The sequence below is a fragment of the Micromonospora sp. C97 genome, assembly GCF_018070385.1.
Lineage (GTDB): Bacteria > Actinomycetota > Actinomycetes > Mycobacteriales > Micromonosporaceae > Micromonospora > Micromonospora parva.
The window spans coordinates 1-54,979 of sequence record NZ_JAGPXU010000037.1; the positions used below are offsets into that span (position 1 = coordinate 1).

Annotated in this window: 48 protein-coding genes; 20 read left to right on the plus strand and 28 right to left on the minus strand. The window is 72.1% G+C overall.

The window, feature by feature from the left end:
- From KBX26_RS29665 to KBX26_RS29690, 6 genes are all read right to left on the minus strand, one after another.
- Positions 1 to 698 (minus strand): IucA/IucC family protein (locus tag KBX26_RS29665; protein ID WP_282102275.1); only part of this gene is annotated, 698 nt, incomplete at its 3' end.
- Positions 695 to 2,323, minus strand: a complete 1,629-nt coding sequence (locus KBX26_RS29670) for an IucA/IucC family siderophore biosynthesis protein (RefSeq protein ID WP_210866918.1) — start codon at positions 2,321 to 2,323, stop codon at positions 695 to 697. The genes KBX26_RS29665 and KBX26_RS29670, both read right to left, overlap by 4 nt.
- On the minus strand, positions 2,320 to 3,489 hold the full coding sequence (locus KBX26_RS29675; protein WP_210866937.1) for an acetyl-CoA carboxylase biotin carboxylase subunit family protein: 1,170 nt from the start codon (positions 3,487 to 3,489) through the stop codon (positions 2,320 to 2,322). The genes KBX26_RS29670 and KBX26_RS29675 overlap by 4 nt, the downstream gene beginning before the upstream one ends.
- Positions 3,490 to 3,539: 50 nt before the next feature.
- Positions 3,540 to 5,039, minus strand: a complete 1,500-nt coding sequence (locus tag KBX26_RS29680) for an MFS transporter (RefSeq protein ID WP_210866919.1) — start codon at positions 5,037 to 5,039, stop codon at positions 3,540 to 3,542.
- Entirely contained in the window at positions 5,036 to 6,322 is a 1,287-nt protein-coding gene (locus KBX26_RS29685) for an MFS transporter (protein ID WP_210866920.1), read from the minus strand. The genes KBX26_RS29680 and KBX26_RS29685 overlap by 4 nt, the downstream gene beginning before the upstream one ends.
- Positions 6,319 to 7,029 (minus strand): siderophore-interacting protein, encoded by a 711-nt coding sequence (locus KBX26_RS29690; protein ID WP_210857397.1) that lies wholly within the window; start codon positions 7,027 to 7,029, stop codon positions 6,319 to 6,321. Before KBX26_RS29690 ends, KBX26_RS29685 begins: the two co-directional genes overlap by 4 nt.
- Positions 7,030 to 7,110: 81 nt before the next feature.
- Between KBX26_RS29690 and KBX26_RS29695 the strand changes: the two genes are divergently transcribed.
- Positions 7,111 to 7,671, plus strand: a complete 561-nt coding sequence (locus tag KBX26_RS29695) for a GNAT family N-acetyltransferase (RefSeq protein ID WP_210857398.1) — start codon at positions 7,111 to 7,113, stop codon at positions 7,669 to 7,671.
- Between the two features lie 17 nt (positions 7,672 to 7,688).
- Here the strand turns inward: KBX26_RS29695 and KBX26_RS29700 are convergent, their stop codons facing one another.
- Positions 7,689 to 8,300, minus strand: coding sequence for a DUF305 domain-containing protein (locus KBX26_RS29700; protein WP_247674895.1), 612 nt, complete (start codon positions 8,298 to 8,300; stop codon positions 7,689 to 7,691).
- 68 nt (positions 8,301 to 8,368) lie between these two features.
- Positions 8,369 to 10,252, minus strand: coding sequence for a sigma-70 family RNA polymerase sigma factor (locus KBX26_RS29705; RefSeq protein ID WP_210857399.1), 1,884 nt, complete (start codon positions 10,250 to 10,252; stop codon positions 8,369 to 8,371).
- 319 nt (positions 10,253 to 10,571) lie between these two features.
- On the opposite strand from KBX26_RS29705, the gene KBX26_RS29710 reads away from it, so the two are divergent.
- Both KBX26_RS29710 and KBX26_RS29715 read left to right on the plus strand, forming a co-directional pair.
- On the plus strand, positions 10,572 to 10,757 hold the full coding sequence (locus KBX26_RS29710) for a hypothetical protein (protein WP_210857400.1): 186 nt from the start codon (positions 10,572 to 10,574) through the stop codon (positions 10,755 to 10,757).
- Positions 10,758 to 10,989: 232 nt separating this feature from the next.
- The gene (locus tag KBX26_RS29715) at positions 10,990 to 11,787 is read left to right on the plus strand and encodes a SigB/SigF/SigG family RNA polymerase sigma factor (RefSeq protein WP_374224344.1); all 798 of its coding nucleotides are present in this window, start codon (positions 10,990 to 10,992) and stop codon (positions 11,785 to 11,787) included.
- A 6-nt stretch (positions 11,788 to 11,793) separates the two neighbouring features.
- On the opposite strand, the gene KBX26_RS29720 is transcribed toward KBX26_RS29715, so the two are convergent.
- The gene (locus tag KBX26_RS29720; protein WP_030329428.1) at positions 11,794 to 12,861 is read right to left on the minus strand and encodes a DUF2855 family protein; all 1,068 of its coding nucleotides are present in this window, start codon (positions 12,859 to 12,861) and stop codon (positions 11,794 to 11,796) included.
- 67 nt (positions 12,862 to 12,928) lie between these two features.
- Positions 12,929 to 14,143 (minus strand): PP2C family protein-serine/threonine phosphatase, encoded by a 1,215-nt coding sequence (locus KBX26_RS29725; RefSeq protein WP_307857938.1) that lies wholly within the window; start codon positions 14,141 to 14,143, stop codon positions 12,929 to 12,931.
- A gap of 269 nt (positions 14,144 to 14,412) precedes the next feature.
- Between KBX26_RS29725 and KBX26_RS29730 the strand changes: the two genes are divergently transcribed.
- Positions 14,413 to 15,432, plus strand: a complete 1,020-nt coding sequence (locus tag KBX26_RS29730; protein ID WP_245233542.1) for an ice-binding family protein — start codon at positions 14,413 to 14,415, stop codon at positions 15,430 to 15,432.
- 55 nt (positions 15,433 to 15,487) lie between these two features.
- Here KBX26_RS29730 and KBX26_RS29735 read toward each other — a convergent pair whose 3' ends face one another.
- The 5 genes from KBX26_RS29735 to KBX26_RS29755 all read right to left on the minus strand — a co-directional run bounded on the left by KBX26_RS29735 (position 15,488) and on the right by KBX26_RS29755 (position 20,451).
- Entirely contained in the window at positions 15,488 to 16,978 is a 1,491-nt protein-coding gene (locus tag KBX26_RS29735) for a glycoside hydrolase family 130 protein (protein ID WP_210866921.1), read from the minus strand.
- The gene (locus KBX26_RS29740) at positions 16,975 to 17,979 is read right to left on the minus strand and encodes a hypothetical protein (RefSeq protein ID WP_036410884.1); all 1,005 of its coding nucleotides are present in this window, start codon (positions 17,977 to 17,979) and stop codon (positions 16,975 to 16,977) included. Before KBX26_RS29740 ends, KBX26_RS29735 begins: the two co-directional genes overlap by 4 nt.
- Before the next feature lie 44 nt (positions 17,980 to 18,023).
- Complete coding sequence (locus tag KBX26_RS29745; protein WP_210866938.1) at positions 18,024 to 19,160, minus strand: glycosyltransferase; 1,137 nt, start codon at positions 19,158 to 19,160, stop codon at positions 18,024 to 18,026.
- Positions 19,161 to 19,276: 116 nt separating this feature from the next.
- The gene (locus KBX26_RS29750) at positions 19,277 to 20,281 is read right to left on the minus strand and encodes a glycosyltransferase family 4 protein (RefSeq protein ID WP_210857404.1); all 1,005 of its coding nucleotides are present in this window, start codon (positions 20,279 to 20,281) and stop codon (positions 19,277 to 19,279) included.
- Positions 20,278 to 20,451, minus strand: a complete 174-nt coding sequence (locus KBX26_RS29755; protein WP_167337273.1) for a hypothetical protein — start codon at positions 20,449 to 20,451, stop codon at positions 20,278 to 20,280. The genes KBX26_RS29750 and KBX26_RS29755 overlap by 4 nt, the downstream gene beginning before the upstream one ends.
- A 418-nt stretch (positions 20,452 to 20,869) precedes the next feature.
- Between KBX26_RS29755 and KBX26_RS29760 the strand changes: the two genes are divergently transcribed.
- Positions 20,870 to 22,051, plus strand: a complete 1,182-nt coding sequence (locus KBX26_RS29760; RefSeq protein ID WP_030329438.1) for a low temperature requirement protein A — start codon at positions 20,870 to 20,872, stop codon at positions 22,049 to 22,051.
- A gap of 7 nt (positions 22,052 to 22,058) precedes the next feature.
- Here KBX26_RS29760 and KBX26_RS29765 read toward each other — a convergent pair whose 3' ends face one another.
- The 3 genes from KBX26_RS29765 to KBX26_RS29775 all read right to left on the minus strand — a co-directional run bounded on the left by KBX26_RS29765 (position 22,059) and on the right by KBX26_RS29775 (position 24,104).
- Entirely contained in the window at positions 22,059 to 23,090 is a 1,032-nt protein-coding gene (locus KBX26_RS29765; protein ID WP_030329439.1) for a medium chain dehydrogenase/reductase family protein, read from the minus strand.
- A gap of 86 nt (positions 23,091 to 23,176) precedes the next feature.
- A complete protein-coding gene (locus KBX26_RS29770; protein WP_210866922.1) occupies positions 23,177 to 23,719 on the minus strand; it encodes a TetR/AcrR family transcriptional regulator in 543 nt (180 codons plus the stop codon).
- 52 nt (positions 23,720 to 23,771) lie between these two features.
- Complete coding sequence (locus KBX26_RS29775; RefSeq protein WP_210866923.1) at positions 23,772 to 24,104, minus strand: nuclear transport factor 2 family protein; 333 nt, start codon at positions 24,102 to 24,104, stop codon at positions 23,772 to 23,774.
- 145 nt (positions 24,105 to 24,249) lie between these two features.
- On the opposite strand from KBX26_RS29775, the gene KBX26_RS29780 reads away from it, so the two are divergent.
- Positions 24,250 to 24,720 (plus strand): helix-turn-helix domain-containing protein, encoded by a 471-nt coding sequence (locus KBX26_RS29780; RefSeq protein ID WP_209444498.1) that lies wholly within the window; start codon positions 24,250 to 24,252, stop codon positions 24,718 to 24,720.
- Between the two features lie 35 nt (positions 24,721 to 24,755).
- On the opposite strand, the gene KBX26_RS29785 is transcribed toward KBX26_RS29780, so the two are convergent.
- Complete coding sequence (locus KBX26_RS29785) at positions 24,756 to 26,318, minus strand: MFS transporter (RefSeq protein ID WP_210866924.1); 1,563 nt, start codon at positions 26,316 to 26,318, stop codon at positions 24,756 to 24,758.
- 103 nt (positions 26,319 to 26,421) lie between these two features.
- Between KBX26_RS29785 and KBX26_RS29790 the strand changes: the two genes are divergently transcribed.
- From KBX26_RS29790 to KBX26_RS29800, 3 genes are all read left to right on the plus strand, one after another.
- On the plus strand, positions 26,422 to 26,901 hold the full coding sequence (locus tag KBX26_RS29790) for a helix-turn-helix domain-containing protein (protein ID WP_210866925.1): 480 nt from the start codon (positions 26,422 to 26,424) through the stop codon (positions 26,899 to 26,901).
- 349 nt (positions 26,902 to 27,250) lie between these two features.
- A complete protein-coding gene (locus KBX26_RS29795; protein ID WP_210866926.1) occupies positions 27,251 to 30,328 on the plus strand; it encodes a S8 family serine peptidase in 3,078 nt (1,025 codons plus the stop codon).
- A gap of 99 nt (positions 30,329 to 30,427) precedes the next feature.
- On the plus strand, positions 30,428 to 32,911 hold the full coding sequence (locus KBX26_RS29800) for an AAA family ATPase (RefSeq protein WP_210866927.1): 2,484 nt from the start codon (positions 30,428 to 30,430) through the stop codon (positions 32,909 to 32,911).
- Positions 32,912 to 32,949: 38 nt separating this feature from the next.
- On the opposite strand, the gene KBX26_RS29805 is transcribed toward KBX26_RS29800, so the two are convergent.
- From KBX26_RS29805 to KBX26_RS29825, 5 genes are read right to left on the minus strand one after another with little or no spacing between them, the layout of a single operon-like run.
- Positions 32,950 to 35,163 (minus strand): glycoside hydrolase family 27 protein, encoded by a 2,214-nt coding sequence (locus tag KBX26_RS29805; RefSeq protein ID WP_210866928.1) that lies wholly within the window; start codon positions 35,161 to 35,163, stop codon positions 32,950 to 32,952.
- 46 nt (positions 35,164 to 35,209) lie between these two features.
- Positions 35,210 to 37,297, minus strand: coding sequence for an alpha-galactosidase (locus tag KBX26_RS29810; protein WP_210866929.1), 2,088 nt, complete (start codon positions 37,295 to 37,297; stop codon positions 35,210 to 35,212).
- Positions 37,294 to 38,115, minus strand: coding sequence for a carbohydrate ABC transporter permease (locus KBX26_RS29815; RefSeq protein ID WP_210860344.1), 822 nt, complete (start codon positions 38,113 to 38,115; stop codon positions 37,294 to 37,296). Before KBX26_RS29815 ends, KBX26_RS29810 begins: the two co-directional genes overlap by 4 nt.
- On the minus strand, positions 38,115 to 39,032 hold the full coding sequence (locus KBX26_RS29820) for a carbohydrate ABC transporter permease (protein ID WP_051708219.1): 918 nt from the start codon (positions 39,030 to 39,032) through the stop codon (positions 38,115 to 38,117). Before KBX26_RS29820 ends, KBX26_RS29815 begins: the two co-directional genes overlap by 1 nt.
- Position 39,033: 1 nt before the next feature.
- The gene (locus KBX26_RS29825; protein WP_210866930.1) at positions 39,034 to 40,329 is read right to left on the minus strand and encodes an extracellular solute-binding protein; all 1,296 of its coding nucleotides are present in this window, start codon (positions 40,327 to 40,329) and stop codon (positions 39,034 to 39,036) included.
- A 160-nt stretch (positions 40,330 to 40,489) separates the two neighbouring features.
- On the opposite strand from KBX26_RS29825, the gene KBX26_RS29830 reads away from it, so the two are divergent.
- From KBX26_RS29830 to KBX26_RS29865, 8 genes are all read left to right on the plus strand, one after another.
- The gene (locus tag KBX26_RS29830; RefSeq protein ID WP_210866931.1) at positions 40,490 to 41,236 is read left to right on the plus strand and encodes an SDR family NAD(P)-dependent oxidoreductase; all 747 of its coding nucleotides are present in this window, start codon (positions 40,490 to 40,492) and stop codon (positions 41,234 to 41,236) included.
- A 35-nt stretch (positions 41,237 to 41,271) separates the two neighbouring features.
- On the plus strand, positions 41,272 to 41,982 hold the full coding sequence (locus KBX26_RS29835) for a FadR/GntR family transcriptional regulator (protein WP_210866932.1): 711 nt from the start codon (positions 41,272 to 41,274) through the stop codon (positions 41,980 to 41,982).
- Positions 41,979 to 43,124: a galactonate dehydratase gene (dgoD, locus tag KBX26_RS29840; protein WP_210866933.1), complete on the plus strand. Its 1,146-nt coding sequence runs from the start codon at positions 41,979 to 41,981 to the stop codon at positions 43,122 to 43,124. Before KBX26_RS29835 ends, dgoD begins: the two co-directional genes overlap by 4 nt.
- Complete coding sequence (locus KBX26_RS29845; protein WP_030329473.1) at positions 43,118 to 43,957, plus strand: hypothetical protein; 840 nt, start codon at positions 43,118 to 43,120, stop codon at positions 43,955 to 43,957. Before dgoD ends, KBX26_RS29845 begins: the two co-directional genes overlap by 7 nt.
- Positions 43,958 to 43,967: 10 nt before the next feature.
- Positions 43,968 to 44,588, plus strand: a complete 621-nt coding sequence (locus KBX26_RS29850; protein WP_210866934.1) for a bifunctional 4-hydroxy-2-oxoglutarate aldolase/2-dehydro-3-deoxy-phosphogluconate aldolase — start codon at positions 43,968 to 43,970, stop codon at positions 44,586 to 44,588.
- Positions 44,585 to 45,526 carry a sugar kinase gene (locus tag KBX26_RS29855; protein WP_030329477.1) on the plus strand — a complete coding sequence of 314 codons (942 nt, stop codon included), beginning with the start codon at positions 44,585 to 44,587 and terminating at the stop codon, positions 45,524 to 45,526. Before KBX26_RS29850 ends, KBX26_RS29855 begins: the two co-directional genes overlap by 4 nt.
- A 20-nt stretch (positions 45,527 to 45,546) precedes the next feature.
- A complete protein-coding gene (locus KBX26_RS29860; protein WP_030329479.1) occupies positions 45,547 to 46,428 on the plus strand; it encodes an SMP-30/gluconolactonase/LRE family protein in 882 nt (293 codons plus the stop codon).
- 99 nt (positions 46,429 to 46,527) lie between these two features.
- Positions 46,528 to 47,631, plus strand: coding sequence for an L-dopachrome tautomerase-related protein (locus KBX26_RS29865; protein WP_030329481.1), 1,104 nt, complete (start codon positions 46,528 to 46,530; stop codon positions 47,629 to 47,631).
- A 117-nt stretch (positions 47,632 to 47,748) separates the two neighbouring features.
- Here the strand turns inward: KBX26_RS29865 and KBX26_RS29870 are convergent, their stop codons facing one another.
- Positions 47,749 to 48,504, minus strand: a complete 756-nt coding sequence (locus KBX26_RS29870; RefSeq protein ID WP_030329483.1) for a dienelactone hydrolase family protein — start codon at positions 48,502 to 48,504, stop codon at positions 47,749 to 47,751.
- 164 nt (positions 48,505 to 48,668) lie between these two features.
- Between KBX26_RS29870 and KBX26_RS29875 the strand changes: the two genes are divergently transcribed.
- The 3 genes from KBX26_RS29875 to KBX26_RS29885 all read left to right on the plus strand — a co-directional run bounded on the left by KBX26_RS29875 (position 48,669) and on the right by KBX26_RS29885 (position 49,659).
- On the plus strand, positions 48,669 to 49,079 hold the full coding sequence (locus KBX26_RS29875; RefSeq protein ID WP_156057350.1) for a hypothetical protein: 411 nt from the start codon (positions 48,669 to 48,671) through the stop codon (positions 49,077 to 49,079).
- Entirely contained in the window at positions 49,076 to 49,216 is a 141-nt protein-coding gene (locus tag KBX26_RS29880) for a hypothetical protein (RefSeq protein ID WP_156057352.1), read from the plus strand. Before KBX26_RS29875 ends, KBX26_RS29880 begins: the two co-directional genes overlap by 4 nt.
- A gap of 74 nt (positions 49,217 to 49,290) precedes the next feature.
- On the plus strand, positions 49,291 to 49,659 hold the full coding sequence (locus tag KBX26_RS29885; RefSeq protein WP_209444499.1) for an SAV_915 family protein: 369 nt from the start codon (positions 49,291 to 49,293) through the stop codon (positions 49,657 to 49,659).
- Here the strand turns inward: KBX26_RS29885 and KBX26_RS29890 are convergent.
- The 3 genes from KBX26_RS29890 to KBX26_RS29900 form a co-directional block, all read right to left on the minus strand.
- Positions 49,560 to 51,569 carry an FAD-dependent oxidoreductase gene (locus tag KBX26_RS29890; protein WP_210866935.1) on the minus strand — a complete coding sequence of 670 codons (2,010 nt, stop codon included), beginning with the start codon at positions 51,567 to 51,569 and terminating at the stop codon, positions 49,560 to 49,562. The two genes, KBX26_RS29885 and KBX26_RS29890, sit on opposite strands and share 100 nt — an antisense overlap.
- A 99-nt stretch (positions 51,570 to 51,668) precedes the next feature.
- Complete coding sequence (locus KBX26_RS29895) at positions 51,669 to 52,349, minus strand: response regulator (protein WP_210859434.1); 681 nt, start codon at positions 52,347 to 52,349, stop codon at positions 51,669 to 51,671.
- Positions 52,346 to 54,898, minus strand: a complete 2,553-nt coding sequence (locus tag KBX26_RS29900) for a DUF4118 domain-containing protein (RefSeq protein ID WP_210866936.1) — start codon at positions 54,896 to 54,898, stop codon at positions 52,346 to 52,348. The genes KBX26_RS29895 and KBX26_RS29900 overlap by 4 nt, the downstream gene beginning before the upstream one ends.
- Between the last annotated feature and the right edge of the window lie 81 nt (positions 54,899 to 54,979).

The window sequence follows — 54,979 nt, forward strand, 5'->3', positions numbered from 1 at the left end:
ACCAGCGACAGCTGCCAGGGGTGCACCGGCAGGGCGCGGTGCCCGCGCGGGGGTCGAGGCGGGTCGAGCGCGGCCACGAGCGCATCGAACGGTCCGGCGTCGGCGGTCAGGTCGTCCGGTACGGCGAGCCAGTGCAGCCGGAACGCCGTGCGCAGCTCCGGCGCGTACGCCCGCCAGCTGTCCGGGTCGCCGCTGCGCCACTTGGGGGTGGGGTGGTGCGGGTGGCCGAGGACCAGCGACTGCTCGGAGTCGACGTACGCGTCGATGGCGGGCTCACCGGTAGGGGTGGGGTCCGCGGCGGGTCGGTCGGCCAGCAGTCGGGCCACGGTGTCCCGACTGGCCCGGACCTGTTCGACGAACTCGTCATTCGCCAGCCCGGTACGGATGGTCAGCTCCGCCGCGACGAGGGCGGCCAGCCCGTCCGCGTCCAGGTCCGCCCACCGTTCGCCGCCGATGTCCCGCTGCACCGGGCCGGTGTAGCGGTGCGCGCCGATCGCCGAGGCTCGGGCCACCGCGCAGCGCACTGTGACGTCGAGGTGGCGCAGCAGCAGCCGGACGGCACCGTCGACCACCGTCGGGGTGTCACCCGGCGGGGCCAGCTCGCGCAGCAGGCAACCGAAGACGGTGTGCGCGGCGGCCAGGTCGGCGAGCTGACCGGTGTCGGTGGCCGGCCGGGAGCGCAACTGGGCGCTCGTCATCGTGTCTCCCGCAGGTAGTTCGGGCCGGTACGCAGGTAGTACTTGTTGATGTCGGTGCAGCCCAGCCGTTGTTTGGGCAGCAGGGTGCCGGCGGTGAGCATCGCCTTGACGGGCAGGTGGGTGGCGTTCAGGACCCGCTCGGTGAAGGTCCGCCCCGCCGGGCCGTCGCCCCACCGGTCGCGGGCGGCGGCGAGCCGGGGCACCAGCGCCTCGGCCGGTGTCGGCACGGACAGCCCTCGGGCGGCCAGGGCGAGCAGGGGCGCGGCAGCGGCCAGGTGCAGGGTGATGGTGATGAACACGTCGGCCAACTCGTGCGGGTCGCGCGCCCACATCCGGTCGTCGTGCAGGGTGAGACCGTTCGTGCCGTCGTGCCGCGCGTCCAGCCGGGCGCCGTCGTTGTCCTTGTACAGCAGGCCGACGGCGCCGTCCGGGTGCACCAGCAGGTGGATGTTCTGCGGGTGGGCCTCCAGCGCGATCCCGTGCCGGAGCCAGAGGAAGACGTGCCAGTCGAGCAGCAGGTCCAGATAGGACTCCAGCAGTGCGACGGGCCGCTGCGGGCTGATCCGGTCGAGGACCGTGCCGGCCACCGGGTCGGCGGCGGCGAGGGCCGCGACCGGCACCACCTGAACGCCGGCCAGGTCGCGCGGAAACCGGCGGAGCAGGAAACCGCGTCGCTCGTCGCCGTCGACGTGCGCCCAGGTGCTCTCGTCGGCGTGCCGGATCCGGCCGACGAAGCGGGGTTCGGTGCTGGCGATCCGGTCGAGCAGTGCCGCGACGGCCGCGCCGTCGGCGAGCGAGCCCGGTTGCAGGGTGCGTCGGTTGCGCGCGCCGAGACTCGCTGTCGGCAGCGGCAGTTTGAGATGCAGGTACGGGTCGTGGTCGAGTGCCACCGTCCGCATGGAGAGGGTGGGTCGCACCGGGGTCACCGGCAGGTCGACCACCGGGAGCGCGTCGCGTGTCACGGTGAGCGGATGCGCCGGCAGCAGCAGCTGATCCGGTCGCGGCGCGGGCGGCCACCAGGGCGGGAGTTGGCCGGTGAGCCGGACGTCCGTGGCGGGGGCGGCGTACCAGCGCAGCGCGAAGCGTGGAGCGTGCTCCGGGGCGTACCGGAGCAGTTCGTCGTCGCGCAGACCGTGCCGGCACCGGTCGGTGGGATAGACGGGGTGGCCCTGGTGGGCGGCGAGCACGTCGTCCAGGAGCGCCGTCGGCAGGCCGGTCGGGGTGCTCGCCCGTTCGGCGGCCACCTCGGTGAACACCCGCTCCCGGTTCCGGGCGGCGAGCCGCCGGGCTCGCAGGTCGGCGCGGCACTCGACGGCGAAGTCCCGCCAGCCGGCCTCGGCCTCGGCGTTGCCGTGCGGGGCGAGCAGCGTCAACAACCCCTCCAGGGTCTCCGTACGCCGCGCGTCGCCACTGCCGTCCACCAGCAGGACCGTCGGCGCGGAGCTGCGCAGGGCCTGCTGGAACCCGTCCGCCCGGACCGGTATGCGCAGCCGGCCGGCGGGGTGCGACACCTGCCACCAGTCGGGCCCGTCCGGGCGGCCGGCGGTGAGCAGACCGAGGTGATCCTCGCGCAGCAGGGCGTCGAGCACCCGGGTGAAGACCTCGCGCTCGCAGTCGTCGCTCACTCGACGATGGTCCACTGCAGGTCGCCGCGGAGGGCGGCCAGTGACTGCCGGACGGCGTTCTCGTCGGGGCCGATGCCGTGCAGCACGGCGAGGTAGTCGCGGTTGGTGCCGGTGTGCGCGGCGGTGCGGCCCACCTCGCGCAACGGGTGGCAGCCCAACCGGACGTCGCCGTGGACGGTGTCCAGCCGGCCCGGCGCGGCGACGAGACGGCCGGACCGGTCCGCGCAGACGTACTCGACCCGGGCGTGTCGGTCGACGGTGTCGGGCAGGCGCAGGGCGGACAGCGGCTCGCCGAGGTGCAGCCGGATGACGTACTCGAACAGCGGCACACCGAGCAGTTCGGCGAGGATCAGGTCCATCCGGTCACCGATGAGGCGGTAGTTCACCTCGATGAGCCGGACCCGGCCGTCGGAGATGACGTACTCGGTGTGGCAGGCGCCGAAGCCGACCCCGAGCGCGTCGAGTCGGGCCCGGAGCTGGGTGCGCACCGGCTCTGCCGGGGGCGACCAGGCGAGGCTCTCCTCGGTGAAGGTCGGTGGCGGGCCGAGGGCGGTGCGCCACCCGCCGAGGGAGGCCAGCTCGGTGCCGTCGCCGAGGGTCTCGAAGGTCCGCAGTTCACCGTCGAGGTACTCCTCGACCATCAGCGCCACGTCGGGCCGCCGGTTGCGGATCTCGGCGACCCGGGCGACCAGCTCGGCGTGGTCGACCACCAGGTACGCGTCCTCACTGGCCACCCCCTCGCGGGGCTTGACCACCGCCGGGAACATCTCGTTCGGCACCTTTGGCGGGTCTGCGGGGTCGACGGTGACGACGCGTACCCGGTCGAGGCCCGCGGCGGCGATCACCCGGCGGGCGGCGGCCTTGTCCTTGCAGAGACGGGCGGCGTCCGGGTCCTTGCCGGGCAGGCCGAGCTTTCGGGCGGCGATCGCGGTGGCCTCCTGGAGGTGGTCGCTGTTGGACAGTAGCGCCACCGGTCGGCTCGCTGCCGTCGCCGCGACCACGGCTGCCGCGTCGCGGACCGCGCACCGCGTCACCGGCACGTCCGCAGGCCATTCGGCGGGACGGTCGGTCAGCACAGTGGCCGGCAACCCGAGGGACGCCGCCGCCGGAAGGAACCCGTGCAGGACGGCGTCGGTGGGGTTGAGCGCGGTCAGGTAGAGCCGCATACCGCCTCCGTCGACTACCACGATGTCACGATTAGGGTAGCCTACCCTTATTAGGTGGAAATGGTGCGGTCTGCCCGGTGCAGCAGTCCGGCGGCCACCAGACCACCGATCAGCACCGCTGCCGCGCCCACCAGCTGTCCCGTCTCCAGCGCCGAGGCGAAGGCGACAGTCACTGCCTCCCGCTCGGCACCGTCGCGGGCGGCGGCGAGAGCCGCGGGGAACGATCCGGCGCCGGCCACCGCCGCCGGCAGCAGCGCCGCGAACCGGGCGTTCAGCACGGCACCCAGCACCGCGATGCCGAGGCTGCTGCCCACCTCGGTCATGGTGCCGTCGACCCCCGCGCCAGCGCCGGCCTTCGCCGCCGGGATCGCGCTCATCACGGCCTCGACGATGGCCGGGTTGGCCAGCGCGCAACCGGCGCCCATGACGATCAGCCCCGCCAGCAGCACCGCGTACCCGTCGGACGGGAAGAGGGTGACCAGCGCCAGCCCGGCCGCGAGCAGCGTCATACCGACGGCGATGGCGACCGCCAGGCCGAGCCGACGGATCACGCCCGCGACGACACCACTGACGTTGAGCAGCACGATGGACAGCGCGAAGGGCGCCATCCGCAGGCCGGCCTCCCAGGCCGGGTAACCCCGCACGAACTGGAGGTGCTGGGTGAGCAGAAAGAGCGCGCCGGTGGCACCGAACGTGATCAGCACGACTCCGGAGATCGCACCGACGAAGCGCTGGTCCCGGAAGAAGCCCATGTCCAGCATCGGATGTGGAATCCGTCGCTCCCACCGCACGAAGATCCCGAGCACCAGTACGCCGACGATCGCCACACCGATCACCTCGGTCGACGTCCACCCGCGCTCCGGCCCGGAGATGATCGCCCAGACGACAGCGGTCAGACCGGCGGTGGAGAGCACGGCGCCGGGCACGTCGAGTCGACCGCCGGCCGGCCCGCGGGACTCGGGGACCAGCGCGCGACCGACGAGCAGGCAGACCAGCACGATCGGCACGTTCATCAGGAAGATCGCGCCCCAGGGCAGATGGGCGAGGATGGTGCCGCCGATCGGTGGCCCGATGGCGAAACCCAACGCGCTGGTGGCAGCCCAGACGCCGATCGCCCGGGACCGCTCGGCGGCGTCGAAGACCTGCATCGCCACCGCGAGCGTCGAGGTGACCAGCAGCGCGCCGCCGACGCCCATGCCGGCCCGCGCGGCGATCAACTGTCCGCTGGTACTTGCGAGACCGGCGGCCAGCGAGCCGGCCCCGAACAGGACGAGCCCGGCGAGCAACATCCGGCGGCGACCGTACCGGTCCGCGGCGCTGCCGGCGGTGAGCAGCAACCCGGACAGCACCAACGCGTACGCGTTGATCATCCATTGCACCTCGGCGGTGCTGGCGCCCAGCTCGGTGGTGAGCACCGGCACCGCCACCGTCAGCACGGTGTTGTCCAGCACCACGACCAGCTGCGCGACGCACAGCACGGCCAGGATGAGCCATCGCTGTGGCAGTCGTACCGGTGTCGCGGTGTCGGTGGCCGGCTGGACGCTGGTCACGCCACCGCCTTGGCGCCGTCCGCTGCGGGCCGCTCGACAGCTGCGTCGGGGGTCGACCGGCCGACGGGCAGGCCGGCGGTCGGGCTGGGCCGGTGCGGGAATCGCCGCTGGTGGGCGAGGCCGAGGACGACCCCGGCGGCCACCAGCACGATGGCCGCGACGGCGACCGCCGGATAGCCGACCCGCTCGGCCGCCGCGAGACCGATGGATGACGCCACGAACGAGCAGACCAGGCCGAACGACGACAGGACGGTGAAGTCGGTGCCACCGGTGTCCGGTCGCGAGTAGTCCATGTTGACCGTGTAGAGCACGACGTTGGCGATGGTGTAGGCCACCATGAAGCAACAGAGCGCGGCGACCGTCCCACCCAGCGGCGCCTGGCCGTTCATCAGGGGCAGCAGCAGCAACGTCGACACCGTGAGCGCGAGGCCACCGGCCACGAGCACGCCACCGCGCCCGAACCGTCCGACCCCGAGCCCGGCGACCAGACCCGCGACGATGGCCGGGGCGCTGGTCACCACGCCGGTGACCACGCCGATCCGACCCAACGACCAGCCGGCGTCGACCAGAGCGGGGGTGACCAGGGCGTACGCCATTCCCGCGCCGACGTAGACCAGCGGCACCACGCCGAACGTCCACCACCGGCAGCCGGGCTGCCCGAACACCGACAGCAGCGCCCGGTAGGCAGTGCCGATCCGGGCCACCCGATCGGTACGGGGAGGCTCCCGGAACCGCCACACCACCACCAGGCCGACCGCCGTCATCGCGACCAGCAGCCCGATCGCCGACGCCCAACCGAACTGGTCGTAGACCAGGACGCAGGCCCCACCACCGAGCAGGTTGCCGAGGTAGCTCGCGGCGACCTGGATGCCGTTGCCGGTCCCCCGGGCCGACTCGGCGAGCATGCGCACCGCGACGGCGTCCACGGCGATGTCCTGGGTGGCCGAGAAGAACACGTACGCGGCGCAGATCGCGACGATCGGGCCGAGCGCGTCGGCCGGGCTGGCGAACGGCAGCAGCGCCAACAGGGCCAGCACCAGGGCGCTCTGCAGGACGAGCAGCCAGGAACGGTAGTGGCCGCGGTGCCGGGAGCCGTACCGGTCGAGGATCGGCGCCCAGAGGAACTTGATGGGCCAGATCAGGCCGACGATCTGCAACAGCGCCAGCGTGTCCAGCGAGGTGCCGCCGTCGCGCAGGATGGCGGTGAGCCCGACGGTGATGAAGCCGACGCCGAGGTACTGGGTGACGTACAGCGCGGTCAGGGTGCCGAGCCGGCCCTTCATGCCGCTTTCCAGTAGCCGAGGGAGGTCAGGCGGTCCTTGTCGACGCCCAGCGTCTTGCGCAGGTGTCGGGTGATGCCCCTGGTGGTGGCCGCCTCGCAGGCCACCCAGTAGTGGCCCGTGTCGCCGGTCGGCAGGGCGGCGCAGACCGTGTCGACGAGATGTTGCCCCGCGTCGCGCCGAGGCACCCAGGTGACCTCGTGGTGCGCCCGGGCCCGCAGCGCGAGCGCCTTCTCGCCCTCGTGGGCGTACTCCAGCCAGACCGTGGCCGGGATGTCGGCACCGGCGTCGAGCAGGCTGTTCACCGCGGGCAGGGAGGCCGCGTCGCCGACGAGGTAGAGATGGTCGGGCGCGGGGTCGGGCAACTCGAACGCGCTGCCCTGGACGGTCGCGCTGATGGTGTCGCCGACAGTGGCCGTGGTGGCCCAGCGGGCCGCGCAGCCGTCATGGATGGCGAATTCGAGGGTGAAGCGGCCGGTGGCCGGGTCGGGGTCGACCAACGTGTAGGCGCGCTGGTGTGCCCGCCCGTCGTTGTCGAACCACAGCCGGATCCACATCGTCGGGTGCACCCCGCACGCCTCCAGCAGCCCGCCCCCGTCCAGGAGAAGCCGCTGGTAGTGCCCATCGATCGACTCGGTGCTCAGGACGGTCAACCGAAAGTCCCGACCTCCCATGGCCTTGAGGACCAGGGCCTCCCAGTTCCGCTTCACGCACCCCTCCAGGTAAGGTCATCCTTGGTTAGGGGAGGTTAACCTAAGTTGCGCCCCGGATGGAACAGAGGACAGCGCCCGATGACGTACCAGGAGAAGATCGCCGGCCTCGGCGAGCTGTCGTTGGTGACCGTGAACCCCGACCGGGACGCCGCCCTCCTGCACGGCTGGGTGACCCTTCCCCGCAACTCCTTCTGGGGCATGGGTTCCCACACCCTGGAAGAAGTGCGCGAGATCTACGCCTTTGTGGACAGCCTGCCCACTCACCACGCGTACCTGATCTTGATCGACGACGAGCCTGTGGGCCTCTTCCAGACCTATCAGCCCGAGGCGGACCCGGTCGGCGAGCGCTACCCCGTCCAGCCCGGCGACGTGGGAATGCACCTGCTGCTCAGCCCCGACCGACGCCTCGCCCGCAGCCTCACCAACGCGGTCGGCCCGGCCGTGGCCCGCTTCCTGTTCCGCGATCCGGCCGCGCAGCGGATCGTGGTCGAGCCGGACGTCCGCAACCACCTCGCCCTGCGCCGACTGGAGATCGAGGGCTTCACCCTCGACTCGGAGATTGACATGCCGGACAAGCGGGCCCAACTCGCGTTCCTGACGCGCGCCCGGTTCGCGGCGAGACACCAGACACCGGCCTGACCGCCGACGCCCACCGACTACTGGCTGGTGGCGGTGGGCGCGCCGAGCCGATTGTCCAGCGCGCTCAGCTCGGCGATGCGCGCCTGTTGAATCCGGCTGGCGAACGCCTTCAACTCCGGGCTCCCACCGGCGGTCTGCTCGCCCCGGCACAGCACCACTGTCTGCGCGAGGTGCGCCCGGATCAGCGCGGCGGCGCGGGACGGCACCTCGACGTCGGGGGCGGCACGCAGCTCGGCGAGGCTGGCCTCGGTGACCATGCCGGGCATCTGGTGCCCCTCGTGGATGTTCAGCTCCGGCACATTGTCCGCGGCCAACAGCCCACGCAGGTCCCGCAGCTCGGCCTGATGAGCCGTCCGAAGCTCGCCGAGGAGGGCCCGCAACGACGGATCAGCGTCCGCCGGCCGGGTGTCGAGCTGGTCGATCAGCGCGAGCGCGCCCTCGTTCATCGGGATCAGCAGTTGGATGAAGGCGTCGTCGGTGCCGCTGAGCACCACCGGCACGGTCGGCACCGCGGCGGCCGGTGGGCTGGTTGCCGACGAGGACACCGGGGCCGGTTCGGTTCGTCCCCAACCGTTGGTGAGCCCGACGGCCAGCGCGGTCGCGACCACTGTCACGACGACGCCGACCATCCGACCGGTCCGGACGCGAGACCCGGGACGCTCCGCCATGATCTGCTCGGCCCTCCGTTCGTCGGCGCTCAACGGGCGGCTTGGAACGCGCGGCCGACCGCTGTCGCCTCGGTCCCGTCGCGGAACAGCCCGGACCGGTCCTGGTCCGTGGCGGGGAGCCCGAACCAGGCGTAACGCTGCAGGTACGGGAGTTGCCCGAGCATGGCGGTGGCCGCGGTGAGGAAGGCCGCCTGCTGCTCCGGAGAGGGAAACTGCGAACCGCCCCCGCCGAAGCGGATCAGCGCGAACTCGGTCAGCCAGATCGGCTTCCGGTACCGCTGGTAGACAGCCTGTAGGTACTGCCGGAGTTGGGCCACGGCGGTGGCGGTGGTGAAGTCGGCACCGAACCAGTGCAGCGTGATGAAGTCGACCCGGTGGCCACGGGCCTGCGCGCCGGTCATGAACCTGTCCAGCCAACCCTGCGGGTCCGGCGCGCCCCAGGCGACCGCCGGGCTGCCCAGCCTGCTGCCCGTCGCCATCAACTGCGGCCACAGGTCCAACGCCTGCTCGACGGTCATGTTCGCCTGCTCGGCCAGGTCCGGCTCGTTGAAGGTGAGCAGGTACGGCCCGGCGGCCCTGGCCCGCGCCAGCTCCGTGGCGGTGACGTTCTCCGCGCTGCGGATCATCGGCACGAACGTCGCACCGCGCGGAGTGCTGATTCCCGGGTGCTGGGTGCCCCAGGTGTAGTACCAGCCGGCCTTGGAGTTCGCCAACGCCTGACTCGCCCCGGCGAAGTTCCACACCCCGACGCCCTTGCGCGCGGAGCTGACCACCGGCGGCACCGGCGCTTTCGACGCGGGTCGTGCGCTCGGCGGCGGTGCGACGCTCGGGGTGACGACTGCGGTGGGTGCCGCGGACGGCGGCGCCGCCCAGGAGGGTGCGGACGGATCGTCCGGCTGGATCACCACCGCCATGGTGATGGCCAGGACGGCGGCGGCCACCCCGGCGACGAGGGACGGCACCAGGCCACGGGGCCGGTTCGCCGCGAGGCCGACGACGCTCTGTCCACTACCGCCATCGGTGGGCGGGGTCGGCCCGGCGGCGGGTCCGACCGCCGGGCTCGGCGGGGCGACGGCCGACGCGGCGGCCGCCGGGGCGGCCGCCGGGGCGGACACGTTCGGCAGGTGGGCGCCGAGACCCGCCGGCAGCGGCAGCAACGGCAGGCCGGCGAGCAGGCGGTCGATGGGCAGGAGCGTGCTTCCCAACCGGACACAGAACGCGCAGTCGCGGACGTGTCGAGCCAGTCGCTTGCGCCACAGCGAGCTGGGTGTGCCGTCCCACTCGGCGGTCACGGCGCCCAGTTCCGGGCAGCCGGGGCGGGCGCGGAGCGCGCGTACGACGGCGCGGGCGCTCTGGATCTGCTCCTTCATCCGGTGGATCCGCACCGCGACGTGCCCGGGTGACAAACCGAGGGCGTCGGCGACCTCGTTGCGGGTGATCTCGCCGGTCTCCTCCAGCCACCACAGCGAGAGCAGTTCCTGGTCGTCCGGGTCGAGCCAGCGGGTCGCCTCGGCCACCTCACGTCGTTGGTCGGTGAGGCCGAGCCGGAGAATCGTCATCCCCGCGAAGTCGGAGGCGGGGTCGGGCACGTTGTGGATCGCGTCGAGCCCGGCGTCGCGGTTGAGCGCGACGCGTCGGCGCGTCTCCCAGTCACGCACCTGCCGGATGGTGATCGCCACGAGCCAGGACCGGTAGGCCGCCGGGTCGTTGAGCGCGGGCAGGTACCGGATCACCCGTACCAACGTCTCCTGGACCACGTCGTCGACGTCGGCGTGCCCGCGCAACGCACGCCCGACGATGTTGTAGACCAGCGGGAGCGAGGCCGTGACGACGTCGTCGAGAGCGCGCTGGTCGCCCTGCCGGGCCGCGACGACCAACCCGACATCGGGCAGTGCTCGACCGGCTGACGACATGCGTCTCACTCCTCGTGTGCTCGTCCGCGCGGTGCCCACGCTGGGTGCGCTGACCGCCCTCAGGATCGGAGACTCGCGGCAGCGGGTGGGATTACAGAATTCCCGGGCGGTCGGTCCGCCACAAGCGACGCGGGTTCGCCGGCGGCGCATACCGGGCGACGATGCCGGGTATGGTGCGGGGTGTCGGTGTCGCCGGGCGTTCGCCCGTGCACGGGACACCCGCATTCGGGCGCCAGCGTGTGCGCCGACGCGTCACCAGGTCGCACGGCCGATGTTGCCGAGGCCAGACGCACCCCTCTCGTAGAGACAGGATCCCCGCATGACACCGAACGACAACGGTCGACCCGTCCTGTTCCTCGCCACCTCCAACGGCGAGGCGTTGGACGGACCGGCGGTGACCTTCGACAGCAGCGAGGAGGCGATGCGGCAGCTGCGCCACCCGTTCGCGGTGCGGTCGGCCTCGCCGGCACCGGCCGCCGTCGACGCCCCGGACCAGCGCGGCTGACCCGGCGGCGTTCTCCCGCGAACGCCAGGACTCATACTTTCGGTTGGGAAATGGTCGGCCTTTCGGGTAGTGTGCGAGGCATCACGTGAACGACATGACGCGGCGGCGAGGCCCGTGCTCGTGGCCTTGCGACAGCGCACCTTCGCCCGTATGTGCGCTCCGGCGGTAGCCGGTTCGGAGACCCTTCCGGTCGATCGACGGGCCTGCGGGAAGGACCACCCACGTGGCCACCATCGTCGACAACGCGACCAGCACCCGCACCGACCAGCGGAGCATCGACCAGAGCCCGGATGAGCTCCTCGCCGAGATGAAGGCGACCCCGGCCGACGACCCCCGCCGGCCAGCCCTGCGGGACCGCGCCATCGAGGCGTGGCTGCCGCTCGCCCGGCACCTGGCGCGCCGCTACGGCGGACGCGGCGCACCCGACGACGACCTGGCCCAGACCGCCTTCGTCGGGCTCATCAAGGCCGTCGACAACTTCGACCACAGCCGAGGTGTCGACTTCAGCGGATACGCCATCCCCACCATCATCGGCGAGATCAAGCGGTACTTCCGGGACCGCACCTGGGCGGTCCGCGTGCCCCGCCGCCTCCAGGAGCTGCGCCTGTCGATCAGCGCGGCGAACAGCACCCTGATCCAGACCCTCGGCCGCTCGCCGACCGTCGCCGACATCGCGTCCTACCTCGACGTGTCCGAGGAGACCGTCCTGGAGGGGCTGGAGGGTGCGCGCGCCTACCGGGCCACGTCGTTGTCCACCCCGGTCGGGGCCGACGGCAGCCGGGAACTCGGGGACACCCTCGGCGACGACGACCGGGCCTTCGACCTTGTCGACCTCCGCATCGCCCTCGGGCCGGCCCTCGCCACGCTGCCGGAACGCGAACGACAGATCCTGAGCCTGCGCTTCCACGGCAATCTGACCCAGGCCCAGATCGCCGACCGGATCGGCGTATCGCAGATGCACGTGTCCCGGCTGATCACCCGCTCGCTGGCCGCGCTGCGCGGCCAACTGAGCGAGGACATCGCAGCCTGAGCCCGGTCAGAGCTGGACGACGTGGCCCACCCGTGGCGGCGTACGACCGGCCAGAACGTCGAGCCACGCGTGTTGCAGCGCCGTCGGCCCGGCACCGACCCGAACGTCGAGCCACCCGCTCACCACGGCGGCGAAGCGTTGCCACGCCGCGGTGAACCGCTCGTCGAGCCCGTCGCGGCCCCAGTCGTGGCTGCGCTTGCGCATCTGCACCGGCGCGAAGAACACCTCCTCGGCGGCGTCGGCGTTCGGCGTCTGGTTGGTGAGCCCGACAGCGATGTCCCGGACGAGCCGGTCACCGAGGCGCCGCCGCAGGGCGGCACGGGTCGAGGGCGCGCCGGACAGGTCGAGGTAAACGGTCGGGACCACGTCGAGGGCGTCCATGTCGTCGTACGACACGACCTCGTCGTAGCAGCCGAGCGACCTGGTGAAGGCCAGGTTGCCGGGTGAGGTGAGACCGACCAGGCGCGGCCCGCGCCGGTGCATCTCGAACGCGGCGGCGTACGCGGTCTTGCTCGACGCCGACGACACCAGCAGCGCCTCGGCGCCGTAGAAGTCGTTGTCGACAACCTGGTCGGCCAGCATGAACGAGGTGAAGAAGAGCGGCCGGAACAGGATCAGCAGATCCTCCTGGTCGCGCTGGTACGCCGGGTCGCCGATGGTCGACCGGTACGCGTTGTACGGCGACGGCAGCTCGACCCGGTGCGGGCTCGCCTCGCGGAATCCGGACCCGTCCACCCGGTCCGGCCGCACCACGAGGTGACCGGCGGGCGGGAGGTAACCGTAGATCCGTTGCCCCACCTCGACCCCCGCCACCGCCGAGTCGACCACCTCGGCGAAGCCCCAGAGCGGCGGCAGCCCCCATTGCGGTCCGAGCCCCTGGGCGGCCGGCGGGAAGAACTGCCAGTAGCGCATCGCGTCACCGAGCACCGCGTAGGTCACGTTGTTGGCGGTGAGGCCGACGCGGTCCACGCGCAGCAGCGCCTCGCCGTCGGCCACGGCGGGGATGGGGCCATCGACGAGCGCGGTCTTCCCGAGGTCGTCCCGAGCCACCGCGAAGGTCCATGAGTCAGCCATGAGGTGACGCTAGACAGCCCTGCAATCGGAGACAAGTGCACTGCGAGTGCAAAATCCCACTGCTCGCTCAGGAGCCGGCGGCGGCGAGGCCGCGCAGGTGCGCGAGCGGCAGGTGCGGTGGCCGCCACTCCACGAACAGGGCGGTAGCGTCATCCTCCAGCTGGTCGTCCTGGTAGCCGACGACCGCGCGGACCAGCCGACGCATCGTCTCCGGGCTGGGCAGCCCGTCGTTGAGGGCGCGGTTGACGAAGTCGACGAGCCGGTCCAGTCCGAACTGCTCACCCTGCGCGCTGCGGGCGTCGGTGATGCCGTCGGTGTAGGCGAGCAGGCGGTCACCCGGGTGCAGATTCTCCACGTGCACTCGCGGTCGGCGAGCGGACAGGTGACCCAGCCCCAGCGGCAGAGCCGTCGGCCCCGGAAGTTCCCGGACGGCCTTGCCGTCACGCAGCAGCATGGCACCGGGATGCCCCGCGTTGATCATGCTGAGGTGGCCGGTCCGACGGTCCAACTCGATCAGCAACCCGGTGGCGAAGAAGTTCGGATGCTCGGACCGCACCCACCGGTCGATGCTGATCGCCGTGTCGACCAGGTCGAGGCCGCATCGACGGGCGTTGCGGTACGCGCTGACCACCAGCGAGGCGAGGGTGCTCGCCTTGATGCCGTGCCCGCAGGTGTCGAAGAGCCCGACGCTGAGCACGTCATCGTTCAACGCGTAGTCGAAGATGTCGCCGCCGACGTCGTAGCACGGTTCAAGGATGGCGGTGACCACCAGGTCGTCGGTGGCGAAGGTCAGCGGTGGCAGCAGACCCCACACGATCTCGGCCGCGACCTGCATCGGCATCCGCCGCCGCATCCGCTCGACCACGTCACCGTAGGACCGGCGGTTGACCAGGATCTGGGCGACGTTGACCGCCACCTCCCAGGCCGGGCCGTCCATCGTCTCGTCGGCGGCGGCCGGCGAGACGATCTCCAGTACGCCCATCCGCTCGCACCCGAGCAGCAGTGGCACCCACACCCGATCCGGACTGTCGGGCGCGCGCTGGATGTCGAGGGTGGTGAAGGCCCGGCCGGCGAGCGTCGTCTCGATCGGCAACTGGTCCCGGTCGAGACCCGCGCCGAGCAGCGGGACGAGGAGGGTCTGCTTGTAGTCGGCCAGATAGATCACGATCTCGCTGGCACTGATCATGGGCGCGGCCCGGGCCACCAGCCGCGACACCTCGTCCGGACCGCCCTGGGGCGCGTTGAGCTGCAACCAACGCACCACCTCGCCGACGTCGGCCACGCTCCACCTCCCCCTGTCCTCCCCGATCGCAGGAGCACGTAGTGCGAGCGGTGAGGCTACCTCGCCCCGCCGCGGTTCTCGTCGGCCGATCGTCCGCGCCTGACCGGTGGCCCACCTTTCACCCCACCCGCCCCATCTATCTCGCTGGTTTTGCGTTTTTTGCGAAGTACTCGTGCAAAAGTCCGATAAGCAAGACCCCTGTGGATGGTGCGGCCTCCAGCCGCCGCACAACTGGCGTCTGGTGAGATGCCTTCGCGAAAGGGCACGTCGTGACAACCAAACTATTCAGCCATCCGGGACGCGCGGCCATGTCCGCACTGGCGGCCGTCGCCGCCAGCGGCACCGCCGTCGCCGTACTCATCTTCAGTGGTACCGGGGCGAGGGCCGCCGAAGCACCGGTCGACCTCGGCACGGCGGCGAACTTCTCCGTGCTGGCCGGCACCACGGTCACCAACACCGGGCCAACATTCCTCGCCCAGAGCCTCGGCGTCAGCCCCGGTAACACCGCGCCCGGCTTCCCGCCCGGCATCGTCGGCGGTGAAATCCACCTCGGCGACGCCGTCGCCCTGCAGGCCAAGAACGACCTGACCACCGCCTACAACGACGCCGCCGGCCGGACTCCGTTCACCAACCTGCCGGCCGAGCTGGGCGGCACCACGCTGCTCCCCGGGGTCTATCGGATCGGTGCCGCGCAGCTCACCGGCACCCTGACGCTCGACAGTCAGGGTGACCCGGCGGCGGTGTTCATCTTCCAGATCGCCTCGACGCTCGTCACCGCGCCCAACAGCAGCGTCGTGTTCATCAACGGGTCCTCGCCCTGCAACGTCTACTGGCAGGTGGGCAGCTCGGCCACGCTCGACACCGGCACCCGGTTCATGGGCAACATCCTGGCCCAGACCTCGATCACCATGAACACCGGAGCCACCCTCCAGGGCCGGGCTCTGGCGCAGACCGGCGCCGTCACCCTCGACACCAACACCATCAACGCCCCCGTCTGCCTCCAGCCGACGGGAACGCCCACCCAGACACCAACCGGCACCCCGACCGGCCAGCCCACGGGCACGCCGACCGGCACACCGACCGGGCAGCCCACAGGTACGCCGACCGGGCAGCCCACGGTCACACCGACCGGGCAGCCCACGGCGCGGCCCACCCGCACAGCGCTGCCCGTGACCGGCAGCAGCGGCGGTGAAGCCCTGCTGCCCGTCCTGACCGGCATCGGCAGCGTCGCCGTCGCCACCGGCGCGGCCCTGCTGTTCCTCTACCGACGCCGCAGGTCTGAGTCCTGACCGATGCGCCCCGGCGGCGGTGACTCACCCGCCGCCGGGGCAGCACCACCGGTGCTCATCCGTGCCGGTTGCCTGATGGTGGGGCCTCGACCATCGCGCTGAGGAGCGCGGACAGCGGCACGGCGGCGAATCCCACCCGCGCGTCACTCGCGCCGTACGGCACCCACAGCTCACCGTCGTGCACGAGCGCGCCGCAGGAGTAGACGACGTTCGGCACGTACCCGTCCCGGTCGTCCTCGTCGGGTGCGAGAAGCGCGCCGGGCAGGTGGGCGACGACCCGCTCCGGGGTGTGCAGGTCGAGCAGGAGCGCACCGATGGCGTACCGACGCATCGGCCCGACACCGTGGGTGAGCACGAGCCAGCCGACGTCGGTCTCGATCGGTGATCCGCAGTTGCCGACCTGGATCAACTCCCAGCTCTCGCCCGGTGCGTGCAACGGGGTCGGTGCCTGCCAGCGGTTCTCGCCGTCCAGAGCGGTCAGGCCGATGGTCTCGCCGTCGGCACGGCACAGTGCCAGGTGCCGACCGCCGACGGTGCGCGGGAACAGCGCCAGCCCCTTGTTCCGGGCACCCGGCCCGCGCATCGGAGTCATCTCGAACCGGCGCAGGTCGTCGCTGGCCAGCGCGCGGGTGGCGATGGTCCGGCCGTCGTAGGCGGTGTAGGTGGCCCGGTACACCGGCCCGGATTCGTCGACGAAGCGGACGAACCGGGCGTCCTCCATGCCGTTGCTCTCCGCCGGGGTGGCTGGCCACAGCACCCGTTGGTGCAGGACCGTGTCCGCGGGGAAGGCCGTGGCGTAGCTACCGGCGTTGGTACGACGCAGTTGTTCGACGGTCCCCAACCCGGTGCTGCGGGAGAGCAGATCCGGTGGCAGGTTGCCGAGCACCCGCTCGAAGGCGACCTCGTCGTACCACTCGGGCAACGCGTCCAGCACCGTGGCTGCGACCTCGTTGTCGCAGTCCTTCTCGGCCAGGCCGGCAACGAGCAGGTCTCGGCGGTACCGTACGCCCGTCCGTTGCCCGACGGCCAACGGCCCGGTCCGATCGGCGATCGTGAGCCGGTCCCCCGGTCCGACGATCGCGGAGGCGAAACCGATCGAGGACACGTGGCCCTCCCCGATCTGGCGCAGGCTGATGGCGACGCGCAGCTGCCCGGGGCCGAGATCGGTCTGGTCCGGGTGGGCCACCATCGATGGGTTGCACAGGGCGGCGGCCTCGACGGCGTACTCGTGGCTGAAGTAGGCGCCCACCAGCAGCCGGCTGTTCGGCGAGAGGTCGCGGGCCTGCGCGGCGCGGTGCCGGACCAGGTCGTAGTGGTGGTGGAAGGTGCCGGCCAGGTCGCGGTGCCGGGCGCCGAACCGGTCGAGGGTGTCCCGCAGCAGCCGGGCGGTCTCCTCGTCGTCGAGGTGCGCGACCCGGTCGATGAGCGCCTGCGCGCGGGTCCGTACCACAGCGGCGTCCTCGCCCGGGACGAAGAGCTTGACGATGACGCGGCGTGGGTCCGGGGTGAGGGTGACGTCCTGCCGGACGGCCAGACTCCGGGTCACGACCACCGCCGGGCGTGCTGCAGGGTGGAGACGAGCGCGAGGGTGGACTCGGCACCCTGGTTGAGGTTGGGCCCGTGCGAGGTCAGCCCGTCGTAGCCACCGCCGGTCGCGGGATCCCACATCGGCGTGCCGAGGTCGTTGTCGCCGAGGAACCACCCGACCGCCTGCCGCACCCCGTCGTCCCACACCGGGTCGCCGGTGACCACGGCCGCCGTGGCGCAGGCGTCGGCGAAGGCGGCGACCTCGATCGGCTGCTGGTCGTGGTGCAGCCGTACGGCGCCGCGCCGCCAGCCCCCGGCGGGTACGACAGACAGCCGGCCATCGCGGAGCTGGACATCGCGCAGCCAGGTCAACATGCGCAGGCCGTCGTCGAGGGGCGGGCCACCCTCGCGAAGCTGACTCGCGGCGATGACCACTTCGGCGAGGGCGGCGTTGGCGTACGTCAGCTCCTGCCGGGGCCACGGCCACCCGCGATCGGGGGCCGGCGGGCCGATCGTGCTGGCCGCGTCCGCCAGCAGGGACGCGGCGGCGACGTGGCCGGGGTGACGACGAAGCACCTCGGCCGCGCCCAGACCGGCGAAGGCCATCGTGTGCGGGGCCTTCGTCCGCCGGGTGGCGCCCCGGCTGAAGGCGACAAGCGCCTCCTCGCGTACCCATGCGGCGGGGCTGCGGGCGACGGCCGTGCCCAGGCCCCACAGAGCTCGACCCCACCAGTCGCCGAGCCCTGGTTCGTCGACCCAACGCCGGTCGTGCCCGAGCCGGTTGCGGAACGCGCCGCCGTCGTCCTGCGCGTGGGTCAGGAACGCGAGGTACCGCTCCGCCAGCCGGAGCAGTTCCTCGCTCGGCTCCGGCTCACGGCTGACGACCACCAGGCCACGCGCCACGTCGTCGGTGCAGTAACCATGCTCACGCCGGACGATGGCGTGCCGTGCGTGCTCGAACAGACCGGTGTCGTCGCTCAGCCGAGCCAGGTGCGCGAAGCTCGGCGCGGGTGCCGTCACCCAGCGCCCAACCGTCGAGGTCCGGGGGCGCCCGGTGGTCGCCGTCACGCCGGCACGGCGCTGACGGCGGGAGAGCGGGCCTCGACGAGCTCGTCGGCGAGGGCGCCGTAGCGGGCCGCTACCGCAGGCCAACGCAGGTGCGCGGCCAGCGGACGCACCCGCCCGGCCAACCGGGCGGCCAGGCCCGGTTCGATCAGGACCCGTCGGATCGCCTTGGCCAGTGCCGCCGGGTTCTGGTGGGGTACGACCAGACCGGGCCCACCGGTCAGCAGTTCGACGGCGTGCGGGAACGCCGTCGCCACGACGGGCACCCCGGCGGCCACCGCTTCGATGAGTACGCCGGAGGTGACCTGTTCGCGGGAGTCGTAGGGCAGGACGACCACGTCCGCGGAGCGGATCAGGCGGCCCAGCGCCTCCTGGTCGTGGTAGACGTCCTGGTAGTCGACGGCGTGCGCGACGCCCAGCTGGGCACCGAGCTGGTGCAGCCCCGCCCGGTACGCCTCACCGTGGTGCTCGATCACCTTCGGGTGGGTCCGCCCGGCCACCGTGTAGGTCGGAGTCGGTTCCAGGTCCTGCAACCGCGCGAGGGCCCGCAACGACCACTCGATGCCCTTGCCCGGCCCGAGCAGACCCCAGGTCAGCAGGTGCGGGCGGGTACGCCTGTCGACGGGTACACCGGCAAGCTCGGCCGCGCCGTGCGGAATCACCGTCACCTTGCCCGCCGGCACGGCGTACCCGACGAGCAGCCGGTCGCGGGCTGTGTCGGTCATCGTGACCACCGCTCCGGCGGTCGCCACGATCTGCTCCAACAGGGATTTCTGCCGAGCCGAGGGCTGACGGAGCACGGTGTGCAGAACCACGATGCTCGGCACGCTCAGCCGCCGCAGCAACGGCAGGACCTCCTCGCCGTCGGCGCCGGGGTAGATGCCGTACTCGTGCTGGACGAGGGCCACGTCGTACGCGTTCAGCGCGGCAGCCGCCTCCCGCCAGCCGGCCGGGTCACGCGCCGACCAGGTGTGCACCACCCCGGGCGCGGGCCGCTGGTCGTCGCCGTGATCGGTGACGCGGACGATGCCACCAAGGGTGCCGTCGGCAGTCAGCTGAGCGGCGAGGGACGCGTTGAAGGTGGCCAGTCCGCACCGGGTCGGTGGGTGGGTGCTGAGGAATCCGTAGCTGGGCATGTACGTCGGGCCTTCCGGTAGTCGGCCACCGCAGGAGTACGCGGTGAGCCTCACGCGGGAACGGCGCACGCCGGTCAGCGTGTGTGACCGGCGGAACGGAGAGCGGTGCGGCTCAGTCAGGTGAGGAGGAGCTTGTCGTAGACGGCGAGATAGTCGGTGACCATCCGTTCCGCGCTGAAGCGCTCCAGAGCCCGCGCCCGACACTTCACCCGGTCGAGGTCGGCAGCCTGGCTGATCGCCTCGACGGCCTGGTCGACGGTGGAGACGAGGAGACCCGTCACTCCCTCGTCGACGACCTCGGGCATGGACCCCCGCCGATAGGCGACGACCGGCGTGCCACAGACCATCGATTCCACCACCGACAGCCCGAACGGCTCGTCGAAGGCGATCGGGTGCAACAGCGCGGTGCTGCCACCCAGCACCTCGGCACGCCGTCGCGGGCCCACCGACCCGAGGAAGACGACCTGGTCGCCGTCGATGTGCGGGGCGACCTCTTCGGCGAAGTACCGCTCGTCCTGCACGATCCCGCAAATCGTCAGGGTTCGGCCGGCGCGGCGGGCGATCTCGATCGCGGTGTGGGTGCCCTTGTCCCTGTGGATCCGGCCGAAGGCGGCCAGCCCAGGACCGGCCTCGCTGGTGAACGGCAGGCCGGCGACGTCGACGCCGTGATACACAGTGGCCACGTAGTCGAGCTCCGGCGCCCGGTCGGCGTCGGAAATCGACACGTACGACGAGCGGGCGCGGCTATAGGCGGGCAGGATCCCCGCCCCGGAGAAGCCGTGCACTGTGGTCAGCAGCGGCGCGCGGCAGTGTTCCGCGAACGCCAGGGGCAGCCAGTCCAGGTGACTGTGCACCAGGTCGAACTGCGCCGAACGGGCCATCGCGTGGGAGACGTGCATCGCCTCCCACACCCGACCGTCCAGGTCCGGGTCGTCCGCGTACCCCCGTGGGCAGACGCCGTCGAGCTGGGCGGAGGTGACGGAGTCCAGTGTCGCGAAGAGCGTCACGTCGATCCCGCGCCTGACCAGCCCCTCGGCGAGCAGGCCGGTCACCTGCTCCCACGGGCCGTAGTGGTGCGGGGGCGTACGCCAGGCGACCGGTCCGAGCAGCGCAATCCTCAAGGGGAGGACGCGTCGACGAGATCAGCTGGGTTGAGGTTCAGGGTGGCGAGCAGCCCGGTGTGCTTGGCCGGGTCGACGCGCTCCGGCAGCTCGCGCTCGACCCAGTCGGCCCGTGCCTGCTGCCCCCGGTCGCGAAGTGCGGTGACGATCCTGTCTCTGGCGATCCTCATCTGGTGCTCCCCTGGTTGAGGTGTTTAAAACGATCATTCGCACGGACAGTGGTGTGCACGCGCGGTCGGATCCGGACCACCAACCGTTCCAACCGCGACGACGGGCGGAACCGACGGCCGGGATGTGGTCGGCGATCGGTCAACACGACCAGCGAGTCGCGGCGACGGGGATGACGTTCGGTAACGCCCCTGATGGGCTGGTGGCGACGGCGTCTGACGGCCACCGGGGCCCCGGGCGACATGTCCACCGTACGCCTCGTGACGTGGGGCTGCACACGCACGGGCAGTCGGGGCGCTCGGAAGGTGCCACCCGGCGGGATGGATCCGGCACCTCAAGGAGGCTGTCCCAGCGGCTTTGCCCGAGTTACTGCCGGAATCTCACTAGCATGAGGGTCCGGAGCACGTAGGCGGGCACCTGATGACGACCGACCAAGCGGTAGGGCTGACCCGCGAGGATGAGGGGCCCCAGCGGGCGACCCTGCTGGAGCTCTTCCTCGATCTGGTGTTCGTCGCCGCGCTGGCCCTGACGTCACGGACACTGGCACAGCGTCTCGACTGGGTCGGCGTCTTCGAGACCGTGGTTCTGTTGACGGCCATCTGGTGGGTCTGGGCGGCTAGCGCGCTGGCTACCGAACTCCAACACCTCAACCGATCCTCGATCTTCGCTGTGACGCTCTGGGTCATGTTCGGGACGATCCTGATGGCCGGGGCGCTGCCCGGCGCCTTCGCCGAGCACGGCCTGATCTTCGCGGGCGCGTACGTGGCGGTCCAGGTGGGACGCGGCACCTTTCTCGTCGTCGCGCTGGGCGGCCGGATGGAGCAGCAACGCTCCAGTCGGTTCATGTTCTGGTTCGCGGTGTCCGCCGTACCGTGGCTCGTCGGCGCCTTCGTCAGCGGCCCGGCCCGGGGCCTGCTGTGGACCGCTGCGCTCGCCGTCGACTACGCGGCCGCCTGGCTTCGTTACCCCACTCCGCGGATCGGTCGCCTACCCACACCTCACTACGCGGTGGCGGCCGACCACTTGGCGGAGCGTTACCAGCAGATCTTCACGCTCGCTCTCGGCGATCTCATCCTCGTCATCACCCTGACCTACGCCACCCACGACCTGACCATCGAGCGGACGGCGGCACTCCTGGTCGGGTTCGCCGCGACCGTCCTCCTGTGGCAGATCTACGTCCACCGCGCCGGGTCCCTGCTGAAAGCCGCCATCGAGGCTTCCCGGGACCCGGGTGGGTTCGTACGGTCCGCGCCCAACACCCACCTACTCATGGTGGGCGGCGTCGTGGCCGCCTCCGCCAGCTTCGAAGCCATCATCAGCGAGCCTGCCGGGGAGACGTCGCCGTGGCTGGCCGGCGTCCTCCTCGGCGGGCTCGCGCTGTTCCTGCTTGGACGCGCTCGGTTCGAGTACGAGGTGTTCAGCCGCGTCTCACCGTCTCGACTGCTCGCGCTGCTTGCGCTGGCGGTCGTCGGACCCGTCCTGATACTCACCCCGGCACTGGTGGCCGGCCTCGCCGCGACCCTGGTGCTCGCCGGAGTAGCCGTCACCGACAGCATCCGGGCCCACGGAAGGCCGCCCGAACCACCGATGCCCTCGACGTAGTCGGTGATTATGGCTCCAGCACCACCTTGCCGGCCCGGCTGCGCGCCTCGGCGAACACCAGCGCGGCGGAGACCTCGTCGAGCGGGTAGCGGGCGGCGATCTGCGGCACGATCACTCCCCGTCGCAGCAGGTCGAGCACGGTGCCGAGGTCGGTGCGCAGGCGACGGCGGAACGCGGTACGGCGGGTGAGCTGACCGGCCCAGAAGTTGTAGAAGCCAGCCCGGTGACCGTTGGGCAGCGCGTTCCAGGTGTAGAGGCGGGTTAACAGCTTCACGAAGATCCAGATGACCGACTGCCCGGTGCCCACGGCTGCCGCGTTGCCGTAGACGACCAGCTTGCCGCCCGGGGCGAGCAGGGCGTATGAGGTGCGGACGCCCGGGCCCGCGACCGGGTCGAAGACGGCGTCGACGCCACCCGGCGACAGCTCGCGAACGTGGGCGGCCATGTCCGGGTCGCGGTAGTCGAGCGGTTCGACGCCGAGTTCACGCAGGCCGGCGTGGTGTCGTACGGCAGCGGTGCCGATGACCCGCAGCCCGAGGTGCCGGCCGAGCTGGACGAGCACGCTCCCGACGCCGCCGTTCGCGCCGTGCACGAGGATGGTCTGCCCGGCCGTCAGGTCGGCGTCGCGCAGCATCTGCCAGGCGGTCACCCCGTTGACGACGACGGTCTCGGCCGCGACGGGGTCCAGGCCGGTCGGTACGGGGGTCAGGGCGTCGAGGTCGACCAGCGCGTGGGTGGCCCAGCCACCGGTCTTGGTGACCGCCGCCACCCGCGCGCCGACCAGGGCGTGGTCACCGCCGGGACCGACCGCCCGGACGGTGCCGACGAGGTCGTAGCCGGGCACGAACGGGAACTTCGGCTGGCCGGGGTAGAGCGCGCGGCGCATCTGCTGCTCGGCGAACGAGATGCCGGTCGCCTCGACCTGGACGAGCGCCTGCCCCCGGCCGGGGACGGGCATCGGGCGTCGGCGCAGCTGGAGTCCGTCGGGCTCCACCACGCCGGGCAGCACCACTTCGGTGATCATCGCGTCGGTCGTCATCGGATTCTCCTTTGTTTGTAAGTGTGCACTCACACACTTGTCGAGGCCGAAGAGTGGGCCGCCGCAGCGGCCCGACAGCGGGTTGGTCAGGGGTGGCGAATGCCGGCGGTCAGGGCACGAGCCCAGGGCTCCGGGACCTGCTCCAGGCCGGCGGTCACGATCAGATGGCACAACTGGCCGTACGCGAAGAACTGCTGCACCTGCGCGTCGCTGGCACCGGCCCGATCCTGCACGAAGGTGGCGACCCGCCGGTAGCCGGCCCGCACCGCCTCGGCGACCTCCGGGATGTCCGTGACCGCCTGCGCCTGCACCTGGAAGAGCAGCAGGTCGCGATCGGCGATCAGCTCCGCGTACGCACCGCCCATGGCGTCGAGGATCTCTTCCGGACTGTCGCCCGTGGCACGCTCGGCGCCCGCCTCGATCGCCTCGGCGATCCGGTCGAAACACGCTCCGGCCGCCGCCACGAACAACCCGAGCTTTCCGGCGAAGAGCCGGAAGACGTACGCCTCGGAGATGCCGGCGGCGGCGGCCACGGCGGTGACCGGGGTGGCGTGGAAGCCGGCGCGCGCGAACACCGACACCGCGGTGTTCAGGACGGTGACCCGGCGGGCCTCGGCTGTCGATCGCATGTTTGTAAGTGTGCACTCACAAACAAGTGTCGTCAAGTTCGCCGCTCAGCGGTCAGGGCGCGATGCGCAGCATCCGGATCGCGCTGTCGTCGTAGTCGCTGAAGCGGTACCGGAGGCCGGCGAACGGGCTGCCGGGGAAGTCGCCGGTGATCGTGGCGGTCACCACGGTGCCGGCGGGAGTCTCCTCGACGTCGGTGATCTCGTACGACACCAGCGGCACGGCACGGCGCCACTGACGGATGGCCTCGATGCCCCGGTACTCGTTCGACTCGTCCTCGACCACAGCGTCCTCGGCGAAGAGAGCGAAGTAGTCCGCGGAGTCGGGCTGGCCGGCGAGCGCGAAGTAGCGGCGAATGATGGCTGGTGCGCCCTGGGTGGCAGTCATGGTCTCCCGTCCCTCTCCGACGTCGCCGAGGGCCCGTCGTATGGTTACTTCTGAAACAGCACCTACTAGCTTCGACAGTAGCACCTACTCGGGAGAGGGCACGGTTGTGGCCGGAAAGATCCGCTTGGCGGACCGCGAATGTCCGTTGTCCAGTGCGCTGGGCCACGTGGGCGAGTGGTGGACGCTGCTGATCCTGCACGACGCCTTCGACGGCTACACCCGCTTCGATCAGTTCCAGGCCAACCTCGGCGTCTCGTCCAGCATCCTGACCAGCCGGCTCAAGACCCTCACCGGCCAGGGGCTGCTGGAACGTCGCCGCTACCAGACCAGACCGGACCGCTACGAGTACGTCCTCACCGACCTCGGCCGCAGCCTGCGGCCGGTCATCGTCGCCCTCGCGGCCTGGGGCAACTCACGCCTCGATCCGAGCGAGCGCAGCATGATCCTCGTCGACCGGGCCACCGGGGTGGAGGCCGACCCGGTGCTCGTCGACAGCAACACCGGTCGCCCGCTCGACGACGCCACCTTCGTGTTCGCCGCCGGCCCGGCCGCCAGCGAGACCATGCGCAAGCGCTACGAGCACATTCCCACCCGGACGGCCCCGCCGCAGCGGTGACCGGCGCGCACGACGGCGGGCCGACGCGCCCGGCCCTAGTGCTGGTGCGGCCGGTTGCGGATGAGGGTGAGCGCGAGCACGGCGGCGACGAGGAAGACGACGCCGTTGATCCGCAGCCCGGCCTGGACTCCGGAGGTCAGCGCCTCCGCGATCGCCGCCCGCACCGGGTCGGGTAGTGGCTGGTCGCCGTTGGCCCCGGAGGCCACCGCCGCCCGCACGGCGCTCCGGGTGGGTTCGTCGACCTGGTGTGCGGCGAGCCGGCCCGGCAGGTCGGCCACCATCGTGGTGGTGAGCAGCGTGCCGAGCAGGGACGAGCCGAGCACCGAGCCGACCTGGCGCGCCGCGTTGACCGCGCCGGAGGCCATCCCGGCCTGGGCGGGCGCGACGCTGGCCAGGGCCGCCGCGGTCGCCGGGGCCACCACCAGCGCGCTGGCCCCGCCGAACAACGCGAACAACGCCCAGCGGTGACCGAACGACGTGTCCGGCCCCTGGTTCGCCAGCGCGAAGCTGGCCACCGCACCGAGGACCAGGCCGAGGGTCAGTGGCGCCTTGAACCCGGTACGACGGATCGCCCGCCCGGCGCCGAAGGCGACCAGCACGTAAACACCGAAGAGCATCAGCATCCGCCAGCCGGTGTCCAGCGGGCTGAGCGCCTGGGCACGCTCGTGGAAGAGGACCAGCAGGATCGCCACGCCGGTGAAACCGAACAGCGACACCGCACCGACGACCATGACAGCGCTGAACGACGCGGACCGGAACAGCCGTACGTCGAGCATCGGCGCGCTGGTCCGCAGCTCGACCAGCACGAACGCGACAAGTGCGACGACCGCGACGACCCAGGCCGTCGACACCACGGGGCTGGTGTAGCCGACCTTGCCGCCCTGGATCAGCGCGTAGACGGCGGCCGCGATCGCGACGGTGCCCAGCAGCAGGCCGGGCACGTCGAGCCGGGCGGCGCTCGGCCGGGACTCAGCCACTCCGACGACGGCGACGACGAGGGTGACCAGGCCCAGCGCGATCGTCGACAGGTAGACGCTGTGCCACTGGTAGTGCTGCAGCAGGGCACCGGCGATCAGCGGGCCGATCGCGAGCCCGATGCCGGACGCCGCCGACCACGCGGTGATGACCTCGGTCCGGCGGTGCGGGTCGGTGAAGGTCGCACCGAGGATCGCCAGGCTGTTCGGCAGGATCAGGGCGCCACCAAGGCCGGCGACCAACTGCCCGGCGATCACCCAGCCGACGGTCGGAGCGCTGGCCACGACGGCCGCGCCGACGATCATCGCGACGACCCCGGCGGCGAACATTCGCCTGCGCCCGTACCGGCTGCCCAGGGTGGCCGCGGAGAGCACGACGCTCGCCACCATCAGGGTGTAGGCGCTGGGGATCCAGACCAGCGTGGTCGGGTCTACCCGCAGGTCCCGCTGGATCGTGGTCAGCGCGGAGACCGTCGCGGTGATCTGCAGGAACGTGATCATCGCGCCCAGGCACATGGCGATCAGGGTCACCGCGCGGGAGCCGCGCAGAGATGAGCGGGCGGTAGCTGCCGGCCCGGGTGCTGCCGCGCCGGGTGGGATCGGGGTTGCGGTGCTGGTGGTCACTGAAGATCCTTCAGGCTGATGGGCTGGCTTGCGTATGCTGAAGTCAGCGCGACCCAGTGAAGCACCTGGCTAGCCCTAACGCAAGTCAGGTACGCTGGACGGCATGAAGGACCTACGAGACGATCGCGATTCCTGGACGAGCGAGAACTGCTCGGTGGCCCGGGCGATGGACATCATGGGCAGCAGGTCGACGGTCCTGATCATGCGCGAGGCCCTGCTCGGCACGCGCCGCTTCGACGACTTCGTCCGCCGGGTCGGCGTCGGCGAGCCCGCCATGGCCGCCCGACTCAAGGAAATGGTCGCCGCCGACCTGCTCGAACGAATCCCCTACCGCGAGCCCGGGCAGCGCACCCGCCACGAGTACCAACTCACCAGCAAGGGCCGCGCCCTCCTGCCGGTCATCACCGCGCTGCGCAACTGGGGCGACACCTGGGCCGCCACCGACACCGGCCCGTCGGTCATCGCCACCCACCACGACTGCGGCGAACCGATCCGCGCGGTGCTCCGCTGCGCCGCCGGCCACGACATCGCAGACGGCGACATCGACATCACCGCCGGCCCGGGTCTCGTCCGGCGCGACTGACACCCCGGGTCACGATCTCGCCCCGAAGCCCACAATGCCTGCGGCACGCTTCCAGCCGTATCCACATCGTTGTGGCCCCGCCAAGCCGCGACCCGTGGGACAGGCAGCCGAAACCCTGTGCGTCGAAGACCACGAAAGCCGACTCGACCGACGACACGGGCAACCGACCAAATGGCACAGATCACCCAAGTCGACGTTCCTAAATGACGCGCAAAGTACCCGTTGTGTTACGAGCTTGTTTCCAAGATGACGGCCAGGTTACGAGTGCTTCTCGATGATCGGTGCCGATCCTAGGTTTCGGCCACCGTCATCAGTCGTGGCGGCCGGCACCGAACGTGGAGGCAACGACGTGCCACAACCGAACACCCATCGGACCGGACGGGCCAGGCACCGGGTCAGCATGCTGGCCGCCGTGGCGCTGACCGCGGCCGGCCTGACCAGCCTGCCCGCCAGCGCCACCGCCGCGCCGGCGAGCAGTGGACCGACCGCCCGCTACCTCGTCCAGCTCGCCGAGGAACCACTGGCCACCTACACCGGCGGGGTTCCCGGGATCGCCGCCACCAAGCCGGTCGACGGGGCGAAGCTGAACCGTACGTCCGGGAACGCCAACGCGTACCGGGACCACCTGCGCCAGCAGCGCAAGTCGGTGCTGGACCGGGTCGGCGTGCCCGCCGAGCGCACCCGCGTCACCATGGAGACCGCGTTCAACGGCTTCGCCGCCGACCTGACCGGGCCGCAGGCCGCCCGGCTGCGCGCCACCAAGGGTGTCCGCGCGGTGTACGAGAGCCAGAAGGTGCACGCCGCCACCGCACACACCCCCGACTACCTGGGCCTGACCGGCAAGGGCGGGGTGTGGGACAAGGAGTTCGGCGGCGACCCCCACGCGGGTGAGGGCGTGATCATCGGGGTCATCGACAGCGGCTACTGGCCGGAGAGCGCGAGCTTCGCCCCGCTGCCCAGCCCGCGCCCCGACCAGGCCGTCATCGACGCCAAGTGGAAGGGCACCTGCGACGTTGGCGTCGAAGCACCGGTGACCTGCAACAACAAGGTGATCGGGGCACGCTGGTACAACGACAGTGGCATCGCCGACGCGTTCCCGGACGACTACTCCTCGCCGCGCGACCGCAACGGCCACGGCACCCACACCGCCAGCACCGCCGCCGGCATCCACGGCGTGCGGGCGACGTCGGGCAACCAGGACCTGGGCATGATCTCCGGCATGGCGCCGGCCGCGCGGTTGGCGATCTACAAGGCGCTGTACGACAACGGTGCGGGCGGAGCGACCGGCACCGACATCGACATCGTGCACGCCATCGACGACGCGGTCGCGGACGGCGTCGACGTGATCAACTACTCGATCGGTGACGACACCGAGCGCTTCGGTGCCGTCGACGCGACGTTCTTCAACGCGGCCGCCGCCGGGGTCTTCGTCGCCGCCGCCGCCGGCAACTCCGGCCCGTTCGCCAACACCGTCGACAACTCGACGCCGTGGCTGACCACTGTGGCCGCGAGCACCACCGACCGGCAGAACACCCGCGCGCTCACCCTCGGCGACGGCACCACCATCGCCGGTGTGGGCATGGGCGAGACCGGCGTCGGGCCGGCCCGCCTGGTCTTCGCGAAGGACAGCGCGGTCGACCCGGACGGCGCCTACGGTGCCGGCCTCTGCGCCGACGACACGTTGGACCCGGCCAAGGTCAAGGGCGCGATCGTGCTCTGCCTGCGCGGCGAGATCCCGCGTACCGACAAGAGCATCGAGGTGGCGCGGGCCGGCGGGGTCGGCATGGTGCTGTACAACGAAGAGCTGAACTCCCTGAACGCCGACGTGCAGGCCGTGCCGACAGTGCACATCAACGAGGTCGACCTGGCCACTGTCACCGCGTACGTCGGCAAGGGCAACGCCACGGCGACCATCTCGCCGAGCAAGCTGGAGACGGTCGAGGCTCCCGCCGTCGCCGCGTTCTCCTCGGCGGGCCCGTCGAACCTGAACGCCGGTGAGCTGCTCAAGCCGGACATCAGCGCGCCCGGTCAGGACATCATCGCCGCGTTCTCCCCGTCCATCGGCGGCAACGACTTCGCCCTGGAGTCGGGCACCTCGATGGCCGCGCCGCACATCGCCGGCATCGCCGCGCTGCTGCTGGCCAAGAACCCCGACTGGTCGCCGGCGGCGGTCCGCTCGGCGCTGATGACCAGCGCGGTGGACACCACCGACAAGGGCAACCCCATCAAGATCGGCACGTACGACGCCACTCCCATGAACTACGGCGCCGGTCAGGTGAAGCCGGGCAGCGCCTTCGACCCGGGCCTGGTCTACGACTCCAACCAGCAGGACTGGATCAAGTACCTGTGCGGAGTGTCCGCCGACCGGGGCGGCGACTACGGGCTCGCCGACCTGGACGGCTGCGACACGATCGGTGCGATCGACACCGCCCAGCTCAACTACCCGTCGATCTCGCTGGGCCGGATGGTCGGCAAGCAGAGCGTGACCCGTACGGTCACCAACGTCAGCGACAAGACCAGCACCTACACCTCGTCGGTGCAGGCCCCGCCGGGCTACAAGGTCACTGTCACCCCGAAGAAGATGCAGATCCGTCCGGGCCAGAGCGCCCGCTTCACCGTCGAGGTCACCAACACCGGCGGCGCGTTCGACACCTGGGCCGACGGCTCGCTGACCTGGCGCGACCAGTTCAAGCACGCGGTACGTAGCCCGCTGGTCGTGCACAACTCCGGGCTGGTCGCCCCCGACGCCATCACCGGCACGGGCACCTCCGGCAGCGTCCGGATCGCCGCCGAGGCCGGCTACAAGGGTCAGCTGATCTCCCAGCTGTCCGGCCTGACCTCGGGTACCAGCACGTCAGTGACCCTGAAGGGCGACGGGCCGAGCTGGGACTGGAGCACGTCGAACAACCTGCCGGTGCCGCTGCCCGCGTCGATCAGCCGGACCACCCTGCACGTACCGGCCGGCACCCGCAGTCCGGAGATCCACGTGACGTCGGCACGGCCCACCTGCTCCCACATCGACTGGGAGGACGAGGAGGGCGTGATGGAGTGCACCGAGTTCAGCCTCAACGTCTACGACAAGTCCGGGAAGTTCGTCACCGCCACTGCCAGCACCCGGATCGGCGCGAAGGTCGCCCTGCCCGACGGTGCCGGTGACTACATCGTGGTCGTCGAGCAGGAGTTCACCGAGAACATCAAGGACGAGGCCAACGCGTACACCATCACCAGCTACCTGCCGGGCGCGCCGGGCAGCTCCACCGGCCGGGTCACCATCGACCCGAAGCAGCGCAGCGTGCAGCCGGGCGCGACGGCGAACCTGACACTGCGCTGGTCCGGGCTCGCCCCGGGGCAGCGTTACGTCGGGGTGTTGGAGTTCCGCAACGGTGACGGCTCGCTGAAGGTCGTGCCGGTCACCGTCCAGTCCTGACCCCGCTCCCCCGACCCGGCGGATCGGCGTGTGACTCAGGTCACCGCCGGTCCGCCGGATGACCGGCGGGAACCGCAGAGATGATCTGCTCGCCCCACGGTGATCGACGGCGGCGAGGACAAGACCCGGGGCGGCGGGAGCCCAACTCCCGTCCGCCCCGAACGTCTGCGCGGGCCCGTCGAATTCGTCGGCCGAACGGCGGAACTGGCCCAGTTACGCCGGCTCGTCGCCACCCCGCCCTGCCTGATCCTGCTCGAAGGTGAGCCCGGAATCGGCAAGAGTCGGCTCGTCGCCGAGCTGCTCGCCGAACTCCCCGGGCGGCACCTCGTCGGCGAGTGCGACGACGTGCCCGAACCCTTCCCGCTCGGCGTGCTGCTGGACGCGATCCGGGGCTGCACCGAGCGGCCCGGTCCACTCAGCCCGGTGGCCGGCGCCCTCGCGCCACTACTGCCCGAACTCGCCGACGTCCTGCCGGACGCGCCGCCCCCGTTGACCGACCCGGCGGCCGAGCGTCATCGCCTGTTCCGCGCCGTCGCGGCGGTGCTCGCCGCGCTGAGCCCCGCCACCCTCCTGCTCGAGGATCTGCACTGGGCGGACCCGGCGACCTGCGAACTCCTCGCATACCTGAGCACCCACCCGGTGGACGGGCTGGCCGTGCTGCTGACCGCGCGGACGGCGACGCCGGGGAGCAGCACGCCGATCCACGACGCCCTGGCGCGGACTCCCCCGTGGAGCGTCACGCGCGTCGCGCTCAGCCCGCTGGACGCCGATGACGTACGCCGGCTGGCGGCGCGCACCCTGCGGCTCGACGACCCGCCGCAGCAACTGACCGCCGCCCTGCTCGACCGCACCGCCGGTATCCCGTTCGTGGTCGAGGAGGTGCTGCGTACGCTCGCCGAGCGGGGCGGCGACCCGTTGGCCGACGACAGTGTCCCGTTCGTCCTCCGTGACGTGCTGCTCTGGCGGCTGCGCCCGCTCGACGAGGCCACCCGGGAGGTGCTCGGCGCGGCGGCCGTGCTGGGCATGACGCCCGATCAGCGCATCCTCGCCGCGGTGCTCAGCCTGGACCGGGTGGCGATCGGCGCGGCGTTGACCGCCGCACACCGGGCGGGCCTGCTGCACGACGCCGGGGACGGCCTGCGGTTCCGCCACGACCTGGCCCGACAGGTGGTCTACGACCTGGTGCCCCGGGAGAGCCGGGAGTGGCTGCACCTGCGGGTCGCGCGGGTGTTGGAGCAGGAACTGCCGAGACCGGTGGCCCAGCTGGCGCACCACTACCGTCGGGCCGGCAGCGGGGCCGACTTCGTCCGCAACGCCGAGGCGGCCGCCGACCTGGCCACCGAACGCGGCGACGACGCGACCGCCGCCAGCTTCCTGCTCCAGACGATGGACGTCGCCGAGCTTCCCCGACCGGTACGGGTTCGACTCGCCGCCAAGCTGGGCCGGTCGGCCATCGACGGGCTCAGCCAGGCCGAGGCGATCCCGGTGCTGGAACGGCTGCTCGCCGACCGACGGCTGCCACCGGGCGCCCGAGGGGAGCTGGGCCTGGTGCTGGGTCGGATGCTGCGCCAGCAGGGCGAGGCGCTGCGCGGGTACACCGAGATCGAGCGTGCGGTGCCGTACCTGCGCGCGCCGCGCCGCAAGGCCCCGGCGCTCGCGGTGCTGGCGGCCCCCGACACCGTCGTGGGCCGGCACGTCGACGACCACCTGGCCCGTTGTACGGAGGCGGAGACCGCAGCGGCGGCCAGCGGGGATCCCGGGTCGCACCTCGCGGTCCGCATCGCCCGGGCCTCGCTGCTGCTGGAGTTGGGCGACCCGGCGGCCTGGGCGATCATCACGGAGCTGCGGGCGTCCGCGGAGTTGGCCGATCGGCCGCGCGAACACGCCCGCGCCTGCCTGAACTGGGCGCAGGGCGCGCTGCACGCCGGTCATCCCGAGCAGGCCGAAGCGTTGCTGGCGGCCGGCCGGGCGCTGGTCGACGAGACCGGGTACGAGCGGCTGACGTCCCTGGTGGAGGCAACCCAGTTGTCACTGGACCGAGCCACCGGCCGGCTGGACGGTCTCGTCGAGCGGCTCCGTCGGCTGGTCGCCAGCGCCGAGCGGATGCCGGTCACCCTGCTGGACGCGCGGGCCGAACTGGCCACCGTGCTGGCGCTCACCGCCACCGCGAACGGCGGCACCGCGAACGCCGGCAGCGCCGCCGGCCTGGGCGACAGGACCGGCGGGCTGGACGAGGTGGAGGTGGCCGAACGGGCGCTGCGGGAGGTGGTGGTCGACGCCCGCCGAGTCGGTGCGATCTGGCCGCTGGTGCAGACGCTGTCGGCGCTGGCCCGACTGACAGTGACCAGGCAGCCGGACGAGGCCGTCCGGCACGCGACGGAGGCGCTGTCGGTGGTACGCGGAAAGGGCATCCTGGCGTGGGCCGCCGACGCGGTGCTGGTGCTGGCCGAGGCCGCAGCGGCGCAGGGTGAACCTGCGCGGGCCGCGGCGGCGGTCGCCGAACTGGAAGCCGGGATCGCCGGCCGTGACACGCCGCTGGCCCGGGCCGCTCTGCACCGCTGCCGGGAACTCGTCCCGGCCTGAGCCGGGGCGGGCCGTCGGTCGACGGCCCGCCCGGTGGATCACAGGATGACCTGGTGCACCCGGTCGTCCACGCCGCGTACCGCCAGCCAGGCGCTGCCGTTGGCTCCGGCGGCGGCCCCGGGCGCACCCCGGAACGCGTCGGTGGCGAACTCACCACGTCGGAACCAGCCGCCCCAGGCACCGTCGGCCAGGTTGCGCTGCCAGAGCCGGTTGTCGGCGGCCAGCGCGAACAGGTAGACCCGGCCGGAGGTGGCGAGCAGGGTCGGGCTGCCGCTGGTGGTGCCGCCCAGGCTGGTCCAGGCCGACCACGTGGTGCCGGTGCGGCTGCTCCACCACACCTCGTCGGTGCGACTGCGAACCGCCACGTGCAGCACGCCGGCGTCGTCGACGACCGCGCTCGGCCGACCGTAGAACGGCCGGTTCTCGGGAGCCCCCACACCGGTCCAGCCAGCGCTCGGCGTACGCGTCCAGAGCTTGCCGTCGGCACCACGGGCGACAAGCGTCCACTGCGTCGGGCTGGTCCACGCCACAGTCGGCGCGTCGGTCAGCGTGCCGCCGAGGTTGCGCCACGGCCCCCACGTACCGGCGACGTAACTGCGCTGCCAGGCGGCGTTGTCGGTGCCCCGGACGAAGACGTCGATCCGCCCGTCGGCGGAGCCGTACGCCGCCGGCTGCCCGAGGATCCGGCCGCCGATCGGGCCACCGAGGGAGATCCACCGGCTTCCCCACGTCGTACCGGAACGGGTGTTGACCGCCAGGGCGCCCTGCGCGTCGCGGACGAAGGCGGTGGCGTGCGTGTCGTCGACCCGGACCAGCGCGGGGCTGGCACTGGCGGTGCCGCCGAGGTCGGCGCCGGCGACCTGGTCGGTGCCGGTCAGGCCGAGCATTGCCACCCCGTGCGCCGGCACCTCGACGGTGTACGAGCCGGTGAACGGCTGCACGCCCGGGGTGCCCGGCTGGGCGTCCACCGTGGACCGGGACCACAGGTCACGGACCCGGACCGACCCGCCGAGGGCGACGTCGGCGAAGTTCACGGTGATCTGCTGGGCGGTGTCGTGCCGGTTGAGCAGCGCGACGGCCCGTCTGCCGGAGCCGGCGAGCACCTTGCTCCAGACCTGCGCGTCGGTGCCGGTGTCGGCGACCTTGACGCCCTGCCGTACCAGCGGGTCCTGGTCCACGGCGATGATCTCGGGGTTGGTCAGCGCCGAGATCATCTCCTGCGGCAGGCCACGCGGGTCGGAGCCGATCACCAGCGGCGCGGCCATGATGGCCCACATGCCGAGCTGCGTCTTGGACTCCTCCAGGCTCAACTCGTACCCGCCGTCGGGCAGCGGACGCATCGGCAGCAGGTAGTCCGGGTCGTTGTAGTGCCCCGGCCCGGTGGCCGCCGGGTGGTACGCGTTGACGTCCATGTTGCGCAGCACCCACGGGAACGCCCACTGCGGCGTCGGGTCGGTGAGCCCCACGTCGGTGTACGTCCGCCAGGAGTCGGCGACGGTGGGCGCGTACGTGTAGCTCCAGGTGGAGAGCTGCTCCGGGGTGTACGGGCCGCCACCCCAGTCGGAGCTGACCGGGTTGCAGATGTTGAGCAGCATCGGTCGGGGCGACTGGCGTACCGCCTCGGCCAGCTCGCGGAAGGTGGTCTCCGGGTCGAGGCCGGCGGCGCGGCCGCAGAGCCAGTCGGCCTTGAGCGCGTCGAAGCCCCAGCCGGCGAACTGGGCGATGTCCGCCTGGTAGTGGCCGTTGCTGCCGAGCCCGCACTGCCCCGGCAGGTACGGGCCGGCGTCGGTGTAGATGCCGGCCTTCATTCCCCTGCTGTGGATGTACGCGGCCAGCGCCGCCATTCCGCCGGGGAAGCGAGCGGGGTCGGCGACGAGCTGACCGGCCTCGTCACGCGGGGTGGGGGCGGCCCAGTTGCCGTCGATCCAGACGTAGGTGTAGCCGGCGTCGCGTAGGCCACTGTGGACCATGTAGTCGGTGACCGACCGTACTTCGGCCTCGGTGGGATCGCCACCGAGGCCGAAGTAGGTGTTCCAGCCCTGGTAGGGCGTGGGGGCGAGGCCACTGTTGAAGAAGGTCGGCGCGCCCTGGTCCTCCGCGCCGGTGGCCGCCGGGGCGTGACCGGGGCGGCCGGGCCCGTGGCCGGCCTTCGGGGGGTCGGCGTGGGGTGGGCCGGCCATCGCCGGCACGGGGCTGGCCAGGCCCAGGCCGAGCACGGCCAGGGCAGCGGTCAGCTGTCGGTTCAGGCGCATGGAGGTACTCCTGTCCCTCGGGGGTGGGGGTGGTGGTGCTCCGAGCTCAGTCGCGGGTCAGCACGATGAGGTCGGCGTCGTGGGTGGCGCTCCACCGCACGGGCAGGCCCGCCGCGGTGAGGTGGCTGCCGGAGTAGTGCCGGTCGCCGTGCGAGTAACGGGCCGCCGGGTCGAGGCCGCGCAGCGGCAACCGGACCGGGCGGGACGGGAGCAGCCCGGCGCCGTCGAGCCGGCCGGTGTGCCAGGCCAGGACGACCACCCGGCTCTCGTCCGGCGCGGTGTACTGCACCGCGCAGCGGGCCTGGTCGGGGCCGCCGATCAGGTGCACCTCTCCGTGCGTGACGACGTCCCGGATCTCCTTGTAGCGGGCGATCCAGCCGGCCGCCTCGGCCCGCTCGGCGGGGGTCCACGCCCGGATGTCCGCGCCGATGCCGAGCACACCGGCCATCGCCAGGACGAACCGGAACGCCAGCGTCCGCGGGCGCGGGTCGAACAGGCCGGGCGCGTCGGTGACCCAGGAGCTGAGCAGGTGCGGGGCGTTGGCGTGCAGGAAGCCGTACTGGATGGCCAGCCGGTCGAGTGGACCGGTGTTGTCGCTGGGCCAGAACACGTCGGCGCGGGCGGCCATCGCCAGGTCGGTACGCGCGCCGCCGCCGGCACACGCCTCGATCAGCACACCGGGATGGTCCCGGCGCAGCCGCTCGTAGATCCGGTGCAGGTTGGCGACGTGCGCGCCGTCCAGGTCGAGTGGGCCCAGCCCACCGGACCGACCCGGTTCGGTACGCGGCCGGTTGAAGTCCCACTTCAGGTAGTCGATGTCGTACCGACGCAACAGCCCGTCGACTGTGGAGTGGACGAACTCGGCGACCTCCGGCCGACCCAGGTCGAGCAGGTACTGGTTGCGGACCGGGGTGATCGGTCGGCCGTCGACGGAGTAGACCCACTCCGGGTGCTCGGCGTACAGGGACGACTTCGGGTTGACGCACTCCGGCTCGACCCAGAGGCCGAAGTTCAGCCCGAGGGCGCGGACATCGGCGATGAACGTGTCGAACCCGGCCGGGAACTTCGCCGGGTCGGGTGTCCAGTCGCCCAGCCCGGCGGTGTCGTCGTCGCGGCCCACGAACCAGCCGTCGTCCACGACGAAGGTCTCCACACCCAACTCGGCAGCGATCCGGGCGAGCGCGAGCTGGCTCTGCGCCTCGACGGCGAAGTAGGTCGCCTCCCAGGAGTTGTAGAGCACCGGACGCGGCCTGAGCCGTTCCCCGGCGAGCAGCCGCTGGTGGGTGTGCCAGACCCGGGCCAGCCCGTCCAGGCCGTCCGAGCTGTACGCCCCGGTCGCCACCGGCAGGGTCAGTCGCTCGCCGGGGGCCAGCTCCAACGGGCCGTCGACCAGCTGACGGCCGACCCGGACCCGGGTCAGGCCGCCGGTGTCCCGCTCCGCGCTGATCTCCCACGAACCGGTCCAGGCCAGCGCCATCCCCCAGGCCGGGCCGGCCGGCTCGGCGGTGTCGCGCACCGCCAGCCAGGGCACGTGCAGATGCCCGGGTACGCCCTGGGAGCTGCCGATGCTGAAGGTGCCGTGGCCCAGCTCGACGTGGGAGAGCTGGAACTCCTGCGCCCACTGCCCCCACTGGTGGCTGAGCAGCGCGCCGTGCGGCGTGGGTACGCAGAACCCGCCCGAACCGGCCCGGATGACCCGCAGCGCGTCGCTGCCGTCGTTGGTCAGCTCGACCCACCGCTGCACCACGTCGGTGCCGACCGGCATCCGGTAGTGCACAGTGGCGCGCAGCCCGGTGACTGGGTCGGCGAACTCGACGGCCAGCTCCCGCTGGTCGGCGTCGATCCGCGCGTCGGTGTGCGCGAAACCCACCCGCCGCTGCCCGTTCGAGGTCTCGATCACCAGGTCGGGGCCGGTGAACGGGCGGTCGGCGTCGGTCGCGTACTCGATGGGGGCCGCGTCCCCGGCGGTGAGGAACGGGACCGGGCCGTCGTAGCCGACCGGCGAGGGCCCGTCGGAGACGCCGTGCGGCCCCCACGCGACAAGTTCCAGCCAGCGACCGTGCGCTGGCACCCGCACCGTGTACTCGGTGTGCGTGCCGCGCAGCGTCCAGCGCTGCCCGGCCTCGGCGGTCACTTGACCGCTCCGATCGCCAGGCCGGAGACGAAGTGCCGCTGGAAGCGGAGGAACACCGCGACGGTGGGGACGGCAGCGATGACGGTACCGGCGGCGATGACGTTCCAGGACGACACGAACTGCCCCTGGAGCGCGAGCAGCGCCGGGGTGACCGGCATGTTGTCGTCGGTCCGCAGCACGGTGATCGCCCAGAGCAGGTCGTTGAAGATCCAGGTGAAGGAGAGCGCCCCGAGAGCCGCCAGCGCCGGGCGGGTCAGCGGCAGCATCACCCTGGTGAAGATCTGCGCGGTGCCGGCCCCGTCGATGGTGGCCGCCTCCTGGATCTCGCCCGGCAGGTCCCGCATGAAGCCGTGCAGGACGAACGTGTAGAAGCCGAGCCCGAAGCCGACCTGCACCGCGATCAACGCCCAGAGCGTGTCGTACAGGCCGGTCAGCTCGCTGAACTTGGCCACCGGGATGAGCAGGATCTGCGGTGGCAGCAGGTTGCCGGCGAGCATCAGCAGCAGGATCGTCCGCCGGCCGGGGATCCGGAATCGGCTCAGCGCGAACGCGGCCATCGCGGCCAGCCCGAGGCTCAACGCCACCGACGGGATGGTGACGAGCAGGCTGTTGATCAGGGCGCGCAGTTCGCCGCCGTCGGTCCACGCCTGCCGGTAGGTGTCCAGCGTGAACGAGCGGGGCAGGCTGCCCACGCCGTGCGCGGCGATGTCGTCGAACGACCGGGTGGACATCACCACCACCCAGAGCACCGGACCCAGCCAGAGCAGCGAGAGCAGGATCATGCCGGTGTGGAAGGCCCCGGTACGGAGCTTGTTCATCACGCTTCCTCCCGGAACGCGCGGACCAGGTAGCCGAGGATGACGGCCAGCGCGAGCACGAAGATCACGACCGCGATCGCCGAGGCGTAGCCCAGCCGCAGGCTCTGGAACGCGGTCGAGTACATGTAGGTGCTGAGCAGCTCCGACGAGTGGTACGGCCCGCCCTTGGTCAGCGACCAGACGATGTCGAACGAGCGCAGCGAGTCGATCACGATGACCGACAGCACCACCGCGTTGACCCCCTTGAGCTGGGGAATGGTGACGTGCCGCAGCCGCTGCCAGGAGTTCGCGCCGTCCATCCGGGCCGCCTCGTGCAGCGCCGGGTCGATCGCCTTCAGCCCGGCGAGGAACAGCACCATCACGTACCCGATCTGGCGCCACAGCGCGGGCAGGATCACCGCGTACAGGGCCGTCTGCGGGTCGGCGAGCCAGGGCCTGATCAGGCTCTCCAGGCCGACCGCCCGCAGCAGCGTGTCGGCGATGCCGTCGGGCTGGTAGAAGACCCGCCAGACCAGCGCGGTCACCACCAGCGAGAACACCACAGGGGTGAACAGCGCGGCCCGGTAGAACCCGACACCGCGCCGCTCCTTCTGCAGGACGAGCGCCATCCCGAAGCCACCCAGCACGGAGAGGCCGCCGAAGAGCACCAGCCAGATCACCGTGTTGACCAGCGCGCCCCGGAAGGTGGCGTCGCCGGCCAGCTCGACGTAGTTGTCGGTGCCGACGAAGGTCGGCGGTGTCATCCCGTCCCAGCGGGTGAGGGAGAACCAGAAACCCTGCAGCGCCGGCCAGAACACCCAGATGCTCTCGACCGCGAACGGCACCAGGACGAACGCCACCAGCAGCGGCGACAGTCGGGCCGACCGTCGCCGCCGCCGGGTGGGGGTGACCGAAGTCGTGGAGATCGTTGCTGTCACGTCAGCCCTTGAAGACCTTCTCGGCGCCGGCCTGCCACTCCCGCAGGATCGCGTCGATCTGGTCCGGCTTGTCGATGAACTTGGTCAGCGCGGTGTCGGCGGTCGGCTGAAGCGCGTCGCTGGAGTCGCGGTTGAAGAACTGGGTCAGCTCCTTGGCCTCGTTCAGCATCGCCTTGCCCTTGACCACCAGCGGGGAGTCCGACGCCTTGGCCCTGGGGTTGGCCGGCAGCACGATGCCGGAGCTGGCCTTGACGTACGCCTCCTGGGCCTCGACCCCGGCCAGGTAGCTGAGCAGGGCCTTGGTGCCGGTCGGGTTGGCGGTCTTCGCGCTGGCGAAGAAGCCGTCAGTCGGTGCCTCCTCGGCCAGCGGCACCGCCGGGTCGATGATCGGGAACCGGAAGAAGTCCAGGTCACCGAGCGCGTCCTTGGGGGCGGCGTCGGCGAAGAACGTGCCGATCAGGAACATTCCGGTCTTGCCGGCCAGCAGCGCGGTGGTCGCCTCCTGGAACGGGTACGCCTTGCCCTTGGGGTCGAAGTAGGGCAGGGCCTCGCGCCAGCGGGTGAAGACCGCCTTGACCTTCGGGTCGTCGAAGCGCTGCTTGCCGGCGAGCAGCTCGCGGTGGAACGGCGCGCCGTTGATCCGGATGTTGAGGTAGTCGAACCAGGCCGAGGCCACCCACGGGGTGTCGCCGAGGCCGATGCCGATGGGCGGGATGCCCTTGCTCTTCAACGTCTCGCAGAGGGCCAGGAACTCGGTCCAGTTCTTCGGCTCCTGCACGCCCCACTTGGCGAAGTTGGACTTGCGGTAGAAGAAGCCCCACCAGTAGTTGTTCATCGGCACGAAGATCTGCTTGCCGCTGGCGTCGGTGGAGAGCGTACGCAGCGACTGCGGGTAGTCGCCCAGTGACTTCCAGACATCGGAGACGTCCAGCAGCAGGTTCTTGCTGGCGTAGTCGTTGGCGACCGAGCCCGCGTACCAGGTGTAGAGGTCCGGCGGGTTGGCCGAGGTCAGGTAGGTCGGCAGCTGGGTCCGGAAGGTCTCCGAGGCGATCGTGTTGAGGCTCGCCGTGCCCTTGCCCTGCCCGTTGAAGGTCTCGATCAGCTTCTCCATCGCGGCCTTGGCCTGCGGCGAGGAGAGGTTCGACTGGATGGTGACCGCGCCCGAGCCGCTGCTCGTCGTCGGCCCGCTGGCGGAGCTGGCGCACGCGCTGAGGAACGAGCTGGCGCCGAGCGCGCCCAGGCCGGCGAGCCCGAGGTGGCCAAGGAATCGCCGGCGACCGGGGTCGAAGTCGCTCACGGAGGTATCCCTTCCTTTACGACACGTAGCGTTACGGCGCGATGTGTCGTCCATGTGAATGCTGTGACGAGAAGGTTGCATCGACCCTCGCCGGCTGTCAAGATATCTTCGTAATTAATGATTAGACGAGACCACGGTGAGGGGTCAGGTGGATCAGCCTATGCGCCGGCTTGATGGCAAGAACGCGCTGGTCACCGGCGCTATGGGCGGGATCGGTGCGGCTATCGCCCGACGGCTCGCCGCCGAAGGAGCAGCCGTCGCGCTGCTCGACGTCCACGATCCGACCCCGCTGGCCGACGAGCTGACCGCCGCCGGTCACCGAGCACTGTCCGTAATGGGCAGTGTCAGCGAGGAGAACGACTGGGCAACTGCGGTGGCGGCGACACGAGCGAGCCTCGGCCCGGTCGACATCCTGGTCAGCACCGCGTACGCCGTGCAGGTCGCCCCGGCCCACGAAACCAGCCGACAGTCCTGGGACCACCAGCTCGGCGTCAGCCTCACCGGCTCGTTCCTCGGCGTCCGCGCCTGCCTGGACGACCTGCGGGCCCGCTCCGGCGCGGTGGTGCTGATCTCCTCGGTGCACGCGCTGGTCGGGTTGCCCGGCCGGCCCGCGTACGCCGCCGCCAAGGGTGGCCTGGTTGCACTCGGCCGCCAACTCGCCGTGGAGTACGGCCCGCAGGTCCGGGTCAACACCGTGCTGCCCGGGCCGATCCTCACCGCAGCCTGGGCCGACGTGTCCGAAGAGGACCGGCAGCGCAGCGTGGCGGAGACCGTCGCGAAGCGTTTCGGCACACCGGACGAGGTGGCCGCGACGGTCGCCTTCCTCGCCTCGCCGGACGCCGCCTACATCACCGGCGCGAGCCTCGTGGTGGACGGTGGCTGGACAGCGGTGAAAGCCTCGGCCTGAGAGATCGATACCGACCAGCGAAAAGGCCAGGAGCATTGGCACAGTACGCACGCCGCGGCGTCCACGGGCAGACCGTCGAAGCGATCGCCCGTCGCATCCTCACCGGTGAGATCCCCGCCGGCGCGACCCTGAACATCGTCGCGTTGCAGGAGGAGTTCGACGTCAGCCTCACCGCGCTCCGCGAGGCGCTGAAGGTCCTCTCGGCCAAGGGCATCGTCGACGCCCGACAGAAGCGCGGCACCTTCGTCCGACCCCGGGCGGACTGGAACCTGCTCGACGGCGACGTGATCCGGTGGCAGTTCGCCGAGGGCACCGACCAGCGGTTGCTCGACCAACTGCACGAGGTACGCGCCATCATCGAGCCGGCCGCCGCCCGGCTGGCCGCCACCCGCGCCACCGCTGACGACCTGACCGCCCTCGACCGGGCACTGGACGAGATGGCCCAGGCCAACGGCGATCCCGCCGCCGTCATCGCCGCCGACCTCGCCTTCCACCGCGCGCTGCTCACCGCCACCCACAACGAGCTGCTGGAACGGATGGAGGTGGTGATGGAGACCGGGCTCGCCGAACGGGACCGGCTGGTGCACGGCGGCACCCCGCACGACGACCCGGTGCCCAGCCACCGCGCGGTGGTCGACGCGCTGCGCGACCGGGACGAGACAGCGGCCGAGACCGCGATGCGTCAGTTGCTGGACAAGGCCGTCCGCGACGTCGAGAAGGTACGGGGACGAAGGGGCAGCCAGTGAAGATCGAGCGGATCGAGACCTTCCTGGTCGCGCCACGGTGGTTGTTCTGCCGGGTGGAGACCGACGACGGGCTGGTCGGGTGGGGTGAGCCGGTGGTCGAGGGCCGCGCCGAGGTGGTGCGCAGCGCGGTCGAGGTGCTCTCCGAATATCTGATCGGCGCGGACCCCCTGCGCGTCGAGCAGCACTGGCAGGTGCTCACCAAGGGCGGTTTCTACCGGGGCGGGCCGATCCTCTCCAGCGCGGTCGCCGGTCTCGACCAGGCGCTCTGGGACATCGCCGGGCAGGCGTACGGGGCACCGGTGCATGCGCTGCTCGGCGGGCCCGTCCGGGACCGGGTGCGGATCTACTCGTGGATCGGTGGGGACGAGCCCGACGAGGTGGCCGACGCCGCCGCCGCGCAGGTCGCCGCCGGCCTTACCGGAGTCAAGATGAACGCCTGCGGGCGGCTCTCCCCGATTCCCACCTCGGCCGAGGTGGACGCCGTCGTCGGCCGGGTGGCCGCCGCCCGCGAGGTGCTCGGCCCCGACCGGGACATCGCCGTGGACTTCCACGGTCGCGCCGGGATGGCCGCCGTCCGTCGGATCCTGCCCGAACTGGCCGCCCTGCGCCCGTTCTTCGTGGAGGAGCCGGTCCTGCCCGACCAGGCTCACCACCTGCGCGACATCGTCGCCAGCACGCCGATCCCGGTGGCCACCGGCGAGCGGCTCTACGGTCGGTCCGAGTTCCTCGGCCCGTTGCAGGCCGGGGTCGCCGTGGTCCAGCCGGACCTGTCGCACGCCGGTGGGATCTCCGAGGTCCGCCGGATCGCCGCGCTGGCCGAGACGTACGGCGCGCTGCTCGCCCCGCACTGCCCGCTCGGCCCGATCTCCCTGGCGGCCAGTCTCCAGGTGGCCTTCGCGACGCCGAACTTCCTGATCCAGGAGCAGAGCATCGGCATCCACTACAACGCCGGCTCGGAGTTGCTGGACTACCTGATCGACAGGGAGCCCTTCCGGTTCGTGGACGGGCACATCGCCCGCCTCGACCGGCCCGGGTTGGGCATCACCGTCGACGAGGCGGCGGTCCGCAAGGCCGCCCAGACCCCGCACGCCTGGCGCAACCCGCTCTGGCAGCACACCGACGGGTCGTTCGCCGAGTGGTGACCGGTGCACGGCCGGTGCCGTTGCGGGTGGCGTACGACGCGGCGCACGGCGGCCGGTGGACGAGCCTGCACGGCGGTGACCGGGAGTGGCTCTGGCGCGGCCCGGAACCCGGCCGGCACGAGGTACGCCCCGGTGCGGCGTTCGTCGACGCCGGTGGGCTGGAGGAGTGCCTCCCCACCGTGCGCGGCGAGCCCGACCACGGCGAGGTGTGGTCGCGGCCGTGGCGCGAAGCGGCCCCCGGCACCGTGGTCGTCGAACGGCCCACGTTCACACTGCGCCGAAGGATCACCGACGACTGTGGCGTGGTGGTGGCCGACTACCGGCTGGCCGCCGACCCCGGGTACCGGTTCGTCTGGGCCGCGCACGCCCTGCTCGGCCTCTCCCCCGACGCCCATCTGGACGCGCCCGCCGGCACCCCGACCCGGCTGCACCCGGAGGCCGCCGCGCTCCTGCCGCCGGGCGGTTGGCCCGTCGGCGAGCCGTGGTTGACCGGGCCGTGGCCGGCCCCGGCCGGGCTGACGCTGGACACCTTCGGCCCGGACGACGGCACGGCGCTCGGCGCGGTGCTGCTCGACTGCCCACGGGTCCAGGTGATCGACGGCACCGACCGGCTGACCCTGGAGCTGGAGTGCGCCGACCAGCCCCGCAGCACGGCCCTCTGGCGCAACCTGGGCGGCTGGCCGGCCGACACCCCCTACCGCAGCCTCGGCGTCGAACCGATGCTCGGCGCTGCCTTCGACCTGGCCGACGCCGGCCCGTCCGACGCGGCGGTGGTTCCCGCCGCCGGCGAGGTCACCTGGCGACTCACCATCTCCGCCCACCGCACCCACTGAGGACACCGTGATGAACCTGCTCGACGAGCTGCGTACCCATCGGCTGCTGGCCATCGTGCGCGGCCCGGACCCGGCCGCCGCGCTGACCGCCGTGCTCACCCTGGCCGAGAGCGGCGTCGCCCTGGTCGAGGTCTCGCTGACCAGCACCGACGCGCTCGGCGTCATCCGCCGTGCCCGGGCCGCCCTCGGGCCCGGCTTCGGCCTCGGCGCGGGCACCGTGCTCAGCGCCGAGGACGCCCGCGCGGCGGCCGACGCGGGCGCCGGCTTCCTGGTCACCCCGGCGATCGCCGCGAGCCTCGCCGAGGGTGGCCGGCTCGGCCTGCCGGTGCTCGCCGGCGCCCTCACCCCGACCGAGGTGGTGCAGGCCACCGACGGCGGGGCCACCGCGATCAAGCTCTTCCCGGCCTCCCTCGGCGGGCCCGACTACCTCGGCGCGCTGCGCGACCCGTTCCCCGGCACCGCGTTCGTGCCGGTCGGTGGGGTCGACGCGGACGGCGCCCGGCGCTACCTCGACCGGGGCGCGACAGCTGTCGGCGTCGGTTCCCCGCTGCTCGGCGACTCCGTCCGAGGCGGCGACACCACGGCGTTGCGGGAGCGGGCCGCCGCCTTCCTCGCGGCGGTCCGGCCATGACCGACCTGGTCACGCTCGGCGAGACGATGGCGGCGTTCCGCACCACCGGCCCGCTGCGACTGGGCGGCACCGCCGGCATCTCCGTCGCCGGGTCCGAGTCGAACGTGGCGATCGGCCTGGCCCGGCTCGGCCACCGGCCGGCCTGGATCGGGGTCACCGGGGCCGACGAGCCCGGCGAGCTGGTCCGCCGTACGCTGCGCGCCGAGGGCGTCGACCTGACCTGGTCCCGGGTCGACCCGACCGCCCCCACCGGGCTGATCCTCTTCGAGAACCGGGTCGCCGACATCAACCGGGTCACCTACCACCGCGCCGGCTCGGCCGGCTCCCGACTGGGCCCGGCCGACGTGACAGGGGCCTTCGACGCCCCCGGGCCACCACCCCGACTGCTGCACGTCACCGGCATCACCTGCGCGCTGGGCGTCGAGCCGTACCAGGCGGTGGTGGCGGCCGTGCGGCGCGCCCGCGCGGCCGGCAGCACGATCTGCCTGGACGTCAACCACCGCAACCGGCTCTGGTCGGTCGCCGAGGCCGCCGCCGCGCTGCGCCCGCTGCTGCCCTCGATCGACCTGGTGATCGCCTCCGACGACGAGTTGGCGGTGCTGACCGACGCCACCGACCCGGCTTCGGCGCTCCTCTCGGCCGGCGTCACCGAGGTCGTGGTCAAGCACGGCGGCGACGGGGCGACCAGCCACAGCGCTACCGGCGTCATCCACCGTCCAGCCCGGACGGTGCCGGTGGTGGACACCGTCGGCGCGGGTGACGCCTTCGTCGCCGGGCTGCTCTCCGGCTGGCTCGACGGCCTCGACGCGCCGGCCCGACTGGACCGGGCCGTCATCACCGGCGCGTTCGCGGTCGCCACCCGGGGCGACTGGGAGGGTCTGCCCGACCGGGCCGAGCTGACGCTGCTCGACCACGGCCCCGGCGGTACGGTCCGCTGACGACCTTTGGGAGGAACACCATGGAGCTGACCGAGCCGACCGTCTGGAGCACCGACCGGCTGGAGTTGGGTGAGGGCCTGCGTTGGGTCGACGACCGGCTGGTCCTCGTCGACCTGCTGGCCGGGCGACTGCTGGAGACCGACGGCGACGCCCCGACCCCGCTGCGGGAGCTGCGCCGCCTCGACGTGCCACTCGGCGCGGTCGCCCCGGTGCTCGACCGACCCGGCGAATGGCTGGCCGCCGCCGGGACCGGCGTCAGGGTGCTGCCCGCCATCGGCGACCCCCGACCGGTCGCCGACCTGGTCGGCGACGCACCCGAGCCGACCCGGATGAACGACGCGGTCGCCGACCCGCACGGCCGCTTCTGGGCCGGCAGCATGACGTACGCGATGGCGCCCGGCGGGGGCACGCTGTTCCGCCTCACCCCGGGCGCCGAGCCGGTGCCCGCGGTGACCGGGCTGACCATCCCGAACGGGCCCGCGTTCGACGCGAGCGGCACCACCATGTACCTGGCCGACACCCCACTCGGCCAGATCGACCGGTTCACCGTCGACCCCGGCACCGGGGCCCTGCACGGACGGGAGCCGTTCCTGCGGCTGTCCCCCGCCGACGGCGGCCCGGACGGCATGACACTCGACGCGGCCGACCACCTCTGGATCGCGCTGTGGGGCGGCTCCGCGGTCCGCCGATACCGGCCCGACGGCACCCTGGACCGGGAGATCCGACTGCCGGCCAAGCAGCCGGCCGGAATCTGCCTGGGCGGCCCCGACCTGCGGCGACTCTTCATCGGCACTGCCCGGGTGGGGCTGGACGTGGCGGGCCCGCAGGACGGCGCGCTGCTCGCGGTGGACGTCGAGGTCCCCGGCCTGCCCGCCGCGCGCGCCGCCGCACCGATCGGCTGACCGGAGGCATACCGGACGCCACGGCGGGAACAACCGCACCGCAGGCGGTAACAGCCGACAGGTGGGGAGCGAGCCGATGATCAGCACAGGGTGGGCGGCATGAACGGGCCGGTCGGCGACGAGCCGATGGGGGAACTGGAGCTGGTGCACACCTTCACCGGCCCGATGCCGACCGGGGTGAGCGTCTCGCACCGGGGCCGGATCTTCGTCAACTTCCCGAAGTGGGGCGACGAGGTGCCGGCCACCGTCGTCGAGCTGCGCGACGGTCAGGAGACGCCCTACCCCGACCAGGCGTGGAACGACCCGTCCGGCGACGACGACGCGGGCGCGTTCGTCTCGGTGCAGAGCATCGTGGTGGACCCGGCCGACCGGCTCTGGGTGCTGGACACCGGCAGTCCGATGTTGCAACCCACCAAGCCGGGCGGCCCGAAGCTGGTCCGGGTCGACCTGGAGACCGACACCGTCGCCCAGGTGATCACCTTCCCGGCGGACGTGGCGCTGCCGACGACGTACCTCAACGACGTCCGCTTCGACCTGCGGCGGGGCGAGGCGGGCGTCGCGTACATCACCGACTCCGCGTTCGCCGGGCCGAACGGAATCATCGTGGTGGACCTGGCCAGCGGTGCCGCCTGGCGGCGGCTGCACGACCACCCGTCCACCAAGGCGGAGCCGCTGACGTCGTTCCGGCCGATTGTCGAGGGCCGGCCGTTCCTGGAACGACCGGCCGACGGGCCGCCGAAGCCGGTGGGCATGGGCTCCGACGGCATCGCCATCTCCGCCGACGGCACCCGGCTCTACTACTGCCCGTTGGCGTCCCGGCGCCTCTACAGCGTCTCCACCGACGCGCTGGCCGACCCGGGGGTCACCCAGGAGGCCGTCGCCGCGACGGTTGTCGACGAGGGCGACCGGGGCACCGCCTCGGATGGGTTGGAGAGCGACGACGCGGGGCGGCTCTACATCACCTCGTACGAGCACAACGCCGTGCTGCGTCGACTGCCCGACGGCGGGTACGAGACGCTGGTGCACGACCCGCGACTGCTCTGGCCGGACACCATGTCGGTGGCCACCGACGGATACCTCTACGTCACGGCCAACCAACTGCACCGGCAGCCGCAGTACCAGCGCGGCAAGGACCTGCGGCGCAAGCCGTACGCGCTGTTCCGCACCCGCATCGACGCCGGCCCGGTGCTGCTGCGCCCCTGACCGCGCCAGGGCCCGGCTCCCTCCGCGATCTTGCACTTTCTGTCCCGACAGAAGGGGCATCTACTCCCAAATCAACAACCGGAACTGCAAGATCGACGCATTCTTGGACTCAGGCCGTCAGCTCGTCGGCAGGGTGCGGTCCAGCAGGTCGAAGAGGGCGGCCCAGTGGCGCTCGGTGGCCTGCTCGTCGTACGCCGGGGTGTCGGCCATGGTGTAGCCGTGGTGGGCGCCCGCGTACACCTCTGAGCGGTAGCGCACCCCTGCGGCGTCGAGCGCCTTCTCCAGCGTGGCGATCTGCTCCGGCGTCATCGACTGGTCGGCGTCGGCGTGCCCGAAGTACACCTCACCGGTGATCGAGCCGACGGCGAGGTGCGGGCTGTCCGGCGCGTCGGTGACGATCCGCCCGCCGTGGAAGCTGGCGACCGCCGCGATGCGGTCCGGGTGCGCCTCGATGGCGCGCAACGCGTTCGTGCCGCCCATGCAGTAACCGGTGATCACCACCGGGCCCGGCCGGACGTCGTCGCGTGCGGCCAGGAAGTCCAGGTAGGCGGCGGTGTCCCGGCTGACCACCTCGGGGGTCAGCGCGCCGATCAGCGGCATGATCTGCTCGAAGAGCGCACCGCGCTGGTCCGCGTCGCCGAGCCGGGACAGGTCGAACAGCGGTGCCCGACCGCCCCGGTAGAACAGGTGGGGCGTCAGCACCAGGTAGCCCCGGGCGGCGATCCGCTCGGCCATCTCCACCAGGCGCGGGCGCGGCCCGAAGGCGTCCATGAAGAGCAGCACCGCCGGGAACGGGCCGTCGCCGTCCGGTCGGGTGAGGGACGCGTCCGCCACTCCGTCACTGGTTGCGATGTCCACCGTCGTCGTCAGCACAGTGCCTCCTCGTACGCCGATCTTGGTCCGTTCCGAACGTTACTCGCCGTGTCGGCGTGCCTGGCCGGCAGCCGCGTGAACACGGCGTCAAGAAATGGCGGTGACCCGTCGAAACGGCGTATCGACTGGTGCTCCGCCGCCGCCCGGTGGTGACGATGGGTGCCATGAGTCCTTGGCGGATGACACGCTGGGAACGCGGAGAGCTGCCACCCGACGCCGGCACCGACAACGTGCCCGGCGCGCCCACAACCAGGGCGGACGGGTCGGAACGGCGGCACGAGGCACTGGTCAGCGTCCGGCTCGGCCCGTCCGCGCCCGGCAGCCACCTGGTGGAGTATCTGCGGCACGAGCCGTGCGCCGTCGCCGCGTGGTGGATCGCGGCCGACGTCGACGCTGTCATCCGGCTTGCCGCCGACAGCATCACGGTGCTGCACCGCGCGGTGGCCGACCTGCGGCTACGCGCCGGAGTGGAGGTGGCGGAGGCGAACTACATCCTGCGCGCGCTCGACCTGACCACACCGGCCGACCCGGGTGCCCCGACGGACGCCCAGGCCTGGGCGGGGTCCGCCGCATGAGCCGCCGCACCGGTGCCCACCGGGTCGTGGTGGGCGTCGACCGCTCGTTCGCCGGGATGCAGGCGCTGCGCCGGGCGACGCAGCTGGCCGCGACCATCCGCCGCTTCGCCCGCGACCTCGAACGACTCAGCCGATGACCGCCACCGCGGCGGCACGTGTGGAAAGGACCGACCCGACAATGGACGAGGGCCCGATAATCTACGCCGTTCCGGTGCGTGACCTCCCGGGACGAATGGTGCGGACGGTACGGACCGGCCGCTCCCCGCAGGGGCAGCGGATGGGCATCGCCTTCACCCGGCCCGAGCTGCTGGTCACCGCGATGGGCGCGGACCAGCAGTGGGAGGAGCTGTGCGAGTCGGCGCTGCGCGGCATGCTGCGCCCGCTCGGCATCGACGTGATCCAGGTCGACCCGTTGCTGGTGGCACCACCGCTGGGCCCGACGACCGCCGCCCGCCCGACGACCGCCGCCGGCCCGATCGGTCAGGCGCGGACGAAGCGCACCGCGTCGGCGATGACGTGGCCGTCGGTGTCCTCGGTACGGATCAGCACGCTCCCGTCGGTGCCCGCCGTGAACGGGTAGGTGCCCAGCGGCACCCACTGGCCCCCGGACTGCCGCTGGTCGACGGTCCGGGTGGCCACCCCGCCGGAGTACGCGATGTCGACCGGCACGTTGCTCGCCCGGTTGGGGTCGGCGGTCCAGCGCAGCTGCACGGTCCACGACCCGGAGGCGGGCAGCGTCGGGCGGAACCGCAGTCGGTTGACGCCCTTGGCGGTGTTGCCGTCGTGCTCGTAGTCCGGGCCGTAGTAGCCACCGATGCTGGTGCTGCGCAGCCACGTCCCGGCCCGGGTGATCCCGCCGGCCGCCGCGTTGTCCAGGATCACCTCGCTGGTCGATCCCCATTCCAGCACCGCGCCGTCCTGGCGCAGCCGGGCCTGGAGGGCGGGCACCGACACCGCCTGCACGGCGAGGTTCCCGGCGAGCGCCAACGACGCCGCCGTGGCGGCGGCCTGCCCGAGGATCATGAACACCGGCTCCATCCGGATCGAGCCGTACGCGATGTGGCTCGCCGACAGGCAGACCGGCACCAGCAGGTTGGCGCACTGGGCCTGGTGCGGCACGATCGCCCGGTAGCTGACCGGGTACGGCGACGGCACCCCGATCTGCACGTCCCCCTCGTTGCGCACCCGGCCGTCGACAACCACCCGCTGACAGTTGTGCGAGTCCATCGTGTAGCTGGCCAGGCCCACCGAGTCGGTGGCCCGTACCCGGCCCCGGCAGTCAGCCTCGGTCATCACGTACGCGGAGACCATCCGGCGGGCCTCCCGAATGTAGAGCAGCGGCGGCCAGCCGCCCGTGCCGGTGAACTCGTCGGCCGGCAGCCCCCACCGGGCGGTCGACTCACGCACCGATGCCGGCAACCGGGGATCGTTGGCCAGGAACCACATCATCCCCTGCTGGTAGCTGCGGTGCTCGGCGATGATGCTCTCCCGCGCCGCCCAGGTCGCCGTCGGGTACGCGTGGTTGAAACCGATGTGGTCGGTGGACACCGCGCCGTTGTTGTTGGAGTCGGTCTTCCCACCGCCGATCGATCCGGTGGTGAAGTACGGCCCGGTGAAGCCGGCCTGGATGTGGCGCAGCTGCAGCTCGTACCGGATCGGGTCGTAGTCGGACGGCCTGCCGAACGGGATCCGGTTGGCCGCCTGGGTGAGGCACATCCGGAAGCAGTACGCCTGGATCCGGTCGTCGCCGCTGCCCTGCGGGGCGAGCGGGGTGGTGGAGATGCCCGGCAGCAGGCCGCTGGCGGGCGAGCCGGCCGTCACGTACGGGTCGACCGGGTAGACGAACTGGTGGGTGTTGCGGGACTGCACCCCGTTGATCGTCTCGCCGTAGGCGTCGTTGGACTCCCGCCCGACGGTGAACCCCACCCCGGCCATGGCCAGCAGGTCGCCCTCGTAGCTGGCGTCCACGAACACCCCGCCCCGATAGATCGACCCGTCCTCGGTGCGCAGCTCCGTGATCCGGTTGCCGCTGCGGCCGAGGCTGGACAGCCGCGCGCCGACGACCACGGGGACGCCGGCCTCGGCCAGCATCTCGGCGAAGACGGCTGCGGCGACGCGCGGTTCGAAGGTCATCCGCAGCGGCGACGTCGGCGTGAGGGTGCCGCCGTGGTACTTGACGTACACCCGGCGGTAGAACTCGGCGGCCAGCCCGCCGATGGACGCCTGGACCCCGGTGTCGGTGGCGCCCAGCCCGGCGGTGCTCAGCCCACCGACGTGGCTGGTGGGCTCCACCACCACGGCGGTGTGGCCGAGCCGACGCATGGTGATCGCGGCGGCCAGCCCACCGGAGGTGGCGCCGTAGACGACCAGGTCGGCGGTGGTGACGGCGGCGCGGGCGGGACCGGCCCGGAACGGGTCGGAGAGACCGGCCAGGACGAGGCCGGCACCGCCGGCGGTCAGCAGACGGCGGCGGGACAGGGGCACTGACACGGCGAACTCCCGAGGGGTAACCGGAGGGGACGGTTACAGAAGCACGCCGCTGCCGCTGCTAGCGAAATTCTTCAATCTCTGCCGGCGGGTGTCAACGGTTCAAGGGCGGTAGCGGTAGCCCATTCCCGGCTCGGTGATGAGGTGCCGGGGGCGGGCCGGGTCGTCCTCCAGCTTGCGCCGCAGCTGGGCCAGGTACTGCCGCAGGTAGTTGGTCTCGTTCTGGTACTCCGGCCCCCACACGTCCTGCAGGAGCTGCCGTTGGCTGACCAGCTTGCCGGGGTGCCGCAGCAGCTTCTCCAGCACGCTCCACTGGGTGGGGGTCAACTTGACCTCGGTGCCGTCGTCCCTGCGCACGCTGTGGTCGGCCAGGTCGACGGTGTGCTGACCGATCCGCAACGCCGGCACCGCCTCGCTGGGCGCGCCGAGGCGGCGGGTCACCGCGCGGATGCGGGCCAGCAACTCCTCGACCCCGAACGGTTTGGTGACGTAGTCGTCCGCACCGGCGTCGAGCGCCGCCACCTTGTCCTCGCTGCCGGCCCGGCCGGAGAGCACGATGATCGGCACTGTGGTCCACCCGCGCAGGCCCCGGATCACCTCCACCCCGTCGATGTCGGGCAGGCCGAGGTCGAGCACCACCAGGTCGGGTGGGTGGCTGGCGGCGGCCTTCAACGCGGCGGCCCCGGTGCCGGCGACGTCCACGTCGTACCGGCGGGCCCGCAGGTTGATCCGCAGGGCGCGCAGGATCTGCGGTTCGTCGTCGACGACCAGGATGCGCGTCATTCCGGTGGCCCCTCCGAGCTGGTCTGCGCGGCAGCCGGCAGCCGCAGCACCATGGTGAGCCCACCACCGGGGGTGGTCTCCGGGGTGATGCTGCCACCCATCGCCTCGGCCAACCCCCGGGACAGGGCGAGACCGAGACCGACACCGGTCTGGTTGTCCCGGTCACCGAGGCGTTGGAACGGCAGGAAGACGCGCTCCCACTGGTCCTCCGGGATGCCCGGCCCCCGATCGATCACCCGCAGCTCCACCTGACCGGCGTGCGCGCTGGCGGTGATCACCGGCGGCTGGTCGGGTGGGCTGTAGCGCAGCGCGTTGGCGACCACGTTGACCAGCACCCGTTCCAACAGGCCCGGGTCGGCGGTGGCCGCCGGCAGGTCGGCCGGGATGTCCGTGCCGACGGTCGCGGCCGCCGGGCCAAGTTCGTCAAGCGCCAGGGGTACGGCGTCCTCCAGGCCGACGGCGGTCGCCGAGATGCCCAGCACACCCGCCTGGAGCCGGCTCATGTCCAGCAGGTTCGCGACCAGCCGGGCGAGCCGGTCCAGCGACTCCTCGGCGGTCTCCAGCAACTCCTCGCGGTCGGCCTCGTCGAACTCGATGTCGTGGCTGCGCAGGCTGGTCACTGCCGCCTTCGCGGACGCCAGCGGCGTACGCAGGTCGTGGCTGACCGCGGCGAGCAGCGCGGTGCGCATCCGGTCGGCGGCGGCGAGCGGCCGGGCGGTCGCGGCCTCCTCGGCGAGCCGTTCCTGGCGCAGCGCGACGGCGGCCTGGGCGGCGAACGCCTCGACGATCCGCCGGTCGGCGGCCTCCAACCGCCGGCCGCTGAGCACCACGGTGATCCGGTCGTCGACGGGTACCGCCGTCTCACCGCCGTCGGGGGTGCAGGCCGGCTGCTCACCGACGCTGGCCACCACACACCAGGCGTGCTCCTCGCGGGCCCGCTCCGGACGCCCGCTCGCCTCCTCGGCCAGCTCCAGCACGCTCACCGCGCGCAGGCCGAAGGTCTCCCGGAGCTGGTCCAGCAGGGCGGGCAGGGGACGTTCGCCGCGCAGCACACCACCGGCAACGGCGGCGAGGGTCTGTGCGTCCGCGGCGGCCCGCGCGGCCTCCCGGGTACGCCGGGCGGCCACGTCGACGATCCAGCTCACGGCCAACGCCACCCCGACGAAGACGGCCAGGGCGAGCAGGTTGTCCGCCTCGGCGATGGTCAGCGTCTTGAAGGGCGGGGTGAAGAACCAGTTGAGCAGCAGGCTTCCGCCGAGCGCGGCGACCAGGGCCGGCCACACCCCGCCGACCAGCGCGACCCCGACCACCCCGGCGAGGAACAGCAGGATGTCGTTTGTCAGCGTCAGGTCGGGCAGGGTCCGCAGCAGCACCGTGAGCAGCGGCATGCCCAGCACCGCGAGGCCGAAGCCGAGCAGTCGGCGGCGGCGGGACAACGCCGCCGGCACTGCCGCCGCCCGGCGGCCCTTGCCGGCCTGCTTGTGGGTGACCAGGTGCACGTCGATCGAGCCGGACAGGGCGGTGGTGGTCACCCCGACGCCCCGGGCGAAGATCTGCGCGAGGCGGCCCCGCCGGCTGGCCCCGAGCACCAGTTGGGTGGCGTTCACACCCTGGGCGAAGTCCAGCAACGCGGCTGGCACGTCGGTGCCGAGCACCTGGTGGTACGTGCCGCCCAGGCTCTCCACGAGCACCCGTTGGCGGGCCAGCTGGGCGGGGTCGGCGCCGGCCAGGCCGTCGCTGCGGGCCACGTGCACGGCGAGCAGGTCGGCGCCCTTGCTGCGGGCGGCGACCCGGGCGGCCCGACGGATCAGCGTCTCCCCCTCGGGCCCGCCGGTCAGCGCGACCACCACCCGTTCCCGGGCCTCCCAGGTCGCGGCGATGCCCTGCTGGCTGCGGTAGCGGTCTAGCTGCTCGTCGACCTTGTCGGCCAGCCAGAGCAGCGCCAACTCGCGCAGTGCGGTGAGGTTGCCGACCCGGAAGTAGTTGCCCAACGCGGCGTCGATCTTGTCGGGTCGGTAGATGTTGCCGTGCGCCATCCGCCGGCGCAGCGCCTCCGGGGTCATGTCGACCAGCTCGACCTGCTCGGCGGCGCGGACGATCTCGTCCGGCACGGCCTCCCGCTGGGTGGTGCCGGTGATCTGCGCGACGACGTCGTTGACCGACTCCAGGTGCTGCACGTTGACGGTGGACAGCACGTCGATCCCCGCGTCGAGCAGCTCCTGGACGTCCTGCCAGCGCTTGTCGTGCCGGGACCCGGGCACGTTGGTGTGCGCCAACTCGTCGACCACGGCGACCTCGGGCCGGCGAGCCAGCACCGCGTCCAGGTCCATCTCGGTGAACTCGGCACCCCGGTAGGTCATCGCCCGACGGGGCACCTGCTCCAGGTCGCCGAGCATCGCGGCGGTGTGCTGCCGACCGTGGGTCTCCACGAAGCCGATCACCACGTCGGTGCCGCGCGCGGCCCGCCGCTGGGCCTCCTCCAACATGGCGTACGTCTTGCCGACGCCGGGGGCGGCGCCGAGATAGATGCGCAGTTCTCCGCGTGGCACGGGGACCATCCTCCCTGGTCAGGTCGGCCGGTGGGGCCGCGCCCCATCGGCGCGGCCCCACCCGCGCGGGTGCTCAGCCTG

Bases quoted from the DNA above. Each gene is read 5' to 3' on its own strand.
- KBX26_RS29875 (WP_156057350.1), top strand. From the start codon at position 48,669: ATGAGTCCTTGGCGGATGACACGCTGGGAACGCGGAGAGCTGCCACCC.
- KBX26_RS29700 (WP_247674895.1), bottom strand. From the start codon at position 8,300: ATGGTCGGCGTCGTCGTGACAGTGGTCGCGACCGCGCTGGCCGTCGGG.
- KBX26_RS29705 (WP_210857399.1), bottom strand. From the start codon at position 10,252: ATGTCGTCAGCCGGTCGAGCACTGCCCGATGTCGGGTTGGTCGTCGCG.
- KBX26_RS29710 (WP_210857400.1), top strand. From the start codon at position 10,572: ATGACACCGAACGACAACGGTCGACCCGTCCTGTTCCTCGCCACCTCC.
- KBX26_RS29685 (WP_210866920.1), bottom strand. From the start codon at position 6,322: ATGAAGGGCCGGCTCGGCACCCTGACCGCGCTGTACGTCACCCAGTAC.
- KBX26_RS29775 (WP_210866923.1), bottom strand. From the start codon at position 24,104: ATGACTGCCACCCAGGGCGCACCAGCCATCATTCGCCGCTACTTCGCG.
- KBX26_RS29770 (WP_210866922.1), bottom strand. From the start codon at position 23,719: ATGCGATCGACAGCCGAGGCCCGCCGGGTCACCGTCCTGAACACCGCG.
- KBX26_RS29880 (WP_156057352.1), top strand. From the start codon at position 49,076: ATGAGCCGCCGCACCGGTGCCCACCGGGTCGTGGTGGGCGTCGACCGC.
- KBX26_RS29805 (WP_210866928.1), bottom strand. From the start codon at position 35,163: ATGCGCCTGAACCGACAGCTGACCGCTGCCCTGGCCGTGCTCGGCCTG.
- KBX26_RS29855 (WP_030329477.1), top strand. From the start codon at position 44,585: ATGACCGACCTGGTCACGCTCGGCGAGACGATGGCGGCGTTCCGCACC.
- KBX26_RS29790 (WP_210866925.1), top strand. From the start codon at position 26,422: ATGAAGGACCTACGAGACGATCGCGATTCCTGGACGAGCGAGAACTGC.
- KBX26_RS29895 (WP_210859434.1), bottom strand. From the start codon at position 52,349: ATGACGCGCATCCTGGTCGTCGACGACGAACCGCAGATCCTGCGCGCC.
- KBX26_RS29760 (WP_030329438.1), top strand. From the start codon at position 20,870: ATGACGACCGACCAAGCGGTAGGGCTGACCCGCGAGGATGAGGGGCCC.
- KBX26_RS29720 (WP_030329428.1), bottom strand. From the start codon at position 12,861: ATGGCTGACTCATGGACCTTCGCGGTGGCTCGGGACGACCTCGGGAAG.
- KBX26_RS29830 (WP_210866931.1), top strand. From the start codon at position 40,490: ATGCGCCGGCTTGATGGCAAGAACGCGCTGGTCACCGGCGCTATGGGC.
- KBX26_RS29675 (WP_210866937.1), bottom strand. From the start codon at position 3,489: ATGCGGCTCTACCTGACCGCGCTCAACCCCACCGACGCCGTCCTGCAC.
- KBX26_RS29865 (WP_030329481.1), top strand. From the start codon at position 46,528: ATGAACGGGCCGGTCGGCGACGAGCCGATGGGGGAACTGGAGCTGGTG.
- KBX26_RS29765 (WP_030329439.1), bottom strand. From the start codon at position 23,090: ATGACGACCGACGCGATGATCACCGAAGTGGTGCTGCCCGGCGTGGTG.
- KBX26_RS29850 (WP_210866934.1), top strand. From the start codon at position 43,968: ATGAACCTGCTCGACGAGCTGCGTACCCATCGGCTGCTGGCCATCGTG.
- KBX26_RS29860 (WP_030329479.1), top strand. From the start codon at position 45,547: ATGGAGCTGACCGAGCCGACCGTCTGGAGCACCGACCGGCTGGAGTTG.
- KBX26_RS29755 (WP_167337273.1), bottom strand. From the start codon at position 20,451: ATGAGGATCGCCAGAGACAGGATCGTCACCGCACTTCGCGACCGGGGG.
- KBX26_RS29745 (WP_210866938.1), bottom strand. From the start codon at position 19,160: ATGCCCAGCTACGGATTCCTCAGCACCCACCCACCGACCCGGTGCGGA.
- KBX26_RS29815 (WP_210860344.1), bottom strand. From the start codon at position 38,115: ATGAACAAGCTCCGTACCGGGGCCTTCCACACCGGCATGATCCTGCTC.
- KBX26_RS29695 (WP_210857398.1), top strand. From the start codon at position 7,111: ATGACGTACCAGGAGAAGATCGCCGGCCTCGGCGAGCTGTCGTTGGTG.